The organism is Pseudomonas sp. KCJK9111 (assembly GCF_046231935.1).
Classification (GTDB): Bacteria; Pseudomonadota; Gammaproteobacteria; order Pseudomonadales; family Pseudomonadaceae; genus Aquipseudomonas; species Aquipseudomonas parafulva_B.
Window position 1 is genome coordinate 55950 of sequence record NZ_JBJJMO010000005.1, and the last position, 55725, is coordinate 111674.

Here is a 55725-nt window from a genome sequence, read left to right on the forward strand (position 1 = left end):
CCTCACTGGCCAGCTGTTTCGCATCGAACAGCTGCACGCCATGGGCTATTCGGTACTGGCAGTGGACTATCGCGGCTTTGGTCGCAGCCGAGGGGACTTGCCCTCGGAAGCCACCGTGTACGAGGACGCTCGCGTGGCTTGGGAGCGTTTCGCCCAACTGCAACCTGATGCGAGCAAACGCCTGATCTATGGACACTCCCTGGGTGGGGCCGTGGCGGTCGACCTGGCGCGCACGCTTACCCGTGAAGCTCGAGACACGCGCACCAGCGCCCCGGCGCGTGGGCTGATTCTGGAGTCCACGTTCACCTCGTTGGGCGATGTGGCAGGCGTGGTCGCCAATACATCGCTGCCGGTGCGCTGGCTGCTGTCACAGAAATTCGACTCGCTGGGCAAAATCGGCGACATCGACCTGCCGGTGCTGCTGGTCCATGGCCTGGACGACCGCTACGTGCCCTCGCGTTTCAGCCAACAGCTGTTCGAGGCCGCGCGCGAGCCCAAGACGCTGTTACTGGTGCCGGGTGCGACGCACAACAACAGCATGAGCCTGGCCGGGCAGCGTTACCGCAAGGCCATCCAGGCCCTGCTCCAGGCACAGCAGGTCACTGTACCGGCAGGAAATTCATCAGCAGCAGGCTTTGCGCATAATTGAGGCCGATACGGCGGTAGCGCTCGTCGAGCAGCTCGGCCAGCAGGTCGAGGCGGGCCACCACCTTGCCGAATTCCACGGCAAAACTCAGGTTGCTGCCCTCCTCCGAAATTTCATTGGAGAACAGCAACAACACACCGTTGGCGTCCTGCCGCTGGCTCAGCATCCAGGTGGCTTTTTCGATGTTGCGCGCGGCGTTGTTGATGAACAACGGGTCGAGGGTGTCGGTCATGTAGAACGCGGTGCGCCCGCCGTGGGCGGTGATCAGCATACTGCCGATGGCGTAGATGAACGCACCCACTCGATCACCGCGAAACTCCGGGCTCAAGGCATAACTCAAGGCAGCCAGGTCGCGTCGATTACCCAGTTGCGCCAGGGGTTGGCGCTGCTCAATGGCCAGGCGGATCTGGCGCTCGGCCGTGGCCGCGTCCAGGTAGCCTGAACGTTGCAACTGGTTGGGATTGCGCAGGTACAGCTTGTTCATCAGCAGGTAGAGGCTTTGCAGGTTGTCGCGCATCGACAAGGTGGCCAGGCGGTCCACACTGGTCTGGAACAGCTCGCTGGGTTTGCCTTCGCCCAGCTGGTTAACGATGTCGCGCCCCTGCTGCTGGGTGCAGGCGCACAGGCTGGCCAGGGAGCCTGCCAACAGCAGGCGAACTATCGTGGAGCAACTGCACACTACCATCGGCACCGCTTCGTTTTCGGCGGCCACCGCGGGGATCGCGGCGGCCTGGGCCTAGCATAGAGCCCCGAAAGCCAAAAAAGTGCGGCAAGCGCCAGTCCGCGCAGTGACCTGAATTACATCGCGCCGCGCAGCAGCTCCACGACCTTGGCATGCAAGGCCGGGTCACCACAGGCCACCACGCAACCGCCCTGCTGCGCGCTGCTGCCATCCCAGGCGGTGATCACCCCGCCTGCGCCCTCGATGATGGGCATGAGCGCCTGCACGTCATAGGGCTGCAAGCTGGCTTCGACGATGACATCCACAAAGCCCGACGCCAGCATGCAATAGGCGTAGCAATCGCCACCGTAGCGCATCAGCCGCGCCTGGCTGGCCAGGTGCTCGAACGCAGCCTTGCGCGCAGGCGTATCGAACATGTCAGGGGTGGTGCACATCAGCGTGGCCGCTGCCAGTTCCTTGCAGGCGCGGGTCTTGAGCGCTCGCGTGCCCGACCAGGCACCTTCGGGCGTGCCGATGAACCGTTCGCCGGTAAAGGGCTGGTTCATCACCCCCACAACTGGCCGGGTACCGTCGTTGAGCGCGATCAGCGTGCCCCACAACGGCAGGCCGGTGATGAAGGCACGGGTGCCGTCGATCGGGTCGAGCACCCAGGTCAACGGGCTGCTGCCCACGGCCACGCCCGCCTCTTCACCGAGAATGCCATGGTCTGGATAGCGCGCCTGGATCCGCTCGCGCATCGCGTCCTCGGCCGCCTTGTCGGCGACGGTGACCGGGTCGTACAAGCGACCGCCTTTGTCCTCGACCTCCAGGCTTGCACGAAAGTAAGGCGTGATGGCAGCGCTCGCAGCATCGGCCAACTGCTCGGCAAACTCACGGAACTCGGCAATCTGTTCGGCGCTCAGGGGCATGGAAATGGGGCCTTGTGCTAGTCAGGGAGGCGGCATGATAGCAAACCCGCTGATCGGCATGGCGTCTGCAAAACGATATCAATATGGCATCATCGATTCTTGATTTAGCCAGCACTCGCTCGTTGTACTAGCATACCTGTCACGCACCGATGCCGGCCCAGGATGAGGGCCTGCACTACAGCCGGGTTTCTGCCCTGGCCTCAAGGACGATTCGATGAGCATCAATTCCATTTATCCGCAGATCGGCAAGATCATTGCCAGCACCGGCAGCCGCCAGTTCCCCCGCCTGTTGCATGACCTGATTCAGGCTCACCTGTGCATCGACGCCACGCAGATCCGCCAGCTGCCACGCTCGCCGAGCGAAACCACCGTGCTCGACGAAACCGTGTTCTCGTGCGATCAAGCCACTGCCACCGCCTCGGGCGACCCTTCGCGCCTGCACCGTATCCGCACCAGCGACGCGCGGGTCGAGATCCGCGTCCTGCGCGCCGACACCACCTACGGCTTCTCCGCCCTGGAGCGCAACAGGCTCGAGGCCATTACACCCCTGGTGCTGCCGATGCTGGAGAAACACCTGCGTGCCCTGCAACCCACCGCGCAGCGCAATAGCCACGAAAGCCTGGAGCAGCGGTTCATCGAGCGCCTGGCCCAGACCGGCCTTAAGCTGTCCGAACGCGAGCGCCAGGTCTGCGCACCCAGGCGTCGAGAAGGTTCAGGGCGGCATCGGCCGGGTGGGCGTCAGCCTGCAGGTCGTCCCGCATCAACTTCACGGGCAGTTGGGTGGCGAAACGCTGCCGTGCCAAGCCACCGTCCTGCAACCCAGGCGGTGCGCAAGGCATCGTGCAGGCTAGCCAGATGATCCAGTGCCTGCGACAGCCTGGTCCTGTCCACCTGCCCCTCCAGCGCGACATAGGCGCCAATGTTGTACAGCGGGGACGAGCCTTGGCTGAGTTGCTCCAGCCAGATATCCCGCTGGGCAACGGTCAGGTCGAGGCGCCCGACGGTAGCAATCCGCGTAACCTGCGGCGGGCCCATCAATGCCACCTGGTGTCCTGCAGCGGCAGCAAGCGCTGGGTGATCAGTGCCTACCGGTTGCCCAGCGAGCGACGCTTTTCGCTGGCAGAGCTGTCGCAGCTTAAAAGCCTCTCGAGCACCTTGCTGCCGCTCGTGGAACATCACGGGCAATTGCTCGTTCATGACGGCGCCGAAGTGATCGGCCAGGCGCTGGATGACGCGGAGGTCGGTAGACTGCAGCAAGCCTTCGGCAGGCGCCTGCTTCAGGCGTCGGTCAAGCTCTCGGTGCGCGAACAGGAGGTGTGCGTGGGCTTGCTGGGCGGCTGCACTGCCCCTGAGCTGGCCCAGCGGTTGAATGTAAAGAACAGTTCTGTTGAGACCTATCTAAAACGCGCCGCTGCCAAGCTAGGCGTAAGCGGCCGTAATGGCCTGACCAAATGGATGACAGGTGGCTAGCGACCTGCTCATTAGGGTCTGCGCATACAGAGCACAGGTGTAAACCGAAACAGATGCATTTGATAATGATTCGTAGTATTTTTCGCGGCGCGGTTAAACTTCCAACATCAGCGCCCTACTTAGGATCGTACTGTCGATGCGTCGCACGTTCGTCTCGCTTTGTGTACTTCACGCCGTTTCCCCCCTGGCGTTTGCCGACCCGGCCTCCCCGCCCGACACCGCGCAAATCGAACTTCAAGCCTTGAGCATTACCGGCAGTGCCGACGCCGAGCGGGCCGATGGCCCGGTCGAGGGGTACAAGGCCAGTCGCTCGGCCAGCGCCACGCGCACTGACACGGCACTGCACGAGACCCCTCAGTCGGTCAGCGTGGTGCCCAAGGATGTCCTCCAGGATACGGGCGCCACGCGCCTGCAGGACGGGCTCGACTATGCCGGCGGCGTAGGCCGTGCCAACAACTTCGGCGGCCAGGGCCTTACCACCTTCACGGTGCGCGGCTTTACCACTGGCGAGTTCTACCGCAACGGGTTCCCGATCAACCGGGGCTACCCCAACGCGCCCGACGCCAACACGGTCGAGCGGCTGGAAGTCATTCGCGGCCCGGCCAGCAGCCTGTATGGCCGTGGCGATCCGGGGGGCACCTTCAACGTGGTCAGCAAGCAACCCCTGCCAGACCCTAAAGTGACCCTGGGCAGTCAGTTCGACGACCAAGGCATGCACCGCGCCACCCTCGATGCCACCGGGCCGCTGAACGAGGATGGCTCCGTGGCCTACCGGCTCAATGTGCTGGGCGAAGGCGGCGACAGCTTCCGTGACGATGTGCAGGGCGAGCGCTATGACGTGGCGCCAGTACTCAGCTGGCAGGTCAACGACAGCACCAAGGTGGTGTTCGAAGGCGACTTCATGCGCAACAACCACCCCCTTGATCGCGGCCTGACCCGCTACGCCAGCCAACCGCGCAGCGCCTCGCGGGACACCTACATCTGGGAGAAGGGCAGTGACAACCTGCTGCACAACGACAACAACATGGCCCAGGTACGCTTCGAGCATCTGATCAACCAGGACTGGACGCTGGCTGGCGGCTTCCAGTTCCTCGATGGCAGCCTGCAGGGCAACGCCGTGGAAGCCAACAAGGCCCCGGCCGACGGTCGTACCCTGGAGCGCAACTTCAACTGGCGCAAGCTGCAGTGGACCGACCGGGACTGGCAACTGAACCTGACGGGGCACTTCGACACAGGCGCGTTCAGCCACACCTTGCTGACCGGCGTCGAATACGAGAACTACGATTACAACTCCATCATCCAGCGCTCCTCGGCGCGCGATGGCACCTACCCCATCGATATCTATCACCCGGTACTGGGCCAGCCTCGCCCTGCCCTGACGCGCACCACCACCTGGGACAAGGAGAACCTGCAAACCTGGGCGTTCTTCATTCAGGACCAAGTGGCCCTGACCGAACGTCTCAAGGCGCTGGCCGGGGTACGCCTGGAGCGCTTCGAGCACGACTACGACGACAAGATGCCCACCAACCGCGACTTCAGCAAAGGGGAAAATGGCGTCACACCGCGCGTTGGGCTGATCTACGACCTGACCGATACCCTGGCGGTGTACGCCAATACCGCGCGCTCGTTCAAGCCCAACACCGGCACGCCCGCCAGCGGTGGCGGCTTCGATCCGGAAAAGGGCAAGTCTTATGAGCTGGGGTTGAAGTGGGCGTCGCTCGATGGCCAACTGAGCGCGGATGCCGCGGTCTATCACATCGTCAAAGAAAATGTCCTGGCCAACGATCCAAGCGACCCTACCAACACCTTCAAGGTGGCCGCAGGGCAAGTGCGCAGCCGCGGGCTGGATATCAATGTGGCAGGCAACCTGACCCCCGAATGGCGCGTCATCGGTGGCTATTCCTACGTCGACGCCGAAGTCACCAAGGACACCAGCCTGCCCAGCGGTACGCGACTAGCCAATATCCCGCGCAATACCTTCAGCCTGCTGAACACCTACGAGTTTCAGGACGGTTTGGCCAAGGGGCTCGGGTTGGGCGTAGGGGTGAAGTACGTGGATGACCGCGCCGGCCAGACCGCAACCTCCACCTACACCATGGAGCGCTACAGCGTGGTGGACCTGCTGAGCTTCTACAAGGTGAACGAGCACGTACGCCTGAACCTGGACGTGAAGAACCTGTTCAACAAGGGCTATGACGAAGGCTCGTTCAACACCTACGCCTATCCCGGCGCGCCTCGTACGGTGCAGGCCGGGGTGGCCTACACCTTCTGACAGGCACTTGCCTGGCTCGGCGGCAATGCAGCCGCCGAGCCAGGCTGATCATCAGAAGCCTTTGCTGTAGAACAGCGAGTACGACTCGATGCCATCGTTGGGCTGGCGGATGCCGGCGTTGGAGTAATGGATGGCGCGGATGCCGACCTTCTGCTCCGACGGCAGCTTCAAGCCCAGCCCAATGCGGTCTTCGAAGTTGAAGGACGAGCCCATGCGCTGGTCACCGACGCGGGTCTTGGAAAATGCCGCAATACCGATACCCGCTTCGATGTAGGGGGTGTAGGTGAAGCCGCTGAACTCATAGGTGAACACCGGGCTGAAGGACAGCGAGTGGGCACCGCTGGCATCTGCGCCTTCCCAATAGGTGTAGCCCGCGTCCCAGTAGCCGGTCAGGTGACCAACACTGGTCTCGAACCACTGCTTGTCCCAGTCGAAGGACAAGCCTGCACGGTAGGTCATGTCGCCTTGGCTGGTAACACCGACAGCGCCGGAAACCTGAGCAGCCTGGGCCAGGTTCGCCCCGGCGAAGGCCAGCACGGCGGCAGCCAACGAAGCAGCGATACGGGATTTCATCTATGACATCTCCTGATGGTAAGTGCGACAGCTGGAAGTCTGGACCCTGGGTCAGTCGGTTGCATCAGCCTGCTGAGCATCGACCGGACGGCCTGGGGCTTTGACCTCTCGAAATTTTAGGTAACCGAATCTCATGTTTCGGTCACACGATGTAATAATTGCCGGATTATGGTCAGTTGTATAGGAACTTGGAAGTAGATTGCTATCACTTCTCATGATCCTTAGCCGTTTGCTGCTTGGATCAGGCAGGATAACCGTGCTAGACCGGTTTCCCCATCCAAGGCCCTGGCATGGCAGGCCAACGCGTCGACCCGGCAACGGATGCCTAGACTGGGCGCTGTAAGAATCGTTCAAAATTGTTTTGAATCAGGATGATGAGATGCTTTCTTCAAGTAGACTCACGAACGTGGACAAGCTGCGCGAGACTGTCCCACGGCGCCAGACCAGCCAAGTCTTGAGGTAACGGAAGTCTTCAGACATCGGCCAGGCACTGACCGTACTGCACCCTGGCATGTTCTCCAGCATCGTGCGCGGCATCATGGCCAAGCCTGCACCGGCACTGACGCACGCCAGCATGCCATGGTAAGACTCCATTTCGTGGATCTTGCGTGGGACGGCCTGATCGTTGACGAACCAGTTCTCGAAGTGGTGCCGGTACGAGCAGTTGGCGCGAAAGGCGTAGATGTTTTCGCCGTTCACGTCTTGCGCCCGGGTCACGGGCGCGTGGTTGAGGGGCGCGATGATCACCATCTCTTCTTCGAAGACCGGCATGCCCTCCAAGGTCGGGTGCAAGACCGGCCCGTCGATGAACGCGGCCACCAGCCGACCCGACAGAACACCCTCGAGCATGGTGCCGGACGGTCCCGTGGACAGATCCAGGTCCACCTTGGGATAGCGCTGGTTGTAGGCTGCCAGCACGGCCGGGATCCGCACCGCCGCGGTGCTTTCCAGGGAGCCCAGTGCGAACGTGCCCTGCGGATCCTCCCCTGCCACCGTGCTGCGCGCCTCCTGGACCAAGTCGAGGATGCGCCGGGTGTACTCCAGAAAATTCCAGCCGGCCGGGGACAAACGCAACCGGCTTTTTTCGCGAATGAACAGGTCTACGCCCAAGTCCTCTTCCAGTTGCTTGATGCGCGTGGTCAGGTTGGAGGGCACCCGGTGGATATGCTGCGCCGCTGCACTGATGCTGCCTTGCTCGGCGACTGCCTTGAACATCTCAAGTTGTATCAGGTCCACGGCTTTCTCCAAACGTGAATGAGTGGCTCATTATTATTCAGTTTTCATTAAAGCCCTAGTCCACTAGTCTGAGCCCACTGCATACCTACAGCGAGAGTGTCCCGCCATGAATGCGATCAGCAGCCAGACCCACGCCATCTCCCTTGACCCGTATACCGGCGAACAGATCGGCGCCTACCCGTTCGACACCGATGCCGCGCTTGAAGCTGCGCTAACGCGGGCCAAGCACGGCTACGGCCAGTGGAGCCGGCTGTCGGCCGATCAGCGCAGCGAGCACCTCCTGGCGCTGGCCACTGCCCTGGAGACTCAGGCGGAGACGTTTGCCCAGATGATCAGCCGCGAAATCGGCAAACCCATCACCCAGGCACGGGGTGAAGTCAGCAAGTGCGTGGGGCTATGCCGCTGGTACGCCGAGCACGGTCCCGCGATGCTCGCGCCTGAAGCGACCCAGGTCGAAAAAGCCCGCATCGAATACCGCCCGTTGGGCCCGATCCTGGCAGTGATGCCTTGGAACTTTCCCGTCTGGCAGGTGCTGCGTGGCGCGGTACCGGCGATTCTGGCGGGTAACACCTACGTGCTCAAGCATGCCCCCAATGTGATGGGCAGCGCCTACCTGCTGGACAAGCTGTTCAAGGATGCGGGCGTCCCGCAGGGTGTGTTCGAGGTGCTCAACGTGACACCGGACGGTGTGACTCGCGCCATCAACGACCCGCGCATTGCCGCGGTGACCTTGACCGGCAGCGTGCGCGCTGGCATGGCGATCGGTGCCCAGGCCGGTGCTGCGCTGAAGAAGTGCGTACTGGAACTGGGCGGTTCGGACCCTTTTATCGTGCTGGCCGATGCCGATTTGGATGCAGCCGTGCAGGCAGCAGTGATCGGGCGATACCAGAACACCGGGCAAGTGTGCGCGGCCGCCAAGCGCTTTATCGTCGAGCAGAGCATCGCCGAGGCCTTCACACGCAAGTTCGTTGAAGCAACGCAGGCCTTGAAGGTTGGCAACCCGCTTGAAGAGGCGACCTATATCGGACCCATGGCCCGCTACGATTTGCGCGACGAGCTCGATGGCCAGGTGCAGGCCAGCCTTGCCGAGGGCGCTACGTTGTTGCTCGGCGGGCACAAGGTCGAAGGTGTGGCCAACGTTTACGCACCGACCGTGCTGGGGGATGTGACGCCGCAGATGACAGCCTTCAGGCAGGAACTGTTCGGCCCGGTTGCGGCGATCACCACCGCGCGGGATGCCGACCATGCCGTGGCGTTGGCCAACGACAGCGAGTTTGGCCTGGCCTCGACCATCTACACCGCCGACTATGCCTTGGCCGAGCGCATGACGTCGGCGCTGGAGACCGGTGCGGTGTTCATCAATGGCTACTGCGCCTCCGACCCCCGTGTCGCCTTCGGCGGGGTGAAGAAAAGCGGGTTTGGGCGTGAACTGTCGCATTTTGGCGTGCGTGAGTTCACCAATGTGCAGACGGTGTGGTTGGATCGCAACTGAGGCGCTGCCTGGCTTTGGAACCGTATTGTGGCGGTGGGGTTTTAGCTTCGCGTTTCACACCGTCAGGGGCCAGTTGAACCACAAGGGGGTGTCAGACCAAGCGGCAGACGCCATCCCGCTGCCGCCTGCCTCCTCAAGCGTTCAAAATGATTGCTGGCGACCGCGAGCAATCATAATGCCCATGTCTCATGCAAATGACGCCACTTTACCCGATCCTCAACCAACACCAACAATGCCGTCGATACCCGTACCGTCTCGCTCTTACCTTCGGCTCTATGTATCTCCCGATACCTGACCATCGCACCATCGGTCCATTGATGCAGGGTCTCTAAATCCCTTAGCTCGATACTCAGCCCCGGCTGACTGCCCGCGTTCCGATCAAAAAGCTGCTCCACATCCCGCAGTTCGAACTGCAGCCTTCCGGGTGAAACCATCGAAAAATCTGGTACGAAGTGCTGCATCATCGCTTCAACCGAACCCTCGCCCCGGGCAAACCGTGCTTCGATCAGGTGGTGCAAGTCCACGACTTCCTGAAGATAGCTATTCATTAGGGTTCCTTAAACAAAGATGCGCTGTGATCGGTCGGTGAATGCCGCCTCACCGCAACCCGAACCCCATCCGCTTCAACTCATCAAACAGCGCTTCCCGCCCATGCAAGCTGGCAACGCTTCGTAGCCGGCTAACGACCTGTTCCGACCACCCCGAGGCTTTCATGCCTTCACGGTGGTAGAACGCCCCCAGGCGCTCGTCGTAACGGGACAGCAAGCTCTGTTCCTGAGCGGTCGAGTACGTCTCATGGTGCAGGACAACCTCCTGCGGTAGCCGCGGTTTGACCTTGGCGGGGCGATCCGCAGAGGGGTAGCCGACACACAAGCCAAACACGGGATAGACATGAGCTGGCAAGTCCAACTCTGCGGCCACTCCCTGAATGTCGTTACGGATGCCGCCGATATAAACACTTCCCAATCCCAGGGACTCCAGGGCAACGACCGCATTCTGCGCCGCAAGAGCCGCATCGATCGTACCCAGCAGCAGGCTCTCGAGGTAAGGCAGTGCTTCAAGTGCCACGCCATGCTGCTCGCCAATGCGCGACACCCGTGACAGGTCGGCAAGCCAGACCAGAAACAGCGGCGCCTGGTGAATATAAGCCTGATTGCCCGCCAGCACCGACAGCCGTTGCTTGCGGCCGGGATCCTGAACGGCCACCACGCTCCAGACCTGTAGGTTTGAGGACGTAGACGCAGACTGCGCAGCGGCAATCAGGGCGTCCAACGTACCATCAGGCAGCGATCGGTCCTCAAATGCCCGTACGCTGCGATGGTCGAGCAACTGCTCGATCACTGCATTGCATTGGGTGAGCGGCGATACCTCTTCGGTACCATAGCGGGCGGCAAGTTTTGATCGGCTAGCGGCTGTCATACAATTCCTCCAGAAAGATAGGAGGCTATCAAAAAACGGCGCCCTGCACATAACAGGCGTCATAGGCTCGAAGCCTTTTGGCAGGCTCACAAACCTTATGCCAACTGACTTTCAACTCAATCGATAACGGACAGCCAGCGTGACGACACCTTCCCTAGCACCTCGAGAGGTCTACCAGATACTCCGTGATATCGCCCTCGGGATTCGAGATCTACAGCGCGTAAGCGAACCAAGTTGGGCAGAAATGGCCTGTGGATCCATCACCGTACAAGCAGACGGTTGGGTACTCACCTTGTGCAATGAAAACGGCGCGCTGGATCATTGCATCCGTTGTTCCAGCCCTGACGGTCGCACTTACCTGTTCGATGCCTGCCAACCCTACGGCACCAACCCAGTGGTGTTTCTAAGCACCTGGGAACATGCCCAATTGCTGCGCTTGCTTGGGGTAGCCTAGGAAACCGCGCTCCCATCAGCGCCTGAGCACTGCAAATAAGCCTGGGTGACCTGGTTGGTGCGGCTGGCATAGTCGAGGATCCACTGTTTGAACACCCTATGCGGCGCCGAGGACTCCAGCGCCTTGGCATGCACCAGGTATTCGACGTGGCCTGTGTTGACCACCGCCTCCACAGGCCGGATGAGCGTGCCGTTAGCAAAGTCTTGCCAGGGTGCCACGTAGGCCCACATCAGCATGACACCCTGCCCAGCCAAGGCTGCCCGGCAAGCCAGGTCATAATTGGAAACCGACAGCGTGTAATTGATACCTCGAGTCTCGCATCCGGCCCGGTTGAACCAGTCCGGCCAACCTTTGACGGTGCGCAGGTGCCGCACCTCGAAGTCGATCAGCTTTTCTCGCGAGAGCTCGACCATGTTGGTTAACGTACGTCCTTGAAGGTAGCCGGGTGTGCACACCGGAAAAATCACTTCCTCGAACAGCTCGATGCACACCTGGTCGCGACCTAGGACCTGATCGTAGAGGATGGTGAAGTCGGTGTCGTTGTTATGGATCCCCGCGTAGTCCTCCCCATCGGCTGCAATTACCCGAACGCGGATGTCGGGGTGGCGTTCCTTGAACTCGGCGATACCGGGCAGCAGCCAGAAGCTGGCGATTGCCATGCTGGCGCTGATAGTGACGGTTGGGCTTTTCTCGTTTTCTAGGGTTTCGACCGCGCCACGCAGCTCCGCCAGGCTACGCTCGATCCCGCCCAGCAATGTGCGTCCGGCCTTGGTCAGTTCCAGCGTCTTGTGCGTGCGGGTGAACAACTGCACGCCAAGGCTGTCTTCGAGGTGTTTGACCTGTCGGCTCACGGCACTCTGGGAAAGGCTGACCTCCTCGCCCGCCCGGGTAAAGCTCAGGTGGCGGGCCGCCGCCTCGAAAGCCTCTAGGTTTTGCAGTGGCGGGAGTCGTTTGCGTGGGGTGCTCATGGCCTGCCTTCTAGTATTCCTGCCTGCCCACCCAGCGCTCTTTGGTCAGGTAAGCGTTGACGCCAAGATCCAGCAACGGCCTGGGTGGCAGCTTTTGCGGCGCGCCGAGGGCCTGCATATCGGCGATCAAGGGATTGTCGAACCCGCACGCCATGTCAGCCAGCGTCACGCCAGCGATGGTTTGCTTGGCAATACCGACACCGTTACACCCGACGGCGGCATGCACGTTTTCGCCAATCTTGCCCCAGCGCGGCGCACCATTGCGAGTGATGGAGAAAAAACCCATCCAGAAGTGTTCAAGCGCCACATCCTCCAGCTCAGGGAAGCGTGCCAGGAATACCTGCCGGTGCTGTGCCCGCACCCTGTCCCTCACCGACTTACCTACCTGCAGGCCCGGGGTGAAATCGAAGTGCTGGCGGATCAACAGGCGGTGATCACGGGTATAGCGCAGGGTGGCGCCACTGATGGCATTTGCCGGTGTCACGCCCCATTCATCGATATTACCCAGCCGGGCACGCTGCCCTAGCGTCAGCGGTTGGGTCAGGCTGGCGTAAGAGGCCACGTTGAACAGTTGCCGTTCAAAACCTGGCAGCTGGCAGGCACTGCCGTTGTTGGCCAGGATCAGCTGACGAGCCCGAACTGAACCTCTTGCAGTTTCAGCGACGATATTTACACCGTATTGCAAGCGCGTCACTGCGCTGTTCTCGAAGATGACGACGTTGTCAGGCAGCGTATCGGCCAGGCCGCGCGTCAGTGCCGCTGGGTTCATCAGAATGCAGCCTGGTGTGTAGATGCCCGCGTGAAAGTAGGCGGTCCCTAGTCGCCGGGCCAGTTCGGCCTGCTCCAGCCATTGGTACGGCTCGCCCAGCGCGTGCAATTCTTGAGCATGGTGGCGCAACAAGGTGTCGGCCAGATGTGGTGCGGCCGCGCAGTGGTATTTGCCTTGCTCGCTCCAGTCACAGGCGATGCGCTGGGTAGTGACGATGGCTTCTAGGTGATCGATACCGGCCTTCATCAAACGCTTGTAGTTGACCGCCTTCTCCAGTTCGGCAGTAGAACTGCCCACGTTGTGCGGCACATCAATGGCAAAACCCGAGTTGCGCCCCGAGGCGTTGTCCCCGGCCACGCCTGCTTCAAGGATCACGACGTGGTCATTGGGCCGCAGCCAGGCCAGCTGGCGCGCGGCGGCCAGCCCAGCGTAGCCGGCGCCGATCACGAGCCAGTCGGCTTGCACATGCCCGAGCAAGGGTGCGTGGGGCGTGCGCGGTGGCAATATCGCTGACCAACCGTTTGTTTGATCGTCATGGGGTTTGAGCCTCAGGTCCATGCCACTACTCCCCTGGCGGCGTGATGACGAAGAATACCTTCGCCTGGGTGCCGAAGTATTTGACCGGTGTGTGCTTAGGGATGCGCAGGGTGGTCTGCGGTCCACCCTCAAAGCGCTCGCCCGATGGAAGTTCGAAGCCAAAATGGCCCTCGACAACCATCAACACCTCATCATAATCAAGCGTCTTGAATGGCCCGTCGTCCCCATCCCAGCGCGCAAAGCCTGCCAAAAGCGGGCCTTGTTCGACCGCCCAGCCCATCTCCACCTTTGAGCTGCCCGACAGGGGCCTTGGGTGGTAACGCACGTGTTCGGCGGTGACCGCCAATGGCCGGGTCATTGGATTTCCTTCTGCATGTGATGGGCGCAGGCCCAGTAGTGGTAGCTGGCCCAGAAGCCTGTGAATGCGCAGCCGAGCAGCACGTAGCGCAGCGACTGCGCGGGGTCGGCCAGATGCGGTGCAATCAGGTCCGAAAGCAGCCCTATCAACTGCGGCGCGATGGCCAGGTTGGCAATGTTGGCGGTGAACAGCAGGATGGCGGAGCCTTTGGCGCGCATAGCAGCTGGGTACAGGTTCTGCAGCAGACCGATCGAAGGCCCGATGTAGATATAGGTGACTGGCACGAACAACCACAACAGCACATGGCTCACCGCAAGATCACGGGTGATGAACAGGGCCACGGAGAACAGCGTGCCCAGCAGCGTGGTCCAGGCGACGAAGCGGGCTTGGCCAGACAAGGGTCGACTGCGCAGCAGCAGCATGACGACGACGGTGATGACCATCATCGCTGTCCCGGCGATACCATGGATCGGGCCAAGCAGCGCCCCCGCTTCCCCCACCGACAGGCCGTGGCTGCGAACCAGGAAGGAGGTGGCCCACCACAGAATCCCCCAGCCCCAGAAGGTCACCACCGTCGCCCCGGCGATCAGGTGCAGCAGTGCGCGGTGGCGCAGGGTGTAGGCCAGGGCTGCCTTGAAACCATTGTCGCTGCCCTTATCAAGCACGGTACCTGGCTGCAGGCCATCGTCCACACGTTTGGGCTCGCGAATACATAACCAGGCCAATAGAGCAAACGGCAGGCCGCACAAGCCAAATACCAGCAGCGTGGTACGCCAGCCATGGGCATCGTTCAGGTAACCTGCGCCGGATGCGCCGAACCAGGCGCCTACGCTGGCGCCTATGCCGTACACCGAGAGTGCGAATGCGCGCAGTTGCGGGCGGAATTTGTCTGCGATGATCGAGTGACTGGGCGGTGTCCCCCCTGCCTCCCCGACGCCGACGCCGATACGCGCCAGCAGCAGCTGCCAGAAACCACTGCTGAGCCCGCAAAGTACGGTCATTGCTGACCACACCGCCACCGCTGCACCGACCATGCGCTTGCGATTCGTCCGGTCGGCCAAGGCGCCCAGTGGCAAGCCCGCAGCGACGTAGAAAATGGCCAGTGCCACGCCAGTCAGAAACCCGACAGCCGCGTCGCTGAGTTGAAACTCGTGCTTGATGGGCTCGATCAAGGTAGAAAGTACGTACCGGTCGGCAATGTTAATGGCGTAGATGGCGGTAAGGATCAGTAACGTCGACCAGGCGCCCGAGCTGGCGACGACGGCTGAGGTTGTTGAATGCACTGTGACGCTGGCACTGTTGGATTGCACAGACATGTGTGATCTCCAGCCGCAGACGCGCGCGCCAAGGGCGGCGCCGAGCGCTCGTTATTGTTGTTGTATGAGGGCATGCCCCTTGGGAGGTGAGCATGCAGGCCACGTTACCTGCATGCAGAACCCGGCTACAGCGCTAATTGTTTCTAGCTTGCATGCGCCTGATGCATGCATAGCGAGTCATACAGTAGGCAGTAGGCCGTCGTGCGGTCCATTAACAGGCTGCGGGATTACTGGCTGCTCAGCTGGGGTTTACGCACGGTTTCATCTTTGCCACGGCCCGCTCCCAGCTCCGTGTTATCTCATCACCCACCGCCCCACAGCGCGCAACTGCCGGCTCGAACGGCCGCACCTTAACGTGCTCGATCAGGAACTCATCCGTCCAGCCTGCCCACTCACCGGCCATGGACCTGAGGTTCCAATGCAATGCCGGATACAATTCATGCCACAGCATGCTGTGCAATTGATCAAGCGTGTAGGGGCTCTGGGCCATGGCCCTGGCCACCCACGCCAGGCTCGACTCTGTCAGTTCGGTGTCCAGAAAGAACTGCGACAGGGCTTGCCAGGCTTGCAGGCGGCTCTGGTCTATCGTTTGCACCGACTGTGCTACCACTGCTCTGCCAGCGTCACGGGGACGCGCAGCGGCGCCAGGGGACCATCGCGCTGGCCGCACATCTCGTCATGCACCACATGCTGCACCAGCATGCATGGCACAGGCGGCACATCGGCCAGTAGCTCGCGCAGCTCCGTCATCGACCGCAGGCGCACCGCCTGCCCCTGGGCATCGCTGAACGTCTGCGGACCGTCGGCCGTCAACGCGCGCAGTACGTAAAAGCCGCCTTCGAGCGACAGCAGTTCGAGTTCGTTGACGGTGCCGGCAGTGGCCAGTTGCTTCAGTTGGTCTAAGTTCATGGCAGATACTCCATCCGGCAGGCGCGGCCTGCATCGGGCTTGATGGATAACGTCGAGCGCTCGCACTTATACAAATCCAGCGCCTTGTATAAGGATACCGCAGGGCTGCCGTCGTTCCGTCTCGTTTGCAAAACCCGAACACGGGTCGCGAAACTATCTGCACCCACTTGAACTCAATCGTGGCGATGCCGCAGAGCTTCAGGCTGCACGCGGCCTACCTACTGAGGAAGATTGACCACCATGATCGCTCGCTGGCGTTGGGCACTTGCGCAAACGACGAAAAGGCTATGGTTTCGCGCCGGCCTGTTTTCCCTGATCGGTGTACTCACCGCGCTGCTGGCCATTGCCTTGCGCGACATGGTGCCGGCGTCGTTGCCGGCGAAAGTCGGGGCGGACTCGGTCGATAAGATCCTGGGCATCATCGCCTCCAGCATGCTGGCGGTGACCACGTTTTCGCTCAGCACCATGGTATCGGCCTACAGCGCCGCCAGCAGTGGCGTGACACCTCGCGCGACCAGCCTGGTAATGGAGGACGCCACTACACAGAATGCCCTGGCGACGTTCATCGGCTCTTTTCTGTTCAGCCTGGTGGGCATCATCGCCCTGAGTACGGGCATTTATGGCGCTCAGGGCCGTGTAGTGTTGTTTGCAGTGACCTTGGTGATGATCGTACTGATCGTGTACACCCTGCTGCGCTGGATCGATCACTTGTCCAAGCTTGGCCGCGTCGGGGAAACCATCGACCGCGTGGAGGACGCGGCCATTACAGCGCTCAAGCGCCGCGCGCAGTGGCCTTACCTGGGGGCACAACCCTACACGGATGCTACGCAGGTTGACCCGGACGCAGTACCGATTCCCTGCGATGACATCGGCTATGTACAACACGTCGATGTCAGCGCCCTCGCCCACGCAGCCGACAAGTACAATGCCGTAATCTACCTGGAAGTGCTGCCGGGCAGTTTCGTGCATCACGGTACGGTGCTGGCACGCGCCGTGTGCAGCGTTCAGGCAGGCAGTACCGCAGAACTTGAAGCTGAGATTCTGGCTGCAGTGACCCTCGGTGCACGGCGCACCTATGGCCAGGACCCGCGCTTCGGGCTCTCGGTGCTGGCAGAGATTGCTTCCCGCGCATTGTCTCCCGCCACCAACGACTCTGGCACGGTTATCGACGTCATAGGCCGTGGAGTACGCTGCTTTTCCACATGGGCACGGCAAGCGCCGGATACTAAGACCAACGGGCAGTTTCAGAACGTGCATGTGCGCGGTTTAACGGTTGACGACATGTTCGATGACTTCTTCACGCTGATTGCACGGGACGGTGCCGGCTTGCTGGAAGTGGACATCCGCTTGGTAAAAGCCCTGGGGAGCCTGGCGCGCATCGCGCCTGATCGTTTTGGCCAAGCATGCATCGCGCATGTGGATTTGTTGCTCAAGCGGGCCCAGCAGGCATTGTCGTTGGAAGAGGACAAGCACCGATTGCGGACGTTGGTCCAGAGTCTGGAATGGCCCAGCGCGACTGTCTTGAAAGCCACTTCATAATCTGACCGTTCATCACCTTTTTCGCCTAATTCAACGCTCCACAGAATGAGGACTTTTATTTCACCGAATTTTCACGTTGCCAAGTGGATTATCAACTCATCCCCATGAGAAAGACTTAAGCCCGACTAGCAGCGGGCTTTCTTTTACCCGCTCGAAAATCCCCCTCCTTTGAATGCCACCCTCCCTTGCTCAGCCCATGGCGACGCCCACGCTGAACCGTGTCTATTACCCTCAGGTCAATTGATCACAAGGTGGAGATGGAGGGCGCTTGATGGAGTCATTCGATCTGCAAAGGATGCTGCTGGGTGACTTGCCCGTCACGTTTCTGATGGAAGTGATGATGCGCGTGGTTGCGGCCTTTCTGGCCGTGTTTCTGTTTCTGAAGTTCAGCGGCAGGCGTGGCATCAAGCAGCTTTCGCGCTTCGAACTGGTCGTCATCCTAACCCTGGGTTCGGCCGCCGGCGATGTGACCTTCTACGAAGATGTGCCATTGCTGCCGGTGGCCCTGGTGTTCGTCACGCTACTGCTCCTGTATCGCGGTACGATCTACCTGATGCGCCGGAGTAAGACGTGCGAAGCCTGGATCGACGGCCTCCCGATCACTGTCGTCAAGGACGGGCAGTACGAAATTCACTCGTTGCGCAACCTGAACATATCCTCCAACGAGTTGTTCATGGAGCTGCGCCAGCAAGGGGTGGAGCACCTGGGCCAGGTGCGGTTGGGTTTGCTTGAGACCGACGGCGAACTGAGCCTCTACTTCTACAAAGCCGAAGACACTCAGCCGGGACTGTCAGTGCTGCCACCTGAACACCGCCTGGAATACGACGCCCCACCTTCAGCAGGTTTGTATTGCTGCGTCAGTTGTGGTCTGCCGGTACAGCATCAACTTCATGACGTCATTGCCTGCCCGCGCTGTGGCCATCGCAGTTGGTCACTCGCCCTGATGACCACCCGCACCCGCTAGTGGCCGGCACCCACGAGATCCGTAAGCAACCATCGAGTTACAACTTGGGCCCGGCGATGCAAACAAAAGCTTAGCGATAACGATTCCCACTCGCTATAATTCTGCACCTTGCTGCAAGGCCATTTCCTGTCGTTCCAATTCCTTCATCAGGTTCTCACATGCCCTTCCCAAATTTTGCCCGCAAGCCTGCGTTGCACACTGTCGTCTGGTTGCCCCTGGGGTTGGTCGCAAGCGTGGCGTCACCGCTCACACTTGCCCAGAACACACTGGAAATCCCGGTGCCGGTCGCACAGCCCGTCAATGCGGCCGGCACCACCGGTACGGTTCTTGAGCTTGAAGAAACCGCAGTCTCGGCCAGCGCCGACGCCTCCAGGGATGGCTTGGTACCTGAATATGAAGGGGGCCAAGTAGCCCGCGGTGGGCGTGTTGGTATCCTGGGCAACAAGGACTACATGGAGACGCCCTTCACATCCACCTCCTATACCAATCAACTGATCCAGGACCAGCAGGCGCACAGCGTCGCCGACATTCTGCAGAACGATCCTTCCGTGAGAGTCGCCCGTGGCTTCGGCAACTTCCAGGAACTCTATGTCATGCGCGGCTTCCCGCTGTATTCCGATGACATCGCCTACAACGGCCTCTATGGCCTGCTGCCGCGTCAATACGTGGCAGCGGAGTTCATCGAGCGGGTCGAGGTATTCCGCGGGGCCAACGCCTTCCTCAACGGCGCTGCCCCCGGCGGTACCGGCATCGGCGGCGCCATCAACATCCTGCCCAAGCGCGCCCCGAACGAGCCCCTCACCCGGCTGACCGCTGGCGTTGAAAACCGGGGCTTCGGTACCGTTTCGGCCGACGTGGCGCGGCGCTTCGGGGAGCAGGACCGTTTTGGCGTTCGCGTGAACGTGGCCAAGCGCGACGGGGAGACAGCGGTACAGGACCAGGACCGCTCCCTGGACATGTTCGCCCTGGGCCTGGACTACCAAGGCGAGCGTCTGCGGCTTTCGGCCGACATCGGCCACCAGTACCATTTCATCGATAACCCGCTGCCCAGCGTCACCCCTACAGGCCGCGTACCCAGCCCGCCGGATGCCGACAAAAACTACGGCCAGCCCTGGACGTACTCCAAGGAGAAGCAAACATTCGGCACCTTCCGTGCCGAATATGACCTCTCCGATGCACTCACCACCTGGGCTGCCATCGGCATGCGCAAGGGGGAAGAGAAGAACGTGCTGGCCAACCCCTCCTCAGACGCCAATGGCGTGACCCGTTCGACGCGCTTCGACAATTACCGGGAAGAGACCGTGGCCACCGGTGAGGTGGGCATGCGCTACACCCTGCAAACAGGTCCGGTATCGCATCAGTGGGTGCTGTCCGGCTCGATGTTCGACAACAAGGACCGAAATGCCTGGGCGGGTAATTTCGGTGGTTTCGCCAACGATCTCTATGACCCGGTGTATGTCGCCAAGCCCGACAACACCAGTTTCAGTGGCGACATGTCCGACCCACATGTGACCGCTAGAACCCGTACCCAAAGCCTGGCCATCGCTGACACTCTAGGGTTCTTCAATGATCAGTTGCTGATCACCCTGGGGGCTCGTCGGCAAGGGCTGGACGTGACAGGTTACGACTACAATTCCGGCGACAAGACATCCAAGTACAAACGCTATGAAACCACGCCGGTTGCCGGCGCGGTGTATCAAATCAACGAGCAGTTCTCGGTATACGCCAACTACATCGAGGGCTTGACCAAGGGCGATACCGCCGGCGCCACCACTACCCTGCCTGATGGCTCCAGAGCGCCGGTGCTCAATGCCGGCGCCTCCCTGGCGCCCTACGTGGCCAAACAGACCGAAGTGGGCGTGAAGTATGACGGCGGAGGCCTCGGTGGCAGCCTGGCGGTGTTCGAGACGCGCAAGCCGGTCGGCATCGTCGAGGACCAGGTCTTCAAAGAAGGCGGCGAACAACGCAACCGCGGGATCGAGTTGTCGGTGTTCGGCGAGCCGACGCCCGGCGTGCGTCTGCTCGGCGGCGTCACCCTCCTCGATGCTGAGCTCACCAAGACCCAGAACGGTCAGGACGACGGCAACCAGGCCATCGGCGTGCCCAAGACCCAGGCCAACATCGGTGGCGAATGGGACGTGCCAGGTGTGAACGGCCTGACCCTGACCAGCCGAGTGGTCTACACCGGCCGTCAGTACATCAACAATGCCAATAACCTCGAGATCCCTTCATGGACGCGGCTGGACCTGGGGGCCCGCTACGGCTTCAAGGTCGACGAGAAGGATGTCACCCTGCGTGCGCGTCTGGACAACGTGGCCGGTCGTGACTATTGGGCTTCCGCTGGTGGGTATCCAGGCTCGAACTATCTGGTACTCGGTGCGCCACGTACGCTGTCTCTAAGTGCGTCGGTCGATTTCTGACCGCGCACGTCGCACGACTTGGCCCCCCGACGGCAAGCGTTGTGCCATGCACCGCTTCAGGGCTGCTCCGCAGCCCGTCGCCGTCAGGCCGGGCCCCTCACAACTTAGGGGCCAATGCAGGCCTCAGGTTTGAACCTTCGCGCATCGACTACCTTCCCGTTTTCACTTCTGAAAAGAAAGTATTAATCCTCTAAGCCTGTTTTTCTTCACAAACGATAGGAATAGCCTAGGCAGGTCCCTTTTCACTCAAGGCCCTGCCCCATGAAATCTGTCGTTTACTCGCAGCCCGGCTTGCCGCTGCAAGACCCTCAATCGCTCTATGATGCAGACCTGCCCAAACCGTCCCCCGGTGCCCGAGACCTGCTGGTCGAAGTCAAGGCCATCGCAGTCAACCCGGTCGATACCAAGATTCGCGCCAGCCGTGGCGGTGACCAGCCACAAGTGCTGGGCTGGGATGCGGTCGGCATTGTCCGCGAGGTGGGTGAACAGGTGACGCTGTTCCAGCCAGGGGATGAGGTGTTCTACGCCGGCGCCATCGACCGCCCCGGCTGCTACAGCGAATTCCATCTGGTAGACGAGCGCATCGTCGGGCGCAAGCCGTCCAGCCTGGATGCTGCCAGCGCCGCCGCGCTGCCACTGACGTCCATCACGGCGTGGGAGCTGCTGTTCGACCGCCTGCGCCTCGAAGAAAACGGCGGTCAGGGTCAGCACCTGCTGATCATCGGCGCTGCCGGTGGGGTGGGTTCGATCCTGGTGCAGTTGGCCCGCCAGTTGACCGAGCTGACCGTGATCGCTACGGCATCCAGGGCCCAGACCCAAGCCTGGGTAAAAGACCTGGGCGCGCACCTGGTCATCGACCACACGGCCCCACTGGCCGCCCAGCTCAGCGCACACGGTGTTGAAGCGGTCGATCACGTCATCAGCCTGACCCATACCGACACCTACCTTGAGCAACTGATCGAGGTCCTGCGCCCGCAAGGGCAGCTTGCCTTGATCGATGACCCGGCGCAGCTGGATGTGGTCCCACTCAAGCGCAAATCCTTGTCGCTGCACTGGGAGCTGATGTTCACCCGCTCGCTCTATCAGACGCCCGACATGATCAAGCAGCACCAACTGCTTACCCGCATCAGCCAGATGGTCGACAGCGGTGTGCTCAAGACCACGTTGGGTGAACACTTCGGGACGATCAATGCGAGCAACCTGAAACGGGCGCACGCGGTCATCGAGAGCGGCAAGGCCAGGGGCAAGATCGTGTTGGAAGGCTTCTGAGCACGGCGGCTTGAGGGTCGCGTTCAGGCGTGCAACAGCGCCGTGATGGACTCCATCAACTGCTCCACTGCAGCCGTCACGGTGCCTTCATTCTGACAGAGCAACCAGCCGTGCTCGTTTGCAGCACGGCTGAACGCCTGGGTACTTGCGAGCTGCTCCTGCAAGGTATGCATCACCGTGCTGCCCAGGCCCCGGCGGCGTGCCGCCGCCCTCGCCCAGGACGTTTGCGCCGTGGTGAGCACCGCAATGTGCAGGTCAGGCACCTGCACGCCGCGTTCGATGTTCAATCGCAATACCTGATCGAACGGCACGGTTCGGCGAAACGCTGCGTCCGAGGGGTACCAACGGTCGATCAGGACAATGCTGTCGCCAGGTTGACGCGGCAGTACGTGCCGGGTGATCCAGGCGCGACTTTCAGCTAGTTGTTCGCAGACCTGCCACTCAAGCGCTGGCGAAGGCTGCCTGGCCAGCTGATTGACCAACGCCATGGTCTGCGCGCGCTGTGGATCATTGTTGCGCTCACACAGCCTGACCACCTTGTTGCCCTCGGCTCGCAACGCCTGGGTGAGGGCTTCAAGCAGCGTGGTCTTGCCAGTGCCCTTGGGCCCATCCATGGCGATGAAAAGCGGACGATTCATGCGCGTTTACCTTCACAATCACGGGCCGCATGAAACCATCGAAGCCTGTCATGCACAAGGGCGGGCACCTCGTGCAGACGACCGGCACCCACAAAACTGCTATCCGGGGCACTCACCGGCTATGCCGTACGCGGGTGTGCTGCTAGGCTGACGGCGGCGGCCGCGCAGGCAGCCTCTACATCATCTACAGGCATGGCTAATGACCCTCGACCCACAGGTAAACCTGAGTAATTGCGACCGCGAACCCATTCAGATTCCTGGCAGCATCCAGCCTCACGGCTGCTTGCTGGCCTGCGACGCCACCGCAACCGTGATCTTGCGCCACTCGGTCAATGCGCCGCAGTTACTGGGGGCGGCGCTGCCACTCAATGGCCTTAAACTCGATGACGTGATTGGCGGGGAGCTCGCCCATACCTTGCGCAATGCCCTGGCCCGCATACGCGAAGGCTCGCGCCCGGCGTTGAGCTTTGCAGTCGCCCTGCCCGATGGCAGGCGTGTGGATGTATCGGCGCACCGCTTCAAGGGCAGCACCATCCTGGAATTCGAGCCTGCCGGCCAAAACGTTGCGGAACCCATCGAACTTGCGCGCACATTGATCGCGCAGTTGCGTGAAATCGACCAGACCGACCGCCTGTTCCGCGATGCCGCACGGTTTGTCCGTGCAGTATTGGGCTACGACCGGGTGATGATCTACCAACTGGGCACCGATGGCGCCGGCAAAGTGATTGCCGAGGCCAAGCGCAGTACGCTGGAGAGCTTCCTGGGGCAGTATTTTCCCGCTTCGGACATCCCGCAGCAGGCACGCGCCTTGTACCTGCGCAACCCGATCCGGGTCATCCCTGACGTGCAGTTCGAGGCAGTGGCCCTGGAGCCTGTGCTGGACCCTTCGGGCGAGCCATTGGACCTGTCCTATGCCCACCTGCGCAGCGTCTCCCCAATCCACTGCGAATACCTGCAGAACATGGGCGTGGGCGCCACCATGTCCATCTCGATCATTGTCAATGGCGCGCTGTGGGGGTTGATTGCCTGCCACCACTATTCGCCGCGCAACCTGACCATGGGCCGGCGAGTGGCGGCCGAGATGTTCGGCGAGTTCTTTGCCCTGCACATCGAAACATTGCGCAGCCGGCAACAACTCGAAGCGGCCGTGCAGGTGCACGACACGCTCGACCTCATGCTGCGCGATGCCAACCATGCCGCCGACATGCACAGCTTCTTCGAAGACCGGCTGCCAAGGCTGATGTCGCTGATCCCGTGCGATGGCATCGGCATCTCGCTGCAAGGGCGTTGGTCGAGTGCCGGTAGCGTTCCGCCCCGAACCTGCGTGCCTGAATTGTTGCGCTTTGCCGAGAGCGTGGCCGAGGCCAGAACATGGGCATCGAATAGCCTGTCCCAGGCCCATCCGGCGGCCCAGGCCTACTTCAGCGACGTATCGGGCGTGCTGCTCATCCCCATTTCGCAGCGCCCGCAGGACTACATCATGTTCTTTCGCAAGGAAGTGGTGCAGACCCTCGACTGGGCGGGCGACCCTAACAAGACCTATACCAGTGGCGCGATGGGCGACCGGCTGACGCCGCGCACGAGTTTTTCCATATGGAAACAGACCGTGCACCAGCAATCTGCGCCCTGGTCGGAGCAGGATCGGCAGTTCGGGGACGCCATTCGGACTGCCATCGTCGAGGTGTTGCTGCACAACAGCGAACTGCTGGCCAGCGAGCGCTCCAAGGCCGAGGTTCGCCAGCGCGTGCTCAATGAGGAGCTCAACCACAGGGTCAAGAATATCCTGTCACTGATTGGTGCACTGGTCGCCCATCCCACGGCCGAGGGCCAGACGCTCAAGGGTTACGTGAACACCCTGCAAGGCCGCATCCAGGCCCTGTCGCTGGCCCACGACCAGGTCGTGCGGGGTGACGGTGGTGGGCGCCTGGCGATGTTGCTCGATGCCGAGCTGTCGCCTTACCGCACGGCGATTGCCGACATCGTTATGCAAGGCCCCAACGTAATTCTCGATGCCAGGGCCTACTCGGTAATGGCCCTGGTGCTGCACGAACTGGCGACCAACGCCGCCAAGTACGGTGCGCTGTCATGCCCAGGGGGGCGGCTGTGCGTCAGCTGGGCAATCGACGCAGCAGGCGCCTGCGCCATTATCTGGCAGGAAAGCGGCGGCCCGCCGGTGCAGGTGCCCAGGCGTCGAGGTTTCGGGTCGGTCCTCATCGAGCGCAGCATCCCGTTCGATCTAGGCGGTACCAGTAGCGTGGAATACTACCCTGAAGGGGTTCAGGGCTTGTTCACGCTGCCAGCCCGGCACCTGGCGGTCGCGGAATCCGAGCCTGCGCCTGCTGCTGCCTCGCCCTCGATCGATTCGACAGACGCATTCGCCGCACGACCTGGCATGAGCGTGATGATTCTGGAGGATCAGTTGGTCATTGCCATCGGCCTCGAGCAAATCCTCAACGACGCCCACATCGAGCACGTCATCACGGCCAGTTCCGAACAGGAAGCCTTGCAGATATTGGAGCGGCACTCACCCGACGCCGCCATTCTCGATGTGAACCTGGGAAGAGGTACGTCCATCGCCGTGGCCGAGGCATTGGTACGTCGGCGCATCCCTTTCCTGTTCGCAACCGGGTATGGCGATGGCATCAGTATTCCCGCGCACCTGAAGCACATTCCGGTCACGCGCAAACCCTATGACATGAGTACCATCGTGATGAGCCTTCGTGGCCTGCTTGAACCCCAGGACTGAAGACGCTCAAGCACGGCGGCCATTGCGGCCGCCGCATACAGCGGGAGATCACATCCACCTCGCCTGTTGCATCTGGTCGATGCAACAGGATGAACGACACAGCGATCAGCCACAGCGTGTGGGTACGCTTCAGATCGCCAGCGCTCGCTCACGCAGCTCGCTGTTGAGAATGCGGTCGTTTTCGCTGTAGTCGACCGGGCAGTCGATCACATGAACGCCTGGGGTGGTGATGCAGTGCTCCAGCAATGGCAACAGGCCCTCGGCGCTTTCGACACGGTGGCCGGTGGCGCCGTAGGCTTCGGCGTACTTGACGAAGTCCGGGTTGCCATAGTCCAGGCCGAAGTCGGTGAAGCCCATGTTGGCCTGCTTCCAGCGGATCATGCCGTAGCCGTCGTCACGCAGAATCACCACGGTGATGTGCATGCCCAGGCGCACTGCAGTCTCCAGTTCCTGGCTGTTCATCATGAAGCCGCCGTCGCCGCACACCGAAATCACCGGGCGGTCCGGATAGACCAGGTGCGAGGCCATGGCCGACGGCAAGCCGGCACCCATGGTCGCCAGGGCGTTGTCCAGCAACACGGTGTTGGGCTTATGCGCCTTGTAATTGCGGGCAAACCAGATCTTGTAGATGCCGTTGTCCAGGGCCACGATGCCCTCGGAAGGCAGTACACGGCGGATATCGGCCACCAGGCGCTGTGGGTAGACCGGGAAGCGGTCGTCGTCGCCGCCTTCGGCGATCTGCGCCTCGTTGGCTTCACGAATCGCCATCAGGCGGGTGAAGTCCCAATGCGCGGTGTCGGTCAGTTGTTCGCTGATCTGCCACACGGCGTTGGCGATATCGCCGATCACTTCGACCTGAGGGAAGTAGACGGCATCGACTTCGGCGGAGCGGAAGCTGATGTGGATGACTTCGGTGCCGCCACGGACCATGAAGAACGGCGGCTTCTCGATCACGTCGTGGCCGATGTTGATGATCAGGTCGGCCGCTTCGATCGCACGGTGCACGAAATCACCAGACGACAACGCCGCGTTGCCCAGGAAGCGCGGGTGACGCTCGTCGACCACGCCCTTGCCCATCTGGGTGGTGATGAACGGGATGCCGGTCTTGTCGATCAGCTGCTTGAGCACCTTGGCCGTCATCTTGCGGTTGGCACCGGCACCGATCACCAGAATCGGGCTGCGAGCCTTTTGCAGTTTTTCCACAGCCGCTTCGATGGCCACGTGCTCGGCCAGCGGACGACGGTGCAGGCTGCGCGGAATAGGCAGGGCGTCGGTCTGCTCGGCGGCGATGTCTTCAGGCAGTTCCAGGTGCACGGCACCCGGCTTTTCTTCCTCGGCCAAGCGGAAGGCTTCGCGCATGCGGGCCGGGATGTTGTCGGCCGAGGCGAACTGATGGGTGTACTTGGTGATGGGGTCCATCATGCCGCATACGTCGATGATCTGGAAACGGCCCTGCTTGGACTTCTTGATCGGCTTCTGCCCGGTGATCATCATCATCGGCATGCCGCCCAGGTAGGCATAGGCGCTGGCGGTCACCAGGTTGGTGGCACCGGGGCCCAGGGTGGAAAGGCTGACGCCGGTCTTGCCGGTCAGGCGACCGTAGGTGGCAGCCATGAAGCCTGCAGACTGTTCATGGCGGGTCAGTACCAGCTTGATCTTCGACTTGCGCAGGGATTCGAGCAGGTCGAGGTTTTCTTCACCGGGAATGCCGAACACATACTCGACACCTTCGTTTTCCAGGCATTGCACAACGACATCGGCGGCCTTGGCCATTTAATGTACTACCTCAAGATCCAGGGAGGATGCAGCCAGCTGGCTGCGTGACTGAGATGTTGCAGGATGTCTCAGTGCCGCGCATCGTAGGCCTTGGCGTTAATAATAGTAAATATATTGTTATGATTCTGAGCATCACAAAACGTTATCAATCCTGGAATGCCCTAAATGAATCTCAAGGCGCTGCGTTGTTGCGTCGAAATCGTCCGCCAAGGCAGCTTCACCAAGGCCGCTCAGCACCTGCACATCGCCCAGCCTGCGCTGAGCATGGCCGTGACCCGCCTTGAAGAAGAACTGGGCGTCAGTTTGTTCAACCGCACCACGCGCAAGGTGGTACTGACCGTGGAAGGCGAGCAATTTCTGCCCCGCATCGCATCAGCCTTGCGGGAGATGGACGTGGCCCGCCAGGCACTGCGTGACATGGCCGACCTCAAGCGCGGCGAAGTGCGGCTGGGGATCCCGCCCATGTTCGGCCTGCACTATGTGCCCGGGTTGATGAACGCCTTTCGCAGGCTTTATCCCGGCATCGCCATGACCGTGTTCGAGGGCAGCGCCGAAGACATTGGCCAGCGCCTAGAGCAACGAGAAATCGACCTGGCGCTGCTCGAGTCCCGCCGCGTGCCCGCGGATAAGGAATCGATCCTGTTGGGCAGCGACGAGATGCTGGCCTGCATGCACCCGGATCACCCCTACGCCGGCAAGGCAAGCCTGACTGCCGAAGACCTGCGCAGCACCGACATGGTGGTGTTCGACCGTACATTCGTGCAGCGCCAGTTGCTCGACGCCTTCTTTGCCGAACACGGCATTACCTACCAAGTGGCATTGCAGAGCAATTTCGTTTCGTTGGTGGTCCAGGCTGCACTGGACAACATGGGCGTGGCCACATTGCTGCGCTCCGTGCAATTACGAACGCCAGGTATCGTCGGCGTGCCGTTCGAGCCTGCCCAGCAGATGAGTTTCCGGCTGTGCTGGCGGTCGGGTGAGTACCTGTCGCTGGCCAGCCAGCGCTTCATCGACTTTGCCGGACAGAGTCAATATCTAGATCGCTAGCGCCATGGAGTACATCTGTACTCCACCTCGCATTCGCCCTACTTTTGCGCCCGGAGAAGACCGCTGATTGCGTCGGCGAGCGAGTCAGCGCGGCTCGACGCACCGTTCGCGTTGCCATTATCATCCCTTGAACGTTTCAGCATGTTTCAAGGAGCCAGATGTCAGTTTTAGAATCCTCCCCGTTGCCCAGCAAAAGCACGGTCGTAAAAATGGAAGCCGCCATGGCGTTGGGCAGCTTCGCCATTGGCACCGGTGAGTTCGCCATCATGGGCCTGATGCCGGATATCGCCAGTAACCTGAACCTGAGCGAACCCCAGGTCGGGCACGCCATCAGCGCCTACGCGCTGGGGGTCATGGTGGGCGCACCCACCTTGGCCATCCTTGGCGCCAAGATCCTGCGCAAGCACATGCTGCTGTTGCTGATGGGCCTGTATGCGCTGGGTAACCTGGCCACCGCCTTCGCACCTTCATTTGGCGGGCTGATCGCGTTTCGCTTCATCAGCGGCCTGCCCCACGGCGCGTACTTTGGCATTGCCGCAGTCGTGGCCTCGAGCATGGTGGCCAGCAACCAGCGCGCAGGCGCCGTGGCTCGGGTCATGATGGGGCTTACCTTGGCCATGTTGCTGGGCAACCCGATCGCCACCTTTCTGGGCCAGTACTTTGGCTGGCGTTCGGCGTTCGTGCTGGTCGGGCTGATCGCCGTGTGCACCATCGCCATGGTGTGGCGCTTCGTGCCCCAGCGTCATGATGAGGTGCGCAGTGACCCGCGCAAGGAGCTCAAGGCCTTCACCTTGCCCCAGGTCTGGATGGCGCTGGGCATTGCGTCCATCGGCTTTGCCGGGATGTTCTGCGTGTTCAGCTACCTGGCCCCGACCATGCTCGAAGTGACCCGCGTGGCGCCCCAATGGATTCCGTTCGGCCTGGCAGCCTTCGGCGTGGGCGGCATTGTCGGCAATATCGTCGGCGGCAAATTGTTCGACCGCTTGCAGTTCCGCGCCGTGGGGCTGGTGCTGGCGTGGTCGGTGTTGGTCCTGCTGTTCTTCACCTTTGCCGCCGCGAACCTGTGGAGCCTGCTGCTGGGCATCGGCCTGGTGGGTACCATGATCGCCCTGGCAGCGCCCTTGCAAATCCGCCTGATGGACATCGCTCACGAAGCCCCAAGCCTTGCAGCGGCCTCGAACCATGCCGCCTTCAACTTGGCCAACGCCCTGGGCCCATGGTTGGGAGGCATGGCGATCACGGCGGGGTTGGGCTGGACCAGTACAGGTTACATCGGCGCTGCCATGGCGCTGCTGGGGCTGGGGCTCTATGTTGTCGCACGGCGCATGAACGGCGGCGCTTGAGGCAAGGCTACATTCCCGCACGGGCTGGTATCCAAGACGGTGTCTGGCCCTCTCAGACCTATAACTGCCGAGCCCGCTCATGTTCGATTGGGAAGACCTACGCCATTTCTCGACCTTCTGCGCGACCGGGTCGCTGTCTGCCGCCGCCAGGGTACTGTCAGTCGACCACGCTACCGTCGCTCGGCGGATCGCATCCCTCGAGGCTTCGCTCAACCTGAAGCTGGTCGACCGCCGCGCACGGGCCTATGTGCTCACCGAGGATGGCGAGCGCGTGGGCGAGTTGGCCGGTCAGATGGCCGCATCGTCCTTCGCCCTCGAACACTTTGCCAGCGCCGGTCAACAGACGGTAGAAGGTGAAGTGATCCTCTCGGCGCCGCCCGCCTTGCTGGGCAGCATCATCGCAAGGCGCCTGGGGGATCTTTACAAGCACTACCCCCAACTGCGCCTGCGGCTGGTGGGCAGCAAGTCTCGGGCATCCCTGGCCAGGCGCGAGGCCGACATCAGCATCGTCCTGTCACGGCCCACCGAGCCGACCCTGGTGGTCAGCCTGCTCGGGCACCTGGACTATCGTTTGTATGCCAGTGCCGATTACCAAGCCAGCGGTTCGGCACGCCGGTACATTGGCTATGACGCCTCCCAGGCCCATTCACCGCAGCAACAGTGGCTCAACCGCCAGGCGGGCGAGCAACCCTTCGCCTTGCTGAGCAACGACTTGCGCATCCAGGCCCAGGCGTGTGCCGGAAGTATAGGCATCGCTTGCCTGCCCGCCTTCATGGCCCATGAGCACGGGTTGAGCGTGGCTGGCCAGCCTGAGCAGACCATGAGCATCGAGATCTGGCTGGCGGTGCATGAAGACGTGCGCGCCACGCCGCGGATAAAGGCTGTGACCGATTTCCTGCACCAGCAGATCAAGCCCCTGTTGCGCTTGTGAATTCCTGCAGGTCCCACGTGCAGCAACACGGAATTTGCCCGCATGGCCAACGCGAGTACGCTGCACCTATTCAAAGGCTGACGAGGACACACTGATGCAATACGTGAAATTGGGTACCACCGGGTTGGACATTTCCAGGTTGTGCCTGGGCTGCATGACCTTCGGCGAGCCGGATGCCGGCACGCACCCCTGGACACTGGGCGAAGACGCGAGCAGGCCCATCATTCGCCATGCCGTCGAGCAGGGCATCAACTTTTTCGACACGGCCAATAGCTATTCCGCGGGCACCTCAGAGGTGATCCTCGGCAAACTGCTCAAGGAATTCACCCGGCGTGACGAGACGGTGATCGCCACCAAGGTTTTCTACCCGGCCAACATGTGGCAGGGCGCCAGCCGTCCCAATGAGCAAGGGTTGTCGCGCAAGGCGATCATGACCAGTATCGACGCCAGCCTGTCGCGTTTGGGCACCGACTACGTCGACCTGTACCAGATCCACCGCTGGGACTACACCACAACCATCGAAGAGACCATGGAAGCGCTCAATGACGTGGTCAGGGCGGGCAAGGCCCGCTATATCGGCGCTTCGTCGATGTATGCCTGGCAATTTGCCAAGGCGCAGCAGGTAGCCGCCAGCAACGGCTGGAGCCGTTTCGTGTCGATGCAGAACTTCCTGAACCTGCTGTACCGTGAAGAAGAGCGCGAAATGATTCCCCTGTGCCTGGACCAGGGCGTCGGGCTCATGCCTTGGAGCCCCATGGCACGTGGTCGCCTGACCCGCCCCAACGGGCAGCAGACCGAACGGACCCGCACCGATCTGTCCGGGCAGTCATTCTTCGAGAAAACCGAGGCGCAAGACGGACGCGTCATCGACGTGGTCGAACAGATTGCCCAGGAGCGTGGCGTGCCGATGGCCCAAGTGGCGCTTGCTTGGGTGCTCGGCAAGCAAGGGGTCAGCTCGCCCATCGTCGGTGCGTCCAAGCCTGCGCACCTGGACGACGCCTTGGCCGCCATCGACCTGCGCCTGACGGCTGAGGAGACCGCTCGACTCGAGGCACCCTACGTGCCCCATGCAGTCACGGGTTTCAAATAGCATCACGCCTTCCCTGCGACCATTGGCCACCCGTTTTCCTACACGTGGTGGTCAATGCGTGCTGTCTGCTCTGGGTAGAAGTACTACAATGCACGCCCCAGTAATCTGCGTGTTGTTTACCCATGAAATCATTGCGTTACGCCCTTCATCTACTTCTGATTCTAAGTAGCCCTGCCTGGGCAAACCCGCCCTCCACTTTTGCCGAAGCCAAGGTCGTGGCCAAGCAGCAGATCTACATGGACCAGGGCAAGAGCGCCATGGGCGAGCTGTATTGCGGCTGCCAATGGACATGGGTAGGCAAGTCAGGCGGACGGATCGACGCGGCTTCGTGTGGCTACCAGACCCGCAAACAGCAAAACCGCGCCGAGCGCACCGAGTGGGAGCACATCGTGCCGGCCCATACCTTCGGCAACCAACGCCAGTGCTGGAAAAACGGCGGCCGGGAGCACTGCGTGGACAGCGACCCGGTCTTCCGCGCCATGGAGGCCGACCTCTTCAACCTCTACCCTGCCGTGGGTGAGGTCAACGGTGACCGCAGCAATTTCAACTACGGGATGGTCAGTGGCAACCAGGGCGAATATGGCCAGTGCACGACCAAGGTGGATTTTGCCCAGCGCGCGGCCGAGCCCAGGGATGAAGTCAAGGGCCTGGTCGCCCGTACCACGTTCTACATGTTCGATCGCTACCGCTTGAACATGTCGCGCCAACAGCAACAGCTGCTGATGGCATGGGACCGCCAGCACCCCGTTTCAGCCTGGGAAAAAGAGCGCGACAGACGCATTTCCGCCATCATGGGCCACGCCAACCCGTTCGTCACGGGCGAACGCAAGTGGACCCTGAACTACACCCCCACGGGCGATGGCGTGCAGCCGTCGCTGGCGGCGCCTGCCCGTACCACCGTAGCAAGCCAAGCCCCCGTGGGCGCCGTGCTGGGCAACCGCAACAGCCACGTGTATCACTTGTCTGCCGGGTGCCCGGGCTATCACCAGGTCGCGCCCAAGAACCAGGTCGCCTTCGCAACCGAGGTAGAAGCCCAGGCAGCGGGCTACCGCAAAGCCGGCAACTGCCGCTGATCGACCACCCTCACCGGCGGCGCATCAGCCGTTGACCGCGTTGGCTGGGCGTCTACCCGCCAGCGCGGCGAGCATGTTGTCCACGGCGCAACGCGCCATCGCTTGCCGGGTTTCTTCGGTGGCCGAACCTATGTGCGGGGTGGCCACCACGTTAGCCAGCCGCAGCAAAGGCGAGTCCACCGCCAATGGCTCCTGAACGAACACATCCAGGCCCGCGCCGCGGATGCGCCGTGTTTCGAGGGCATCGATCAGCGCCTGTTCGTCCACGACACGCCCTCGGGAGATGTTGATCAGGATGGCCGCAGGTTTCATCAGCGCCAGTTCCTTGCGCCCGATCAGCCCCTCGGTAGCTGCGCTCAACGGGACGGTGAGGCAGACGAAATCTGCCTGCGCCAATAGCGCGTCCAGCGCAACGCGTCTGGCCCCGTAGCGGGTCTCGACGTCAGGCTTGGGTCGCTGGCTGTGGTAGATCACCTGCATGCCGAAACCCGCGGCCGCCCGCCGCGCCAGTGCTTCGCCGATACGCCCCATGCCGACGATGCCCAGCGTCTTGCCGTGTACGTCGCTGCCGAACTGCGCAGGGCCAAGGCTTGATTGCCAATGACCATCGCGCACCCAGTTGGCCAGTTCCACCACCCGCCTGGCCGTGGCCAGGATCAGTGCGAAGCCAGTGTCGGCCGTGGTTTCGGTCAACACATCGGGCGTATTGGTGAGCACGATGCCGCGTCGATCAAGGTCGGTGATGTCGTAGTTGTCCACCCCCACCGACACACTGGAAATGACCTCAAGCTCGGGCGCCAGGTCGAGCAGGCTGGCATCCAGGCGCAAACTGGCGCCTAGCAAGCCGTGGGCGCCGGGCAGCGCATCACGCAAGCGCGCCATCCCATCGGGGCGGGCCAGGTCGACGGTGGTGACCTCTGCCGCGGCCTGAAGGCGCGCGAGCAAGTCGTGGGACAACGCCTTGTACAACACGATGCGTTTTTTCATGTTGGGTTCCTGAAGGGGGTGGCCGGACGCAGGCAAGGCGTCTTGGCGCGCCCGGAGGTGGTTGAGTTGTTCAGCGCTGCGGTCAGGGCGACGGCACACAGCAGCGCGCCACACATGAACAGGTACGAGGCCGCAGGGCTACCCGTGGCGCCGTTGAGGTACCCCACCAGCCACGAGCCACCGAACGAGCCCAGCGCGCCCATGCTGTTGATCAAGGCCATGGCGCCACCGGCCACGTTGGCCGGCAGAATCTCGGGCACGATTGCGAAGAACGGGCCGTAGGGGGCATACATGCAGGCCCCGGCGACCACCAGCAGGGCATACGACAACCAGAAGTGCTCGGTCCCCAATGCGTAGGAGCCGTAGAAAGCGAGCGCTGCCACCAGCAGCGGTGGCCACACGAAGCGCTTGCGCCGTTGCATCCGATCAGAGGCCCAGGAGACGCCCACCATGGCGATCACCGCCGCCAGGTAAGGCACCGAGGCCAGCCAGCCGGCCTCGACGATGTCGACGTTGGCCGCCTGCTTGAGGATCGAGGGTAGCCACAGCACGAAGCCATATACGCCAATGCTCCAGCAGAAATACTGCAGTGCCAGGATGATCACCTGCGGCGAGCGAAACGCCTCACGGTAGTTCTTGACCGGCTTGATGCCCTGCTGCTCTGCCGCCAGTGCCTGTTGCAGATCATTTTTCTCCTGCTCGCTCAGCCAGGAAACCTGCGCAGGCCGGTCATCGACCAGGCGCCACCAGCAAAACGCCCAGATCACCGCCGGCAAGCCTTCGATGATGAACATCCAGCGCCAGTCGAAATGCTTGATCAGGTAGCCCGATACCACCGACATCCACAGGATGGTCACTGGGTTGCCCAGCATCAGGAAGGTGTTGGCGCGCGAGCGTTCCGCACGGGTGAACCAATGGCACAGGTAGACCAGCATGGCCGGCATCACCGCCGCCTCCACCACGCCCAGCAGAAAACGGATGCCGATCAGCATGTACACGTTGCTGACCATGCCGGTCAGCGTGGCCAGCCCACCCCACAGGATCAGGCAGACGAAGATAAGCTTCTTGACGCTGCGCTTTTCGGCATAGATAGCACCTGGCACCTGGAAGAAGAAGTAGCCCAGAAAGAACAGCGCGCCCAGTAGCGAGGACAGCACAGGGGTGATGTGCAGGTCTTCGGCCATGCCCGATGCTGCTGCGAAGCCGTAGTTGGCACGGTCCAGGTAGGCAAGGCTGTAGGTGATGAACACGATGGGGATGATGTACCACCAACGGCGTGGCGCCAGGCTTGTACGTTTCATGGTGAGTTTCTCCTGAGCTTGTTGTTTTTGTGCGACAGGTGATTCAGGCCGTGCGTATTTCAGGGTTATGTGGGAATTCGTATGCCGTCAGGTCGTGCCGGCGCGGCAAGCCCTCCATGTCACCGCGCGACTGCACGGCGCGGCTGCCGCACCAATTGCCACGGGCAACGGCGTGCTCGACGGGCTGGCCTTCGAGCAAGGCGCTGAGCACACCGACGGCGAAGGCATCGCCAGCGCCCACGGTGTCGACCACCCATGGCGCGGGTACGGCCGCGACCTGGCCCTCGTCGTTGGCGCTGCGGTAATAGGCGCCCGCCTCGCCCAGCTTGATCACCACCAGGTCCACACCAAGGTCCAGGTAAAAGCCGGCGATCTCGGCAGGTGTCTGACGCCCCGTGAGCAGACGCCCCTCCTCCAGCCCCGGCAACACCCAGTTGGCCTGGGCAGCAATGGCGTTGATCTCCTCGACCATGCGCTGCTTGTCGGGCCATAGCGTCGGGCGCAGGTTGGGGTCGAATGAGATGGTGCGACCGGCTGTGCGCATCTGGCTGACCAACGCCTGGGCCAGCGTCCGACAGCCATCCGACAGCGCCAGCGGAATGCCGGTTACATGCAGGTGGCCCGCGCTCAGCCAGGCAGGATCCAGCATCGAAGCACTCATGTGGCTGGCTGCCGAGCCACGCCGGAAATACTCGACGACCGGATCACTGCCGTCATCGCAGCGCGCCTTCAGTTGAAAACCCGTAGGATGAGTGGGGTCAACCTGCACATCAGCGCAGTCGAGCCCTTCTGCACGCAAGCTGTCGAGCACGAAGCGCCCCAGCGAGTCGTTGCCTACCCGGCTGATCCAGCGCACGCCAAAGCCAAGCCGCGACAACCCGATGGCGACATTGCTGTCGGCGCCGGCGATGCGTTTGCCGAAACGCTCGACCTGTGCGAGATCCCCCACATCGTCGGCCACGAACATGGCCATGGTCTCGCCGAAGCACAACACGTCATGATCAGGCATGGCTCAGCTCCCGTACGCAGCGACGCGCACCGAGGGTGGACAGTTGACGTACATGGCTGCGCGTCACGGTCAGCAAGTCTTCGCCAAGCAGCGGGTATTCGACCGCGCGCGCGACCCCAGGGGTGAAATGGGCCAGCACCTGCTGCCAGTGCTCAAGGTCGGATGCTTGAGGTGCAGTGGCTACCAGCCGCCCGGTGGCATGGCGTATCACTGCCTTGCAATGCACGTACTCCACCCAACGTCCAAGCCGGCTGGCCGCTTCCAGCACTGGCTCGTCCAGCCACTGCCAGTTGCCGATGTCGAACGTCATGCCGACGCGCACACCGCACGCCTGTGCCTGTTCGAAGAAACCCACGAGCGGCGCTATCCGCCCACCGTGCTCAGTCTGGTCGTTCTCGACCAGCAATACCGGGCCGTCCTCGGACAGCAGCGCCCGTAATGCCCGCATGTCGACGTCACCCCGGTAATGCCCCAGGGACACCTTCACCGCCACAGCTCCAAGTGCCTTGGCGATGCGCAGCTTGGTCTTCAACTCGGACGCGAGGTCCCCTTGGGCGCACCAGAGCTCCAGCGGCGTGGAGTACAGACATTGCAGCCCTGCACCGGCGATGAAAGCACCCAGGGCAGTCGGGTCGGGCTGGCATGAGAACAACTCCTCACGTAACTCCACGCGGCTTGCCCCGGCGCTGGCCAGCAGATCGATGAACTGCTCCTGGCCGCGTTGTCGGACGAAGTCTGCGCCGTAGCTGGACAGGCTGATGGAAACAGGATTTGCATGCATTGTTATTGTCCTATGAAACCGGTTTCATTTTTAAGCGGCAGGCATCGCGGGCAAGGCACAGGCCGCCGTTGTGTTCAGCGTGGGTGGGTGGAACCTCGTATGATCAGCGACGCTTTGAAATCGATGCGCCGGGCGGCGCCTTGTTCACCGTGCAGGCGACTGAGCAAGTGTTCGAAGGCTGCCATACCGATGCGTTCGGTGGGCTGCGCCAGGGCCGTGATGCCGTTGCCAACCAAGGGGTACCAGTCAAGGTCGTCCAATGCGATCACCCCGACCTCACCGAACAGCGCATGGCCGGCCTCGCGCAATGCGGTGGTCACCGCCAGCGTCGCAACGCCATTGAGGGTGAAAAGTGCCTTGGGACGGGTGCCGTCGCTCCCCAGGAAGCGGGTGATCGCTTGCGACAGTTCAGGGCCGGTTGGCACCACTTGGCACTGCATGTCAGCACGGGTTTGGACAAGGGCTGTCAACGCCTGGACGCGCTCGGCTCGCGAGCTGGTACCGTCCAGCGGCTCGGTTATGGCGAGAATGTTTCGGTAACCACGGGCGTGCAGATGCTCGATACCCTGCTGCATCGCATGCGCATTGTCCAGGCCGACCAGGTCGGCGTTGAGCTCAGGCAACTGCCGGTCGACCAGCACGATGGGCAGGTCACGCATGACGGTAAGCAACTCACCCGGGTGGTGGCCCAGGGTGTTCACGATCAGCCCTTCCACGTTGTATGACTGCAAGGCGCGCAGGTGGTGGCGCTCTTGCTCGTCATCGCGGTTGGTGTTGCACACGACCAGGCTGTAGCCATGCTGGCGGCACGCCGTCTCCACGCCGTGCATAACGGCGACCGAATAGGGGTTGAGAATATCGGCGACCAACATGCCGATCAGCCGTGTCTGCCCGCGCTTGAGCCCGCGCGCCATCTGATTTGGCCGATAGCCAAGCTGCTCGATCACCTCGCCCAGGCGCTGGGCCGTGGCATCGGCCAGCAATTGGCGATCACCCCCTATGTACCGGGAAACGGTGGCCTTGGAGACGCCTGCGACACGGGCCACCTCGCTGATGGTGACACGGTCGCGCACTGGCGCGGGTGCTGGGCTCATGATGGGACCTTATGGTTGTTGTGATCATGATGAAACCGGTTTCACTAGAACAAAAACACCTGTGCGCGTCAATCCACCGTTGATCGGGAATCCTCCGTGTCGCCTGTTTGCGGGTAGATACCGTCTTGATCCTCACCTCCCAAGTACGATTTGAGGGTCAAGACGGTATCTATCTTGGTCCTGTATTGGCTGAGATAGCGCAGGCTTGGACTTGGCAGAAGCAACTGCTAACGCCGCCTCTGAGGCTAGCCGATTTCCGGGAACGGTCTTGCCGGTCCTCCGACCCGGCTAGACCGCTCCTACCCCACAGTCCCAACACAGTCGTTCTGGCAGCGGCCTAACTACAGTCAACAACGTCTAATGCTCGGTCACCTGCCCGAGGTCATCACCCGATGTCTGCTTCATGTCGCTTGTGCGCAGCTTTTTCACCGCCTTGACCTCGATAGGCTCCCCTTGGTTACCCCAACTGGTGCGAATGAAGTTGACCACGTCAGTCACCTCCTGATCGCTCAGGCGCCAGCCATAGGCCGGCATGGTGAAGGTCGAGGGCGCAGTGCGGGTCGCAGGCAGGGTCCCGCCCTTGAGGATCAAATGGATCAACGAGGTAGCATCCTGGGTCTGCACCACCGGGTTACCGGCAAGCGCTGGGTAGACGCGCGTGTATCCCTTGCCATCGGTACGGTGGCAGGCGGCGCAATTGTCGATATACACCCCAGCCCCAGGCTTGCTGTCGTCGCCCTTCCACAACGCATCCGCTACTTGCCGGTCATAGACGTGGGGCGTGTCATTCGGATTGCTGGGCGGCAAGGTCTTCAAGTAGCGCGCGATGGCCGTCAGGTCGGCGTCGCTCATGTACTGCATGCTGTGCTCCACCACATCGCTCATGCCACCGAACACGGCACTGGTGTCGCTGCGGCCAGTCTTGAGAAACTGCACCAGTTGCGCCTCGCTCCAACTGCCCAGGCCATCCTTGTGATCGCCTCGCAGGTTCTTCGCCACCCAACCTTCGAGCGGCGCGCTGCCGGCCAGGAAGGCATCGCCCTCCTCTGCACTTAACGCTTTTTCCTGCATGGTCAGTGCCCTTGGGGTATGGCAGGCACCGCAGTGGCCCAGGCCTTCGACCAGGTAAGCTCCGCGATCAACCACCGGATCTCGCTCGGGCAATGGCTGCCAGGGTTCAGGGTCCGGGGCGAATACACCGCGCCAGATCGACAACGGCCAACGCATGCTCAAGGGCCAAGGAATGTCCGTGTCCTTGTTCGGCTCCTGCACGGGGGCCACGCCTTTCATGAAGTAGGCGTACAACGCCTGCATGTCGGGTTCGGTCAACCGGGCATAGGACGGGTATGGCATGGCCGGGTACAGCGTACTGCCATCCTTGCGGACCCCATGGCGCAGGGCACGGTCGAAATCTTCGAAACTGTAATGACCAATGCCCTCGGATGAAGGGGTGATGTTGGTCGAGTAAATCGTGCCGATCGGCGTTTCCATCGGCAGTCCACCTGCGAACGGCTTGCCGTCTTTGGCCGTGTGGCACGCCACACAGTCCCCTGCCCGCGCCAGGTACTCACCCTGGCTGACCAGCGCCGGCTCGTCCTGCGCTGCCTGCGCCGTCATGCCCACCCCAACCAGGACCGTGGCGATCAACATTCTGTTCATGCTCATCGCTCCTTACACCGCCACCAAGGGGCCGGGGTTCTTCAAATACCGTTCACGAATGGCCCGTGCCGACCAGTAGGTCAGCGCAGCGACCAGGCCGGTCGGGTTGTAGCCAAGCCCTTGCGGGAATGCCGAGGCCCCAGGCACGAACACGTTGTGCACATCCCAGCACTGCAAATAGCGGTTCAAGGCGCTGGTTTTGGGGTCGGTGCCCATGATCGCCCCACCGTTGAGGTGAGTGGTCTGGTAGGTGGCAGTATTGAAATGCTCGTTCACTTGCTTGCCCAGCACCGCAATGGCCTTGGGGTTCATGGCCTTGGCGATGGCGCTGAGCTTGCCGACCATGAACTGATTCATGCGGATGTCGTTTTCCTGCCAATCGAAGGTCATGCGCAGCAGCGGCAGGCCATAGGCATCACGGTAGGTTGGGTCCAGGTCCAGGTAATTGCCGCGGTAAGACTGGTGCGCGCCGTGCGCATCCATGGAGATCTGGTGGGTGTAGTAGTCGGCCGTGGCCTTTTTCCAGGCGCTGCCCCAGGCGGGGGTGCCCGGGGGGTTGCCTACACCTGCGATGGGCCGCGTCCCTGCCTGGTTGACCCACATCGGTGAGCCACCGACGAAGCCGTGGGGGCCATGGTCGAAATTGTCGGCGTTGAAGTCGTCGATCGCCACGCCATTGCCACCGGCGCCGATGAAGTTGTTGGTGTGCAAGTCCTTGTCGAAGAAGGCCTTGACGGTGCCCATGTTCTGATAGGCGAAGTTGCGCCCGACCACACCCTCATTCTTGACCGGGTCGTAGGGCTTGCCGATGCCAGAAAGCAGCATCAGGCGGACATTGTTGAACTGAAAGGCCGACAGGATCACCAAATCAGCCGGCTGTTCGACTTCACGGCCCTGGGCATCAATATAGGTCACGCCGGTCGCACGCTGCTTGCTGTCGTCCAGGTTCACCTTCAGCACATGGGCATTGGGCCTTAGCTCAAAGTGCTCCACCTGGCGCAACGCTGGCAGGATGTTCACGTTGGGCGACGCCTTGGAATACATGTAGCACACGTAGCCGCTGCAGAAGCCGCAGAAATTGCACGGCCCCATCTGAGCGCCATACGGGTTGGTGTAAGGGCCGGATGTGTTGGCCGAGGGCAGGTTGTAAGGGTGGTAGCCCAACGACGAGGTGGCTTTCTGGAAAACCTGGGCCGACACCACGTTCTTCTGCGAGGGCAGCGGGAACGGATTGGAGCGGTCTGGGGCAAACGGGTTGCCGCCCTTGCCCTGCCCGACCAGCTCACCCTTGACCGTCCAGGCCTGGCCAGAGGTGCCGAACACCTTCTCGGCAAAGTCGAAGTAGGGTTCCAGTTCTTCGTAGCTGACGCCGAAATCCTGAATGGTCATGTCCTGGGGAATGAACGATTTGCCGTAGCGCTCTTCGTAGTGGCTGCGCATGCGCAGCTCCATCGGGTCGACCCGAAAGTGCACCCCCGACCAGTGCAAACCGGCACCGCCCACGCCCTTGCCAGGCAAGAACGCGCCCAGCTGGCGGTACGGCAGCGCTACATCGTTGACGGTATGGCGTATGGTCACCGTTTCCTTGGAAAGGTCCACGAACAGTTTCTTGCGCACGCTGTAGGTCAGCTCGTCGATGACTTGCGGATAACTGCCGTCAGGGTACGTGTCCTGCATAGGCCCGCGCTCCAGCGCAACCACGTGCAGGCCGGCCTCGGTCAGCTCCTTGGCCATGATGGCCCCGGTCCAGCCAAAGCCGACGATCACGGCGTCGACCTTCTTCAATGCATTGGCCATGGCTCAGGCCCTCTCGCCGCGAATGGATACAGGGGGGAACGGGTAGCGCTCGTTGCGCTCGGCCCAATCCATGAAGTCGGCGCGCGCTCCGGGAAAGCCGATGAGCTTCCAGCCGACCATGCCCTGGTTGCCGCCGTGCACCGGATCGCAGAAAAAGCCTTCGCGCGTGTTCTGCAGCAGCAGGCTGAAAAAGGCCTTGGCCGGCACGTCCTGCAAAGTCAGCTCGCCAGATTCCAGCTGCGCCAGCACCTTGTCCTGCTGCTCGGGGCTGCGTGCGTGGAAGGCTTTGTTACCGTTGGCCAGGCACCATTGGTGAACACCCGCGATACCTAGGCGGTAAATTTGTTGCGGGGTCAGTTGCAATTGATAGCCAAGCTCTGGCGCCGCATCGGCCTTGAACGGACCTTGCATGTACCACAGCCCGCCACTGGCGTAAGCAGTGCCCATCTGGCGGTCGATATACTGCGCAGCGCCGGCCTCGAGGGCCCCAGGCCCTAGCTCGTCGGCTGGAATGAGACGGCTGACCGCTGCTTGGACAAAAGCGAACTCCTCTGGGGTGAAGAACGCAGGATGGTAGGCAGTGTCAGCGGGCTTGGGTTCGGGCTGCTCAGGCTGGCGTACCGGCTCGGCCAGTGCGGTGGCACTGCCCAGGCCAATGCCGGTACTGGCCACCGTTACCACTGGTATCAAGGTCAGGGTCTTGCGCAGGAAGTCCCTGCGGGGGTTGTCCGGTACGTGCTCAGACATGTGTAATCCTCATCATCAATCGGCTACCGCGGCCATGGCACGATGATGACCATCAACAGACGGATGGCGTTCAGAAACGTTTTGAATTAATTGGTGCCTCACTGATAGTGAACACCCATGAACTCCAGCTTTCCTCTGCTGGGTAACAGGCCAACTGGAATACGCAGACTGATGATCCAATCCGATCTGGACCTGTTCGGGGCCCAACCGCAGCACCTGGCACCCAGCACAGTCCTGTTGCCAGGCGTCGCGCTGGAAGATGTCGAGCACGTGCTGGATGCGCTTCGCCCGATACTGCGTTGCGCGCCCTGGCGGCACATGCGTACCCCTGGCGGTTTGAACATGGCCGTGGGCCTGACCAACTGCGGCGCACTGGGTTGGATCAGTGACGAACGCGGTTACCGATACAGCCCCGTGGACCCGCTGTCTGGTAGACCCTGGCCGGCGATGCCGCCCGTACTGCTGACCTTGGCCACGCAGTGCGCTGCGCGTGCAGGGTTCGAGGGCTTCGTACCGGATGCGTGCCTGATCAATCATTACCAACCAGGTATCCGCCTGAGCCTGCATCAGGACCGCGACGAGCAGGATTTCAGCCAACCCATCGTGTCCCTCTCGCTGGGTTTGCCTGCCGTATTCCTAATGGGTGGATTGCAACGTTCAGACAGAACCCAGCGTATCGCCTTGAATCATGGCGATGTGCTGGTGTGGGGTGGTGAAGACCGTCTACGCTTTCATGGTGTACTGCCCATCAAGCCTGGCGTGCACCCGCGCATGGGCCCGCGCCGCATCAACCTGACGTTTCGCAAGGCAGGCGCCTGAACGCCAACGCAATCGAATTGAACGCATGAAGCAGGATTGAACTCCCATGCAGCCTGCAGCCTCCTCAAGTTTCTTCCCTAAAGGAGATCGTCATGACAAATCGACATGCCCCAGCACGTACCACGGTCGGAGAGCAGCGACCATGAGAATGCCAGGCCGCGCTCCTAATGCATCGGTACAACTTGACTACGTCCGCGATACCCTGTTCGGACCCGTGGCGCAAAGTGTCGAGTGCCAGTGCCAGCTCGCACCGCTCAACCTTCAAGGGCGGCCTGCACTGCGTCTGCACATCTGCCCGCCCCTGCCTAACAAGGTGCACCGAGCGCACAGTGTCGCATTCATCTGGGACGGACGCAGTTACCATGGTGTTGTCAGAGACCAGGGCAAGTGCGGCGACGGTGGGCTCAACCTTCTGCTCGAACTGCAGTGACGGCCGGTTAGAAGCGTCGGTTGCGCCGCGCTGTCAGGCCAACTTCTTCGAGTACACGGGAGCGCCGTCGCGCATTGCGTGTAATTGGCCGACCAGATTGACCAGGTCCCTGCTGCTGTTGAGGCTGCTGAGCGGGACATCACAAAGCGTGACGGCCTGTGTCAGATCCTGACCATTTCCAAGGCGGATGGTCAGGTGTGCGCCGTCGGCGCAGCTGATTTCACACCGATCTGGCAAGCAGGCCTGCTCGATCATCTGTCGCAGTTCCAGTGTCGATACGCCTATCAGAGACATTGCAGAGCCCTCTTTAAATTAGCTGTGGGTGAATAGGCCTGGGGTGTCAGGCACAGGATCACAGGAAGAGGAACCTGTCGGGGCGCATGCAACGATGCGGTATCGAAGTGCTGGGTTCCATCTGCACCTTAGTTGAAGAACACGCCGAGTGCTGGGTAGTTCGAGCCGTATCGAATCGGTGCGACGGGTGGTGGTTAGCGCCCTGGGACGGTGCGCGTTCAGGGCATCCGGCCAAACTTCCCTGACTTGAACCCTTCGATGGACTCGATGATTTCATCCCGCGTGTTCATCACGAAGGGGCCGTATGCCACCACCGGCTCGTCGATAGGCTCGCCGCTCAGCACCAGCACACGAGCGTGCTGCGGGGCTTCGAGCAGCAAGTCGGCGCCGTCACGGGCCAATATCGTCACCGAGCACGGGCCAGCCTCACAGACCTGGTTCAGCCGCACACCGCCTTGGAGGCTCACCACTGCAGCCGTGCGGCCTGCCGGGACGGGCAGCACCAGTTTGGCGCCGGCCTCAAGGTTCAGATCCCACACGTCCATTGGCGTGAAAGTGCGAGCCGGGCCGCTCGCGCCTTGATACTCTCCTGCGATCACACGCAGGCTGCCCACGCCCGCACCCAAGTCCACCGTGGGGATATCGGCGCTGGCCAGGGTCTGATAGCCGGCCGGCGCGCGCTTGAACCGGGCCGGAAGGTTCACCCATAGTTGCACCGACTCCAGCACGCCGCCGCTGCGGGCGAACCCAGGTGAATGAAACTCTTCATGAACGATGCCGTCTGCAGCGGTCATCCACTGAACGTCACCCGGTCCTATGACCCCGCCAGCGCCAGTGGAATCGCGGTGCTCGAGTTCGCCCTGGTAAACGATCGTGACCGTCTCGAAACCCCGGTGTGGGTGAGCTCCGACCCCGCGGCGCGCCGAGGTGGAGGCAAAGGTGTGGGGGCCGGCGTAATCGAAAAGCAGAAACGGGCTGGTGCGACTGACGTCGTCGTCATAGGTGAACAGGCTGCGGACCGGAAAGCCATCGCCGACCCAGTGCCCGGCAGGGTTGGAACGGGTATTCAAAATCGTCTTCATCGTGCGCTCCTCAACGTGCGGGGGCCACCATAACGTTGCATCGACTCACGGGCTAGCGACCTGGAACGGTCCAGCGTGTTCTATGGGTAGGACGCTGGATCGGAGGAAAGCCAGCACCTCCTGCGCCGCAGCCTCAGGATTTTCCTGCATGAAACAGTGTCCGCCGGCGACCTTCTGCGCACTGACATGAGGGTTGAGCGCTGCCAGCCGTATCGCCGAGGCCTGTACATAAGGGTAGGTCTGGCTGCCGTACACCACACGCGTCGGCACGCTGATACGCGCCAGGCTCGACCACAGGTGGCATGGATAGGTACTGAAAATGTCCACTTCGCGGCTTGGACGGCACTTGAGCATTACACCCCCTTCGCCTTCGGCGATCGCGTGCGCCACGTAGGCCTGCAATGCCGCGTCGCTCCAGCCTTTGAAAATGCCCCGCCCTTGCAGGGAAGTCATGGCTGAGGGGCGGTCCGGCCAGGTGCTGCGCCTGCCGGCCGTTTTGCGCGCCAGCGCATGGTGCCGATTCAACCCGAAGCAGGCGGCCAGCTTCATCGAAAACAGCATGCGGCGGCTGAAGATCACCGGGTCGAGTAGCACCGCGCGCTCGAACAGCTGCGGCTCATTGGCCAGCAGCAACCCGGTGAGCACTCCACCGAAACTATGACCGATGGCAAGCCGGGGTACGTTGCCATACTCAGCCACGTGTGCGCTGAAGGCTTCGGCGGCCAGCGCTGCCGTGCGGTTCCAGCCACGGAATGGGCCGCCGTGGTCACTGTCCCCGTGCCCCTGGACGTCGCTGAGCCAAAGATCGAAGTGCTGCCCCAGGTGCATCAGCAACGGTTGATAGGCCAGCGAGCAGAACCCGTTGCCGTGCAGAACGTGCAGCAGGGGCCGCCCTGTAGGCTCGCTGCGCCAGCCGCGCAGGGTGAACCCTTCGCTACAGTCGTGGGACCACGGTGTCAGTTGCATGATGGGCGCTGCCTTCTGCATCAAGGGTGAAACGCCGATTCTACAAACAGCAGCGGGTAGAGAGAAATGACCAGCAGTGCAGCCATCAGGACATTGAACAGCATCAGCCAGCGCGGGTTCTGCAGCAGGCCGCGCAGCGCACTGCCGAACATGACCCATACCCCCACGCTGGGCAGGTTCACCAAAGCGAACAAGGCGGCGATGACCGCCACGTTAGCAACGTAGCCTTGCGCCGGGGTATAGGTGGTTATTGCGCCGATGGCCATGACCCAGGCCTTCGGGTTGACCCATTGGAAAGCAGCCGCGGCCCAGAAGCCAATAGGCTTGGGCTCTGCCGTAGAAGCGCTGCCAACCGGCCCTGAGGTGGCGATTTTCCAAGCCAGGTACAGCAGATAGCCCGCGCCGGCATAGCGCAGTACGGTGTAGAGCGCAGGCCAGGCCTTGAACACCTCTCCCAGGCCCAGGCCGACGGCAAGCACCATGATCATGAACCCGACGCTGACGCCCAGCGCATGTGGCACCGAGCGACGCACACCGAAATTCACGCCCGAAGCCAATAGCATGGTGTTGTTGGGCCCAGGAGTGATGGAAGAAACGAATGCGAACAGGACGAAGGCGATCAGCAGGTCGAGCGAGGCGAACATGACGGGTATTCCACTGGGTTCAGGAAAGGGTTCACACTAGCCCAGTGCACTCTTCACCCTTGCAGTACAGATACAGAGAATTTTGCAGATACACGTAGCTGTACCACTCGCAGCCGATAAAGGATAAGCGCTCGATGAGTCTTGTAATTCGCCCTGCCCTACGCACTGACGCCCAACAGATCCTGGATTTCATTACCGAATTGGCCGAGTACGAGCGCGCCCGCGACGAAGTGCTGGCCACTCCCCAGGACATCGAGCGCAGCCTGTTCGATGCAGGCAGCACCGTTCATTGCCTGATGGCCGAACGTGAGGGCCGTGCGATTGGTTTTGCCATCTACTTCTACAGTTACTCGACCTGGCTTGGGCGTAATGGCATCTACCTGGAAGACCTCTACATCGCGCCCAACGACCGTGGCGATGGCGCCGGACGTCAGTTGCTCAGGCACATTGCCAAGCAGGCGGTTGCCCAAGGCTGCGGCCGTCTGGAATGGAGTGTGCTGGATTGGAACGAGCCGGCCATTGGGTTTTATGACGCACTAGGGGCGCAACCGCAGAACGAGTGGCTGCGGTATCGGCTCGATGGCGAGCGGCTGATTGCGTTCGCTCAGCAATGATCAAGCGCTTGCCCGCGTGGCGTGTGCATTTGACGCAGCGCAGCGCTCGTGCTTTTCTATCGCATTGCGTCAGGTGCCCCTAGAGGGTGAAACGGGAAATCGGTGCGTCGCAGGCCTGTCAGGCAGGCTTTGACTATTCCGGTGCTGCCCCCGCAACGGTAAGCGAGTGAGGCGTCTTTACCACTGTGCCAGGAGATTCGGCATGGGAAGGTGACGCTGCCCAGGAGATACACTCCTCCTCGCAAGCCCGGAGACCGGCCTGGCGTCCATCAACACCCCGCGGTGGGCGGGCGCTGTCGCATTCCTGCGGGTATCGCCTGCAGCTGCCGCGCCTGCCCGTCCCCAATACGCAGAGGAAGGCGCCAATGCCCGTCACAACCCGCCCGCACGTTAGCAGCATCGTTGCCCCCGTATCTCTCAGCCAACGCATTGTCGTCGCTGTAAGCGCCAGCCTGCTGGGCTTGTGCCTGGTCTACTTTGCCGGCTTCTCGCACATCGAAGCCGTTCACAACGCTGCGCATGACACCCGTCACAGCGCCGCCTTCCCCTGCCACTGAGTTGCCACCCATGATCACGCACATTGCCCGTACGGCGGGCTTCAGCGGACTGCTGGCGGCACTGCTGCTGACCGTGCTGCAAAGTTTGTGGGTCAGCCCGCTGATCCTGAAAGCGGAGACATACGAGGCATCGGCCCCGGCACATGCCCATGCCCAAGGTACCGAGGCTGCCCATGAGCACAGTGACGAGGCCTGGTCACCCGAAGAGGGTTGGCAGCGCACGCTCTCGACCACCGGCGGCAACCTGGTCGTGGCGGTGGGGTTCGCTTTGATACTGGCTGGCTTGTACAGCCTGCGCCAACCGCGCACCACGGCCAGTGGTGCTGCCTGGGGCCTGGCCGGTTTCGCCGTGTTCTGCCTGGCGCCCACGCTCGGGCTGCCGCCGGAGCTGCCGGGCACCGCTGCGGCGGACCTGGCGCAACGCCAGGTCTGGTGGGCTGGCGCTGCGGGTGCCACGGCCGTGGGCCTGGCACTGCTGGTATTTGCCCGCCACTGGGCCTTGAAGGGGGTGGGCGTCATTGTCCTGCTGCTGCCGCACGTGTTGGGTGCGCCTCAGCCTGAGGTGCACCAGAGTTTGGCTCCAGCGGCGCTGGAGACTCAGTTCCAGCTGGCGTCCTGGCTCACCAATGCAGCATTCTGGCTTGCCCTTGGCCTGATCAGCGCAGCGCTGTATCGCCGCTTCAGCCGACCAGAGTGAAGCCGTTCTACGCAGGGTTTGGCTGCCGCAGGGGTTGCCCGATGGACAGCTTGTTGACCTTGCTCGAACAAGGCCTCGCCCAGCGAGGCCTGGACCCTGCACACCTTCACGGTATCGCCAGCATCGATCTCAAGGCGCACGAGCCAGGGCTGCATGCACTGGCCAGCCACCTGGCGCTGCCCTTGGTGTTCTACCCTGCACCGCACTTGAATCGCTTCGAAACGCATCTGAGCCATCGCTCAGCCGTCGCCTATGCGCACAGCGGGTGCTGGGGCGTGGCAGAGAGTGCAGCGCTGGCCATGGCTGACCAGTACAATGGCGACCCGCAACTGCTGGTCACGCGTCGAACGCTGGGCCCTGCGACCCTGGCCATCGCTCACTGACCCCGCTCACCCTTGTCAATCATTCAGGAATACCATGACGGTTTACTTCATCGGCGCCGGCCCCGGCGACCCCGAGCTGATCACGGTCAAGGGGCAGCGCCTGATTCGCACCTGCCCTGTCATCATCTATGCCGGCTCTCTGGTCCCCCTTGCCGTTCTGGAAGGCCACTGCGCCGATACCCTGATCAACAGCGCAGAACTGCACCTCGAGCAGATCATCGACGCCATCGAGTGCGCCCATGCGCAGGGCAAGGATGTCGCGCGTGTGCACAGCGGCGATCCGAGCCTTTATGGCGCCATCGGTGAACAGATCCGCCATCTGCAGCGTCTTGGCATCGACTACCAGATTGTGCCAGGCGTCACCGCCGTGGCTGCCAGCGCCGCGTTACTGGGATGCGAACTGACCTTGCCCGACGTCGCCCAGAGCGTGATCCTGACCCGCTTCGCAGACAGCTCGCCCATGCCAGCCGGCGAGCAACTAGAGGCGCTTGCGCGTCATGGCACGACGCTAGCCATTCACCTGGGGGTCAAGCACCTGGCACGCATCGTCGAACAGCTACTGCCTCACTACGGTGGCGACTGCCCCGTTGCCGTGGTCTACCGCGCCACTTGGCCGGACCAGGATTGGGTGCGAGGCACATTGGACGACATCGTCGAGCGCGCCACTGTCAAAGGTTATCGCCGCACCGCGTTGATTCTGGTGGGCCGAGTACTGGGCGACACGCCGTTCGCCGAATCGGCCCTTTACCGTGCGGGGCATGCGCACCTGTACCGCGTCTAGCTTGCCAGCCAGTTCTGGTCCGGAACACACTGCGTACAGACAGTCCCGACAGGAATCACGCTTATGCTGGAATTGCGCCCCAACTGCGAGTGCTGTGATGCCGCCCTGCCCGGTGACAGCCTCGATGCCTTCATCTGCTCCTTCGAGTGCACCTTTTGCCGAGCGTGTGCGCAGGAACGTTTGCAAGGTCGATGCCCCAACTGCCAGGGCATGCTTGCAGCTCGACCCGCACGGGTTGGCAAATCGTTGGTAGAGCACCCTGCATCGTCACTACGCGTAAGTAAAGTACACACAGCGTGTAGCTGATCTTACGGTTCGGCGGCTAACGAGAGGCCAAACGCCGCTGAACCGGCCTGTTTTTTGTAGGAATTTTCAACGACCCCTTCAGGGCAATTCAACACTTCTATACTCGGCATTATCAAAGTTCGGTAATGGTCGTATCGTGCTGCGCTTCTGACTAACCCACTTACAGAAGTATTCCTGAATATCTCAGGAACTGGACCACATCTGAACAGGAGTTTTCCTAATGACCAACGTGCTGATCGTGGAGGACCACCCCATCGTCCGCTTATCTTTGCGCATGCTGCTCGAACATGAACGTTTCAATGTGATCGCAGAAGTGGGCAATGGCAGTGAAGTCGCGCAAATGGCACGCGAGCTGAAACCGGACGTGGTGATTCTGGACATCGGTTTGCCTGGGCTGGACGGGATGGAAGTCATCAAGCGCCTGCAATCGCTCGATCAGGTGCCCAAAATCATGGTCCTCACCGGCCAGGCAACTGACTTATATGTACGCCGCTGTCTGGACGCAGGCATCGGCGCATTCGTGACCAAGGAGGAAGATCACGAAGCCTTGCTGTTCGCGCTCAAGGCCCTGGTAAAGGGCTATTCGACGTTCCCGCAGATGTCGGTCAACAGCAATTCGCTGGAAAGCGAGCCGGTGCGCTTGGCGAGCCTTTCCAACCGCGAAATGGAAGTCCTCAGGCGCCTGGCACGTGGAGAAAGCAACAAGAACATCGGCAGCTGCATGAACCTCAGCGCCAAAACCATCAGCACCTACCGCGGCCGGATCATGGAAAAGCTCAAGACCGAGTCACTGGTGGAGATGGTCGATCTCGCCAAGCGTAACCACGTCTACTGAGCGGCGCATGACGATCAAACGCGTGCTGACGAGCACCGTCCTGCTGATGGTGCTGGCGTGCGCCGTCGCGCAGTCGCTGGCCAGCGAGACGCGCAGTTTGCTGGCCCGTTCAGTAAGTGCCACGCAGCCTTTGAATCTGCAAACGGCCGAGCGCCAGTGGCTGGACGCCCGCAAGCGCTTGGTGTTGGGCACCTCCCGGCCCGACTATCCGCCATTCGATATCAATGTCAGTCCCAATGACTACGAAGGCCTGACGGCAGATTACGTCGGCATCATCGCCGAGTTGTTGGGGATAGCCGTTGAAGTCAAACGTTTCGAAAGCCGTTATCAGGCTATAGAGGCGCTGCATGAAGGACGTGTGGACGTGCTGGGCAGCTCCAACAGCTTTGAGGCTGCAGACGCCGGGTTGAGCTTGACTACAGCGTATGCCGATGACCTGCCGGTGATCGTGACCCGCGAAGGCCAGCGCCTTGCACCTGCCCACGACCTTGCAGGGCTGCGTCTGGCCATGGTTGACCATTACCTGCCCGCCAATCGTGCCCGGGCCCTTTACCCGGCAGCGCAGCTGATTTTGTATCGCTCCACCCAGGCGGGTCTGGCCGCCGTGGCAATGGGCGAAGCGGACGCCTACTTGGGCGATGCAATCAGCACCGACTATCTGATCGGCAAGACGTTCAGCGGTGCCCTGCGGATCGATCACTTCTCACCGATTGTTCCTGAAGCGTTTGCCTTTGCAGTGGCACGCGATAACGATGCACTGCGTCAACTGCTCGACAAGGCACTGCGCCGGATTGGCGAAAGCGAGCGCCTGGCCATCCTCAAGCGCTGGAGCAACAGCAACACCAGCCTTTTGTTGCAGCGCCACCTAAGTGTACTGACCGACGAGGAGCAAGCCTGGATCACGGCTCACCCGGTCGTAGACGTGTTGATCAATCCGGCCTTGGCGCCCTTGACGTTCTACGATGACCAGCAGCGGCCCAGTGGCATAACCCTGGACCTGCTCAAACAAATTACCCTGAGGACCGGGCTGCAATTTCATACCAGGCAAGCCGAGTCCGCCCAGTCCATGATCGACCGCCTGGGCCAAGGCGACGCAATGATGATCGGCGCGTTGGGTTACGGCGCCGAACGGTCCAAGCACGTGCGCTACACACGGCCCTACCTGATCAGCCCGCGCGTGCTCGTTACCCGCGCCGATTACCCTGTGCAGGCCGGTGTCCAGCGCTTTGAACCGCAACGAATCGCGTTGATTCGCAGCTCTCCGCAGCGCGCCATGCTGCAACAGCGCTACCCCCAGGCCCGGCTTGTCGAAGTCGACAACCCTCTGGACCTGATGGAGGCTGTGGTCAATCGCAGTGCCGATGCCGCTTTGAGCAGCCATATCAATGCGGCTTACTACATCAGTCACGTCTTCAAGAACCGACTTCAGATCGCAAGCATCCTTGACGAAGATCCGGCCGTTGCGGCGTTTGCCGTCGCGGCCGATCAGCCACAATTGCAATCGATCCTGAACAAAGCCTTACTGAGCATCGCGCCCGAAGAACTCGAGCAATTGATCAATCGCTGGAGGACCAGCACCGTGGTCAGCGACAGCCCATGGCGCAACTACCGAGAACTGGCGCTACAGGTGTTGGTCCTTGCGGCGTTGCTGATCGCAGGTGTCGTCTTCTGGAACAGCTACCTGCGCAAACTGATCCAGAAGCGAGTCGAAGCCGAGCGCGCCCTGCAGACACAACTGGCGCTGAGTCGTGGCTTGCTGGAGCAGCTTCGCCATGCCAAGGATGAAGCCGAGCAGGCCAGCCTCATGAAAAGCACGTTCCTGACCACCATGAGCCACGAGATACGCACCCCCCATGAATGCCGTGATCGGCTTGTTGGAATTGGCGCTCGAGGACAGTCGCGACGGTCGATGCGATACCCACATGCTCGAGACCGCGCATGAGTCAGCACTGGGTCTGCTAGCGCTGATAGGCGATATTCTTGATATTTCCAGGATCGAATCAGGCCACATCAGTTTGCAGCCGACCCCCACCGACCTGGTGGACCTGGTGCGCGCCACCGTTCGCGTCTTCGAGGGCAATGCGAGGGCCAAGGGCCTTGAGCTTGCCTGTGACCTACCCACCGAACCTGTGTGGGTTCAGGTAGATGCTGCGCGCCTGAAGCAGGTGCTGTCGAACCTGATCAGCAATGCGATCAAGTTCACCGACCGTGGTGAAGTCCACACCTCGATGCACACGTCGTTGCAAGGGGAACGCCAGTGCGTCGAGCTTTGTGTCCGCGACTCGGGTATTGGCATAAGTCCTGCGGACCAGGCGCGTCTGTTCAATGCATTCGTTCAGGTCGACGGGCCCCGTGCGCGCCAGGGCACCGGGCTGGGTCTTGTCATTAGCCGGGCTCTTGCCGAGCTCATGGGCGGTACGCTGACGCTGCAAAGTGTCGAAGGCGTGGGCACCAAAGTACAGATCGTGATGGCCCTGCCCCAGTGCGCCGCTGAGCTCAGTACCGACAAGCAGGACTCAGCCACGGACCTTGAGGTTTGCACGATGAACATTCTGGTCGTGGACGACTATCCGGCCAACCTGCTGTTGCTTGACCGCCAGTTGCGCTCACTGGGGCATCAGGTGACCCAGGCGCAGAACGGCGAAATCGCGCTGCAACTGTGGCGTGAAGCGCACTTTGACGTGGTGATCACCGACTGCAGCATGCCTGTGATGGATGGTCACGAACTGGCCCGCCGTATCCGTGCTCAAGAACGCCGGCAAGGATTGTCGCCCGTAACGATTCTGGGGGTGACCGCCAATGCCCAGGCCGAGGAGCGGGAGCGATGCCTGGCCAGCGGAATGAATGACTGCCTGTTCAAGCCTATCGGCCTGCACGGCCTCAAGGCACACCTGCCCCAGTCGGCTGGCAAGCCGCAAGCGGCCCCTGCACCTGCCCGGCCCGTTGGCTTGAACCTGGCCGAATTGCGTCACCTGACCCGCGACGACGACGATTTGATCCGGCATCTGATCGAGCAGTTGTCACAAAGCGTGGCCGAAGACCTTGCAACGCTGCGTACGCTTGACGGGCAAGGCCCGGATGGCGCACTCAAGGCGTTGGCTCACCGTATCAAGGGTGGGGCCAAAATGCTCAAGGTACGTCACCTGGTTGCCGACTGCGAAGCGCTCGAGCAGGCGCTTGCAGCAGGCGGTCCTGTAGACGACTTGCGTCGCGTACTCCAGGGCACCCTGCAAGTGCTGCTGCAAGACCTGATTGCCACTTTGGAGACCATGCCCAAACCACCCGAGCGGAACTGAAGCGGTCGCATCACTTGGGTGTTGAATCTCAGGAGCTTTCTCGCACCATCAACTCAAACCCCAGGTCCTGCCGGGCTGGCGTCACGGCTTTGCCGTCGAGCAGCGTCAACAATGCCTGGGCGGCGACCCGCCCCACCGCAGCCCTTGGCGTGCGAATGGAAGTAAGCCTGGGCACCATGTGCGCCGAAGCCGGCAGATCGTTGAAGCCAACCATGGCAACCTGCTGCGGGACATTGATGCCCTGGCGCAGCGCTTGAAGCACAGCGCCCTGGGCAAGGTCATCGTTGCAAAAGAAGATACCGTCCACTGCCGGCGCCTGCCTGATCAGGCGGCTGAACAGCTCACCGCCGAGTGCGATGGACGACGGTGCTGGGGTCAGGACCTCTCGCTCGGCCGCGTGCAACCCAGCTTCGGCCAACGCTTGGCGAAAGCCCTCGGCCCGCTGCATGACCCGGGGATCGAGCTGTGCCGCAATGAATCCAGGCCGTGTGCAACCACGTTCGATCAGGTGTTGAGCCGCGGCCCGGCCCGCTTGGTGCTGGGAAAAGCCTACCGCCAACGCGTCGGCATCCCCATCCAGTTCCATCATGTGAACGCAGGGAACGCCACTGGCCGCGAGCATCTGACGTGAAGCGTCAGTGCGTTCGAAACCCGTCAGCAGCATCCCACAGGGCTGATAGGCCAGATAGTTGCGGATGAGGTTTTCTTCCTCGGCGGTATCGTAGTGATAGTTGCCGATCAGCACCTCCAGCCCTCGTGGGCGCATCACATCATGGATGGCTTCGAGGGTGTCGATGAACAACTGGTTGGACAGTGACGGTATGAGCACCACGACCGAGTGGCTGCGGGCAGATGCCAACGCCCGGGCGGCGGGATTGGCCACGTAGCCAAGGGTCGTGGCCGCAGCCATGACCTTGGCAGCGAGTTCAGGGGCCACGGTCGTGACGCCGCGCAAGGCCCGGGATGCAGTTATGGGGGAAACCCCGGACATTCTGGCGACTTCAGCCAGGGTGGGACGACCAGTAGTGCGCGAACCAATGCGGGCCATAATGTTGTAATTTTACTACTTGCAAGGACTGGGAACGGCCTCTAAGGTAGCGCTGTCTCAGGACGTAGGCAACGGTTGTTTGCACGTTGCCCTCAGGTGATTGCCGCACGGCGTCCATACTGCGTAAGCACAAGATCAATAACATTGGGGAGATCGCGCTGCCCGAGCTTAAGACAGCGCTGTCCCACCCTGCAGGAGGTACAGATGAATTCTCCACTGCCCGCCATCGTGGTCATGGGTGTGGCCGGCTGCGGCAAGAGCTGCATCGCATCGGCCATCGCCGCTTACAGCGGCGGGCACCTGATCGAAGGTGACGCTTTTCACCCGCAGGCCAACATCGACAAGATGAGCGCCGGTATTCCCCTGGATGACAATGACCGTGCTGGTTGGCTGGTCCGTCTGGGCGAGGAAATGCAAGCGATAAGTCAGGCCGGCACTCGGCCGATTCTCACCTGTTCCGCACTCAAGCGCAGCTACCGCGACACGCTGCGTTGCGCGATGCCTGGGCTGATGTTCGTCTTTCTTGAGCTCACCCCTGACCAGGCTAAGCAACGGGTTCTGGCCCGACCAGGGCATTTCATGCCGGCCAGCCTCATCCAGAGCCAGTTCGCCGCCCTTGAGCCACCCTACGATGAACCGCTTACCCTGACACTGGATGCCACCCAGCCGATCGTTGCGCTCGCTGAGGCGGTAGACGGCTGGCTCAAGCGCTGCGCCGAGCACAGTGTTGCGCAGACTGCCTGAGCCTGCTCG

53 protein-coding genes, 2 pseudogenes and 1 riboswitch (1 of these 56 cut by a window edge) are annotated in these 55725 nt (G+C 61.7%); of the genes and pseudogenes, 27 read left to right on the forward strand and 28 right to left on the reverse strand.

Features of this window, described 5'->3' with window-relative positions:
- Positions 1-649, forward strand: partial view of an alpha/beta hydrolase gene (locus tag ACK59L_RS03775; RefSeq protein ID WP_058604556.1) — the 3' portion only. It extends 296 nt beyond the left edge of the window; the window shows 649 of its 945 coding nt (coding positions 297-945); its start codon lies beyond the left edge, outside the window; its stop codon occupies positions 647-649.
- On the opposite strand, the gene ACK59L_RS03780 is transcribed toward ACK59L_RS03775, so the two are convergent.
- On the reverse strand, positions 600-1331 hold the full coding sequence (locus ACK59L_RS03780) for a hypothetical protein (protein WP_058639248.1): 732 nt from the start codon (positions 1329-1331) through the stop codon (positions 600-602). The genes ACK59L_RS03775 and ACK59L_RS03780 overlap by 50 nt on opposite strands.
- Positions 1332-1444: 113 nt before the next feature.
- On the reverse strand, positions 1445-2236 hold the full coding sequence (hisN, locus tag ACK59L_RS03785) for a histidinol-phosphatase (protein ID WP_409271963.1): 792 nt from the start codon (positions 2234-2236) through the stop codon (positions 1445-1447).
- A 214-nt stretch (positions 2237-2450) separates the two neighbouring features.
- Here hisN and ACK59L_RS03790 point away from each other — a divergent pair, with 214 nt between their 5' ends.
- Complete coding sequence (locus tag ACK59L_RS03790; RefSeq protein WP_409271965.1) at positions 2451-3095, forward strand: LuxR family transcriptional regulator; 645 nt, start codon at positions 2451-2453, stop codon at positions 3093-3095.
- Positions 3096-3112: 17 nt separating this feature from the next.
- On the opposite strand, the pseudogene ACK59L_RS03795 reads toward ACK59L_RS03790, so the two are convergent.
- Positions 3113-3223: pseudogene (locus ACK59L_RS03795) on the reverse strand (hypothetical protein); the annotation flags it as partial.
- Between ACK59L_RS03795 and ACK59L_RS03800 the strand changes: the two are divergent.
- Entirely contained in the window at positions 3179-3706 is a 528-nt protein-coding gene (locus ACK59L_RS03800) for a helix-turn-helix transcriptional regulator (protein WP_409271967.1), read from the forward strand. The pseudogene ACK59L_RS03795 and the gene ACK59L_RS03800 sit on opposite strands and share 45 nt — an antisense overlap.
- Positions 3707-3842: 136 nt before the next feature.
- Positions 3843-5978: a TonB-dependent siderophore receptor gene (locus tag ACK59L_RS03805; RefSeq protein WP_409271969.1), complete on the forward strand. Its 2136-nt coding sequence runs from the start codon at positions 3843-3845 to the stop codon at positions 5976-5978.
- 51 nt (positions 5979-6029) lie between these two features.
- Here the strand turns inward: ACK59L_RS03805 and ACK59L_RS03810 are convergent, their stop codons facing one another.
- On the reverse strand, positions 6030-6551 hold the full coding sequence (locus tag ACK59L_RS03810) for an acyloxyacyl hydrolase (RefSeq protein ID WP_196135983.1): 522 nt from the start codon (positions 6549-6551) through the stop codon (positions 6030-6032).
- Positions 6552-6917: 366 nt separating this feature from the next.
- Entirely contained in the window at positions 6918-7787 is an 870-nt protein-coding gene (gene ptrR, locus ACK59L_RS03815) for a putrescine utilization regulator PtrR (protein ID WP_058604546.1), read from the reverse strand.
- A gap of 106 nt (positions 7788-7893) precedes the next feature.
- On the opposite strand from ptrR, the gene ACK59L_RS03820 reads away from it, so the two are divergent.
- The gene (locus ACK59L_RS03820; RefSeq protein ID WP_196125511.1) at positions 7894-9279 is read left to right on the forward strand and encodes an aldehyde dehydrogenase family protein; all 1386 of its coding nucleotides are present in this window, start codon (positions 7894-7896) and stop codon (positions 9277-9279) included.
- Between the two features lie 170 nt (positions 9280-9449).
- Here ACK59L_RS03820 and ACK59L_RS03825 read toward each other — a convergent pair whose 3' ends face one another.
- Together ACK59L_RS03825 and ACK59L_RS03830 are read right to left on the reverse strand one after the other, a co-directional pair.
- Positions 9450-9827, reverse strand: coding sequence for a nuclear transport factor 2 family protein (locus tag ACK59L_RS03825; protein WP_409271972.1), 378 nt, complete (start codon positions 9825-9827; stop codon positions 9450-9452).
- Positions 9828-9876: 49 nt separating this feature from the next.
- Positions 9877-10698: an NADPH-dependent oxidoreductase gene (locus ACK59L_RS03830; RefSeq protein ID WP_409271974.1), complete on the reverse strand. Its 822-nt coding sequence runs from the start codon at positions 10696-10698 to the stop codon at positions 9877-9879.
- 244 nt (positions 10699-10942) lie between these two features.
- Here ACK59L_RS03830 and ACK59L_RS03835 point away from each other — a divergent pair, with 244 nt between their 5' ends.
- Positions 10943-11152: a hypothetical protein gene (locus ACK59L_RS03835; protein WP_409271976.1), complete on the forward strand. Its 210-nt coding sequence runs from the start codon at positions 10943-10945 to the stop codon at positions 11150-11152.
- Here the strand turns inward: ACK59L_RS03835 and ACK59L_RS03840 are convergent.
- The 6 genes from ACK59L_RS03840 to ACK59L_RS03865 form a co-directional block, all read right to left on the reverse strand.
- Positions 11149-12120 carry a LysR substrate-binding domain-containing protein gene (locus ACK59L_RS03840; protein WP_409271978.1) on the reverse strand — a complete coding sequence of 324 codons (972 nt, stop codon included), beginning with the start codon at positions 12118-12120 and terminating at the stop codon, positions 11149-11151. The genes ACK59L_RS03835 and ACK59L_RS03840 overlap by 4 nt on opposite strands.
- 10 nt (positions 12121-12130) lie before the next feature.
- Positions 12131-13447: an NAD(P)/FAD-dependent oxidoreductase gene (locus ACK59L_RS03845; protein ID WP_409271981.1), complete on the reverse strand. Its 1317-nt coding sequence runs from the start codon at positions 13445-13447 to the stop codon at positions 12131-12133.
- 4 nt (positions 13448-13451) lie between these two features.
- Positions 13452-13784 carry a hypothetical protein gene (locus ACK59L_RS03850; protein WP_196136006.1) on the reverse strand — a complete coding sequence of 111 codons (333 nt, stop codon included), beginning with the start codon at positions 13782-13784 and terminating at the stop codon, positions 13452-13454.
- Positions 13781-15100 (reverse strand): MFS transporter, encoded by a 1320-nt coding sequence (locus ACK59L_RS03855; protein ID WP_196136007.1) that lies wholly within the window; start codon positions 15098-15100, stop codon positions 13781-13783. Before ACK59L_RS03855 ends, ACK59L_RS03850 begins: the two co-directional genes overlap by 4 nt.
- Before the next feature lie 238 nt (positions 15101-15338).
- Entirely contained in the window at positions 15339-15695 is a 357-nt protein-coding gene (locus ACK59L_RS03860) for a hypothetical protein (RefSeq protein ID WP_409271983.1), read from the reverse strand.
- Between the two features lie 8 nt (positions 15696-15703).
- Positions 15704-16009 (reverse strand): DUF6482 family protein, encoded by a 306-nt coding sequence (locus ACK59L_RS03865; RefSeq protein ID WP_196136009.1) that lies wholly within the window; start codon positions 16007-16009, stop codon positions 15704-15706.
- Positions 16010-16249: 240 nt separating this feature from the next.
- Between ACK59L_RS03865 and ACK59L_RS03870 the strand changes: the two genes are divergently transcribed.
- From ACK59L_RS03870 to ACK59L_RS03885, 4 genes are all read left to right on the forward strand, one after another.
- Positions 16250-17548 carry a DUF2254 domain-containing protein gene (locus ACK59L_RS03870; protein WP_409271985.1) on the forward strand — a complete coding sequence of 433 codons (1299 nt, stop codon included), beginning with the start codon at positions 16250-16252 and terminating at the stop codon, positions 17546-17548.
- Positions 17549-17819: 271 nt separating this feature from the next.
- Positions 17820-18512 carry a DUF421 domain-containing protein gene (locus ACK59L_RS03875; RefSeq protein ID WP_409271987.1) on the forward strand — a complete coding sequence of 231 codons (693 nt, stop codon included), beginning with the start codon at positions 17820-17822 and terminating at the stop codon, positions 18510-18512.
- A gap of 158 nt (positions 18513-18670) precedes the next feature.
- Complete coding sequence (locus ACK59L_RS03880; protein ID WP_392515753.1) at positions 18671-20932, forward strand: TonB-dependent receptor; 2262 nt, start codon at positions 18671-18673, stop codon at positions 20930-20932.
- A 261-nt stretch (positions 20933-21193) separates the two neighbouring features.
- Positions 21194-22201: a zinc-binding alcohol dehydrogenase family protein gene (locus ACK59L_RS03885; protein ID WP_409271989.1), complete on the forward strand. Its 1008-nt coding sequence runs from the start codon at positions 21194-21196 to the stop codon at positions 22199-22201.
- A gap of 23 nt (positions 22202-22224) precedes the next feature.
- Here the strand turns inward: ACK59L_RS03885 and ACK59L_RS03890 are convergent, their stop codons facing one another.
- On the reverse strand, positions 22225-22839 hold the full coding sequence (locus ACK59L_RS03890) for a thymidylate kinase (protein WP_409271991.1): 615 nt from the start codon (positions 22837-22839) through the stop codon (positions 22225-22227).
- A 199-nt stretch (positions 22840-23038) separates the two neighbouring features.
- On the opposite strand from ACK59L_RS03890, the gene ACK59L_RS03895 reads away from it, so the two are divergent.
- Positions 23039-25585 carry an HWE histidine kinase domain-containing protein gene (locus ACK59L_RS03895; RefSeq protein ID WP_409271993.1) on the forward strand — a complete coding sequence of 849 codons (2547 nt, stop codon included), beginning with the start codon at positions 23039-23041 and terminating at the stop codon, positions 25583-25585.
- 129 nt (positions 25586-25714) lie between these two features.
- Here ACK59L_RS03895 and ACK59L_RS03900 read toward each other — a convergent pair whose 3' ends face one another.
- A complete protein-coding gene (locus ACK59L_RS03900) occupies positions 25715-27358 on the reverse strand; it encodes an acetolactate synthase large subunit (RefSeq protein ID WP_058604990.1) in 1644 nt (547 codons plus the stop codon).
- A gap of 168 nt (positions 27359-27526) precedes the next feature.
- Here ACK59L_RS03900 and ACK59L_RS03905 point away from each other — a divergent pair, with 168 nt between their 5' ends.
- The 5 genes from ACK59L_RS03905 (at position 27527) to ACK59L_RS03925 (ending at position 32845) form a co-directional block, all read left to right on the forward strand.
- A complete protein-coding gene (locus ACK59L_RS03905) occupies positions 27527-28408 on the forward strand; it encodes a LysR family transcriptional regulator (RefSeq protein ID WP_058604991.1) in 882 nt (293 codons plus the stop codon).
- Positions 28409-28566: 158 nt separating this feature from the next.
- A complete protein-coding gene (locus ACK59L_RS03910; RefSeq protein WP_409271995.1) occupies positions 28567-29751 on the forward strand; it encodes an MFS transporter in 1185 nt (394 codons plus the stop codon).
- A gap of 79 nt (positions 29752-29830) precedes the next feature.
- Positions 29831-30682 carry a LysR family transcriptional regulator gene (locus tag ACK59L_RS03915; RefSeq protein WP_196136016.1) on the forward strand — a complete coding sequence of 284 codons (852 nt, stop codon included), beginning with the start codon at positions 29831-29833 and terminating at the stop codon, positions 30680-30682.
- A gap of 94 nt (positions 30683-30776) precedes the next feature.
- A complete protein-coding gene (locus tag ACK59L_RS03920) occupies positions 30777-31772 on the forward strand; it encodes an aldo/keto reductase (protein ID WP_409271998.1) in 996 nt (331 codons plus the stop codon).
- Between the two features lie 122 nt (positions 31773-31894).
- Positions 31895-32845, forward strand: a complete 951-nt coding sequence (locus ACK59L_RS03925; protein WP_409272000.1) for an endonuclease — start codon at positions 31895-31897, stop codon at positions 32843-32845.
- Between the two features lie 24 nt (positions 32846-32869).
- On the opposite strand, the gene ACK59L_RS03930 is transcribed toward ACK59L_RS03925, so the two are convergent.
- The 8 genes from ACK59L_RS03930 to ACK59L_RS03965 all read right to left on the reverse strand — a co-directional run bounded on the left by ACK59L_RS03930 (position 32870) and on the right by ACK59L_RS03965 (position 42220).
- Positions 32870-33832, reverse strand: a complete 963-nt coding sequence (locus ACK59L_RS03930) for a 2-hydroxyacid dehydrogenase (RefSeq protein WP_409272002.1) — start codon at positions 33830-33832, stop codon at positions 32870-32872.
- Complete coding sequence (locus tag ACK59L_RS03935; RefSeq protein WP_196136019.1) at positions 33829-35133, reverse strand: MFS transporter; 1305 nt, start codon at positions 35131-35133, stop codon at positions 33829-33831. Before ACK59L_RS03935 ends, ACK59L_RS03930 begins: the two co-directional genes overlap by 4 nt.
- Positions 35134-35176: 43 nt before the next feature.
- Complete coding sequence (locus ACK59L_RS03940) at positions 35177-36142, reverse strand: sugar kinase (RefSeq protein ID WP_409272004.1); 966 nt, start codon at positions 36140-36142, stop codon at positions 35177-35179.
- Positions 36135-36923, reverse strand: a complete 789-nt coding sequence (locus ACK59L_RS03945) for a sugar phosphate isomerase/epimerase family protein (RefSeq protein WP_409272006.1) — start codon at positions 36921-36923, stop codon at positions 36135-36137. The genes ACK59L_RS03940 and ACK59L_RS03945 overlap by 8 nt, the downstream gene beginning before the upstream one ends.
- Positions 36924-36997: 74 nt before the next feature.
- Positions 36998-38017 carry a LacI family DNA-binding transcriptional regulator gene (locus tag ACK59L_RS03950; protein WP_409272008.1) on the reverse strand — a complete coding sequence of 340 codons (1020 nt, stop codon included), beginning with the start codon at positions 38015-38017 and terminating at the stop codon, positions 36998-37000.
- Between the two features lie 357 nt (positions 38018-38374).
- On the reverse strand, positions 38375-39676 hold the full coding sequence (locus ACK59L_RS03955) for a c-type cytochrome (protein ID WP_409272010.1): 1302 nt from the start codon (positions 39674-39676) through the stop codon (positions 38375-38377).
- Positions 39677-39688: 12 nt separating this feature from the next.
- A complete protein-coding gene (locus ACK59L_RS03960) occupies positions 39689-41473 on the reverse strand; it encodes a GMC family oxidoreductase (RefSeq protein ID WP_196136024.1) in 1785 nt (594 codons plus the stop codon).
- A 3-nt stretch (positions 41474-41476) separates the two neighbouring features.
- The gene (locus ACK59L_RS03965; RefSeq protein WP_409272012.1) at positions 41477-42220 is read right to left on the reverse strand and encodes a gluconate 2-dehydrogenase subunit 3 family protein; all 744 of its coding nucleotides are present in this window, start codon (positions 42218-42220) and stop codon (positions 41477-41479) included.
- A gap of 171 nt (positions 42221-42391) precedes the next feature.
- Between ACK59L_RS03965 and alkB the strand changes: the two genes are divergently transcribed.
- The gene (gene alkB, locus ACK59L_RS03970) at positions 42392-43039 is read left to right on the forward strand and encodes a DNA oxidative demethylase AlkB (protein WP_409272014.1); all 648 of its coding nucleotides are present in this window, start codon (positions 42392-42394) and stop codon (positions 43037-43039) included.
- Positions 43040-43181: 142 nt separating this feature from the next.
- Entirely contained in the window at positions 43182-43469 is a 288-nt protein-coding gene (locus ACK59L_RS03975; protein ID WP_049695925.1) for a hypothetical protein, read from the forward strand.
- Positions 43470-43502: 33 nt separating this feature from the next.
- On the opposite strand, the gene ACK59L_RS03980 is transcribed toward ACK59L_RS03975, so the two are convergent.
- From ACK59L_RS03980 to ACK59L_RS03995, 4 genes are all read right to left on the reverse strand, one after another.
- Entirely contained in the window at positions 43503-43763 is a 261-nt protein-coding gene (locus tag ACK59L_RS03980; RefSeq protein WP_058605004.1) for a DUF1652 domain-containing protein, read from the reverse strand.
- 218 nt (positions 43764-43981) lie between these two features.
- On the reverse strand, positions 43982-44845 hold the full coding sequence (locus ACK59L_RS03985) for a pirin family protein (protein ID WP_409272017.1): 864 nt from the start codon (positions 44843-44845) through the stop codon (positions 43982-43984).
- Positions 44846-44890: 45 nt separating this feature from the next.
- Complete coding sequence (locus ACK59L_RS03990; RefSeq protein WP_409272019.1) at positions 44891-45811, reverse strand: alpha/beta fold hydrolase; 921 nt, start codon at positions 45809-45811, stop codon at positions 44891-44893.
- 20 nt (positions 45812-45831) lie between these two features.
- Positions 45832-46455: a LysE family translocator gene (locus ACK59L_RS03995; RefSeq protein ID WP_196136029.1), complete on the reverse strand. Its 624-nt coding sequence runs from the start codon at positions 46453-46455 to the stop codon at positions 45832-45834.
- Positions 46456-46589: 134 nt separating this feature from the next.
- Here ACK59L_RS03995 and ACK59L_RS04000 point away from each other — a divergent pair, with 134 nt between their 5' ends.
- The 8 genes and pseudogenes from ACK59L_RS04000 (at position 46590) to ACK59L_RS04035 (ending at position 53924) form a co-directional block, all read left to right on the forward strand.
- Positions 46590-47069: a GNAT family N-acetyltransferase gene (locus tag ACK59L_RS04000; RefSeq protein ID WP_409272021.1), complete on the forward strand. Its 480-nt coding sequence runs from the start codon at positions 46590-46592 to the stop codon at positions 47067-47069.
- A gap of 54 nt (positions 47070-47123) precedes the next feature.
- A riboswitch (cobalamin riboswitch) is annotated at positions 47124-47347 on the forward strand.
- An 87-nt stretch (positions 47348-47434) separates the two neighbouring features.
- On the forward strand, positions 47435-47626 hold the full coding sequence (locus ACK59L_RS04005) for a CbtB domain-containing protein (RefSeq protein ID WP_196136031.1): 192 nt from the start codon (positions 47435-47437) through the stop codon (positions 47624-47626).
- A 10-nt stretch (positions 47627-47636) separates the two neighbouring features.
- Positions 47637-48323, forward strand: a complete 687-nt coding sequence (locus ACK59L_RS04010; protein WP_409272023.1) for a CbtA family protein — start codon at positions 47637-47639, stop codon at positions 48321-48323.
- The gene (locus tag ACK59L_RS04015) at positions 48320-48706 is read left to right on the forward strand and encodes a cobalamin biosynthesis protein (RefSeq protein WP_153010305.1); all 387 of its coding nucleotides are present in this window, start codon (positions 48320-48322) and stop codon (positions 48704-48706) included. The genes ACK59L_RS04010 and ACK59L_RS04015 overlap by 4 nt, the downstream gene beginning before the upstream one ends.
- Positions 48707-48740: 34 nt before the next feature.
- Entirely contained in the window at positions 48741-49487 is a 747-nt protein-coding gene (cobM, locus tag ACK59L_RS04020) for a precorrin-4 C(11)-methyltransferase (RefSeq protein ID WP_144967655.1), read from the forward strand.
- Positions 49488-49550: 63 nt separating this feature from the next.
- Positions 49551-49793: a DUF1272 domain-containing protein gene (locus ACK59L_RS04025; RefSeq protein WP_409272026.1), complete on the forward strand. Its 243-nt coding sequence runs from the start codon at positions 49551-49553 to the stop codon at positions 49791-49793.
- A 220-nt stretch (positions 49794-50013) separates the two neighbouring features.
- Positions 50014-50628 (forward strand): response regulator transcription factor, encoded by a 615-nt coding sequence (locus ACK59L_RS04030; RefSeq protein WP_196136034.1) that lies wholly within the window; start codon positions 50014-50016, stop codon positions 50626-50628.
- Positions 50629-50641: 13 nt separating this feature from the next.
- Positions 50642-53924 (forward strand): annotated as a pseudogene (locus tag ACK59L_RS04035) (transporter substrate-binding domain-containing protein).
- A gap of 28 nt (positions 53925-53952) precedes the next feature.
- Here ACK59L_RS04035 and ACK59L_RS04040 read toward each other — a convergent pair.
- Positions 53953-54972, reverse strand: coding sequence for a LacI family DNA-binding transcriptional regulator (locus tag ACK59L_RS04040; protein WP_058637753.1), 1020 nt, complete (start codon positions 54970-54972; stop codon positions 53953-53955).
- A gap of 204 nt (positions 54973-55176) precedes the next feature.
- Here ACK59L_RS04040 and ACK59L_RS04045 point away from each other — a divergent pair, with 204 nt between their 5' ends.
- On the forward strand, positions 55177-55716 hold the full coding sequence (locus ACK59L_RS04045) for a gluconokinase (protein WP_058637754.1): 540 nt from the start codon (positions 55177-55179) through the stop codon (positions 55714-55716).
- The last annotated feature ends 9 nt before the right edge of the window (positions 55717-55725 follow it).

Excerpts from the sequence above, each read along its gene's own strand:
- ACK59L_RS03925 (WP_409272000.1), top strand. The coding sequence starts at position 31,895 with ATGAAATCATTGCGTTACGCCCTTCATCTACTTCTGATTCTAAGTAGC.
- ACK59L_RS03855 (WP_196136007.1), bottom strand. The coding sequence starts at position 15,100 with ATGTCTGTGCAATCCAACAGTGCCAGCGTCACAGTGCATTCAACAACC.
- ACK59L_RS04040 (WP_058637753.1), bottom strand. The coding sequence starts at position 54,972 with ATGGCCCGCATTGGTTCGCGCACTACTGGTCGTCCCACCCTGGCTGAA.
- ACK59L_RS03950 (WP_409272008.1), bottom strand. The coding sequence starts at position 38,017 with ATGAGCCCAGCACCCGCGCCAGTGCGCGACCGTGTCACCATCAGCGAG.
- ACK59L_RS03865 (WP_196136009.1), bottom strand. The coding sequence starts at position 16,009 with ATGAACTTAGACCAACTGAAGCAACTGGCCACTGCCGGCACCGTCAAC.
- ACK59L_RS03840 (WP_409271978.1), bottom strand. The coding sequence starts at position 12,120 with ATGAGCACCCCACGCAAACGACTCCCGCCACTGCAAAACCTAGAGGCT.
- ACK59L_RS04005 (WP_196136031.1), top strand. The coding sequence starts at position 47,435 with ATGCCCGTCACAACCCGCCCGCACGTTAGCAGCATCGTTGCCCCCGTA.
- ACK59L_RS03875 (WP_409271987.1), top strand. The coding sequence starts at position 17,820 with ATGGAGTCATTCGATCTGCAAAGGATGCTGCTGGGTGACTTGCCCGTC.
- ACK59L_RS03985 (WP_409272017.1), bottom strand. The coding sequence starts at position 44,845 with ATGAAGACGATTTTGAATACCCGTTCCAACCCTGCCGGGCACTGGGTC.
- ACK59L_RS03885 (WP_409271989.1), top strand. The coding sequence starts at position 21,194 with ATGAAATCTGTCGTTTACTCGCAGCCCGGCTTGCCGCTGCAAGACCCT.
- hisN (WP_409271963.1), bottom strand. The coding sequence starts at position 2,236 with ATGCCCCTGAGCGCCGAACAGATTGCCGAGTTCCGTGAGTTTGCCGAG.
- ACK59L_RS03975 (WP_049695925.1), top strand. The coding sequence starts at position 43,182 with ATGAGAATGCCAGGCCGCGCTCCTAATGCATCGGTACAACTTGACTAC.
- ACK59L_RS04030 (WP_196136034.1), top strand. The coding sequence starts at position 50,014 with ATGACCAACGTGCTGATCGTGGAGGACCACCCCATCGTCCGCTTATCT.
- ACK59L_RS03945 (WP_409272006.1), bottom strand. The coding sequence starts at position 36,923 with ATGCATGCAAATCCTGTTTCCATCAGCCTGTCCAGCTACGGCGCAGAC.
- ACK59L_RS03920 (WP_409271998.1), top strand. The coding sequence starts at position 30,777 with ATGCAATACGTGAAATTGGGTACCACCGGGTTGGACATTTCCAGGTTG.
- ACK59L_RS03890 (WP_409271991.1), bottom strand. The coding sequence starts at position 22,839 with ATGAATCGTCCGCTTTTCATCGCCATGGATGGGCCCAAGGGCACTGGC.
- ACK59L_RS03935 (WP_196136019.1), bottom strand. The coding sequence starts at position 35,133 with ATGAAACGTACAAGCCTGGCGCCACGCCGTTGGTGGTACATCATCCCC.
- ACK59L_RS04025 (WP_409272026.1), top strand. The coding sequence starts at position 49,551 with ATGCTGGAATTGCGCCCCAACTGCGAGTGCTGTGATGCCGCCCTGCCC.
- ACK59L_RS03825 (WP_409271972.1), bottom strand. The coding sequence starts at position 9,827 with ATGAATAGCTATCTTCAGGAAGTCGTGGACTTGCACCACCTGATCGAA.
- ACK59L_RS03915 (WP_196136016.1), top strand. The coding sequence starts at position 29,831 with ATGTTCGATTGGGAAGACCTACGCCATTTCTCGACCTTCTGCGCGACC.
- alkB (WP_409272014.1), top strand. The coding sequence starts at position 42,392 with ATGATCCAATCCGATCTGGACCTGTTCGGGGCCCAACCGCAGCACCTG.
- ACK59L_RS03850 (WP_196136006.1), bottom strand. The coding sequence starts at position 13,784 with ATGACCCGGCCATTGGCGGTCACCGCCGAACACGTGCGTTACCACCCA.
- ACK59L_RS03955 (WP_409272010.1), bottom strand. The coding sequence starts at position 39,676 with ATGAACAGAATGTTGATCGCCACGGTCCTGGTTGGGGTGGGCATGACG.
- ACK59L_RS03880 (WP_392515753.1), top strand. The coding sequence starts at position 18,671 with ATGCCCTTCCCAAATTTTGCCCGCAAGCCTGCGTTGCACACTGTCGTC.
- ACK59L_RS03960 (WP_196136024.1), bottom strand. The coding sequence starts at position 41,473 with ATGGCCAATGCATTGAAGAAGGTCGACGCCGTGATCGTCGGCTTTGGC.
- ACK59L_RS03845 (WP_409271981.1), bottom strand. The coding sequence starts at position 13,447 with ATGGACCTGAGGCTCAAACCCCATGACGATCAAACAAACGGTTGGTCA.
- ACK59L_RS03830 (WP_409271974.1), bottom strand. The coding sequence starts at position 10,698 with ATGACAGCCGCTAGCCGATCAAAACTTGCCGCCCGCTATGGTACCGAA.
- ACK59L_RS03870 (WP_409271985.1), top strand. The coding sequence starts at position 16,250 with ATGATCGCTCGCTGGCGTTGGGCACTTGCGCAAACGACGAAAAGGCTA.
- ACK59L_RS03810 (WP_196135983.1), bottom strand. The coding sequence starts at position 6,551 with ATGAAATCCCGTATCGCTGCTTCGTTGGCTGCCGCCGTGCTGGCCTTC.
- ACK59L_RS04045 (WP_058637754.1), top strand. The coding sequence starts at position 55,177 with ATGAATTCTCCACTGCCCGCCATCGTGGTCATGGGTGTGGCCGGCTGC.
- ACK59L_RS03835 (WP_409271976.1), top strand. The coding sequence starts at position 10,943 with ATGGCCTGTGGATCCATCACCGTACAAGCAGACGGTTGGGTACTCACC.
- ACK59L_RS03930 (WP_409272002.1), bottom strand. The coding sequence starts at position 33,832 with ATGAAAAAACGCATCGTGTTGTACAAGGCGTTGTCCCACGACTTGCTC.
- ACK59L_RS04000 (WP_409272021.1), top strand. The coding sequence starts at position 46,590 with ATGAGTCTTGTAATTCGCCCTGCCCTACGCACTGACGCCCAACAGATC.
- ACK59L_RS03780 (WP_058639248.1), bottom strand. The coding sequence starts at position 1,331 with ATGGTAGTGTGCAGTTGCTCCACGATAGTTCGCCTGCTGTTGGCAGGC.
- ACK59L_RS03995 (WP_196136029.1), bottom strand. The coding sequence starts at position 46,455 with ATGTTCGCCTCGCTCGACCTGCTGATCGCCTTCGTCCTGTTCGCATTC.
- ACK59L_RS03940 (WP_409272004.1), bottom strand. The coding sequence starts at position 36,142 with ATGCCTGATCATGACGTGTTGTGCTTCGGCGAGACCATGGCCATGTTC.
- ACK59L_RS03900 (WP_058604990.1), bottom strand. The coding sequence starts at position 27,358 with ATGGCCAAGGCCGCCGATGTCGTTGTGCAATGCCTGGAAAACGAAGGT.
- ACK59L_RS03905 (WP_058604991.1), top strand. The coding sequence starts at position 27,527 with ATGAATCTCAAGGCGCTGCGTTGTTGCGTCGAAATCGTCCGCCAAGGC.
- ACK59L_RS03910 (WP_409271995.1), top strand. The coding sequence starts at position 28,567 with ATGTCAGTTTTAGAATCCTCCCCGTTGCCCAGCAAAAGCACGGTCGTA.
- ACK59L_RS03965 (WP_409272012.1), bottom strand. The coding sequence starts at position 42,220 with ATGTCTGAGCACGTACCGGACAACCCCCGCAGGGACTTCCTGCGCAAG.
- ACK59L_RS03790 (WP_409271965.1), top strand. The coding sequence starts at position 2,451 with ATGAGCATCAATTCCATTTATCCGCAGATCGGCAAGATCATTGCCAGC.
- ACK59L_RS04010 (WP_409272023.1), top strand. The coding sequence starts at position 47,637 with ATGATCACGCACATTGCCCGTACGGCGGGCTTCAGCGGACTGCTGGCG.
- ACK59L_RS03805 (WP_409271969.1), top strand. The coding sequence starts at position 3,843 with ATGCGTCGCACGTTCGTCTCGCTTTGTGTACTTCACGCCGTTTCCCCC.
- ACK59L_RS03820 (WP_196125511.1), top strand. The coding sequence starts at position 7,894 with ATGAATGCGATCAGCAGCCAGACCCACGCCATCTCCCTTGACCCGTAT.
- ACK59L_RS03990 (WP_409272019.1), bottom strand. The coding sequence starts at position 45,811 with ATGCAACTGACACCGTGGTCCCACGACTGTAGCGAAGGGTTCACCCTG.
- ACK59L_RS03980 (WP_058605004.1), bottom strand. The coding sequence starts at position 43,763 with ATGTCTCTGATAGGCGTATCGACACTGGAACTGCGACAGATGATCGAG.
- cobM (WP_144967655.1), top strand. The coding sequence starts at position 48,741 with ATGACGGTTTACTTCATCGGCGCCGGCCCCGGCGACCCCGAGCTGATC.
- ACK59L_RS03895 (WP_409271993.1), top strand. The coding sequence starts at position 23,039 with ATGACCCTCGACCCACAGGTAAACCTGAGTAATTGCGACCGCGAACCC.